This is a genomic window from Oceanobacillus caeni (assembly GCF_019037185.1).
In the GTDB taxonomy this organism is placed as follows: Bacteria; Bacillota; Bacilli; order Bacillales; family Amphibacillaceae; genus Oceanobacillus; species Oceanobacillus caeni.
Genome location: NZ_JAHHXM010000002.1, coordinates 57,672 through 115,342, shown reverse-complemented (window position 1 = coordinate 115,342; position 57,671 = coordinate 57,672). Strand labels below are relative to the sequence as shown.

Sequence of the window (57,671 nt, the reverse complement as noted above, 5' to 3'; positions counted from 1 at the left end):
ATGGGAGTGGAAAGAAGAGTATGCTGACTTTATCCGCTCGCAATGGGAAAAGCTTGGACTTGGCCTAGATTATTCCCGTGAACGCTTTACATTAGATGAAGGATTATCAGATGCGGTAAAAGAAGTATTTGTAAAATTATATGAAAAAGGGCTTATTTATCGTGGTGAATATATTATCAATTGGGACCCAACCACTCAAACGGCTCTATCCGATATTGAGGTAATCTATGAAGAAATACATGGTAAATTCTATCATATGAAATATCCGATAAAAGATAGTGATGAGACGATTGAAATAGCTACTACTCGTCCTGAAACAATGCTAGGGGATACAGCTGTTGCTGTCCATCCTAAAGATGATAGATATAAACATTTAATTGGTAAAACAGTCATTTTACCAATTGTGGGTAGAGAAATAGAAATAGTGGCTGATGAATATGTGGATATGGAGTTAGGTTCTGGGGCAGTTAAAATTACACCTGCGCATGACCCAAATGACTTTGAAATTGGTAATCGACATAATTTACAACGTATTCTCGTGATGAATGAAGATGGTTCCATGAATGAAAATGCTGGAAAATATCAAGGATTGGATCGATTTGAATGTAGGAAACAAATCGTGAAAGATCTTCAAGATATGGGAGTACTATTCAAAATTGAGGAACGTGTCCATCAAGTTGGTCACTCTGAACGTAGCGGAGCGGTTGTAGAGCCATACTTATCGACTCAATGGTTTGTTAAAATGCAACCATTAGCAGACGAAGTTATTGAATTGCAAAAAGATCAAGATAAAAAGGTGAATTTTGTACCCGAAAGATTTGAACGAACTTATCTAGGTTGGATGGAAAATATTCGTGATTGGTGTATTTCTCGTCAATTATGGTGGGGGCATCAAATTCCTGCTTGGTACCATAAAGAAACTGGCGAAGTGTATGTCGGAAAAGAAGCTCCAGCTGATATTGAAAATTGGAGACAAGACGAAGATGTGTTAGATACTTGGTTTTCATCAGCACTTTGGCCATTTTCTACAATGGGCTGGCCTAATGAAGAATCGGAAGACTTTAAACGTTACTTCCCAACGGATGTTCTTGTAACGGGATATGATATCATTTTCTTCTGGGTAGCACGGATGATATTTCAATCTAAAGAATTTACCGGAGAAAGACCATTTAAGGATGTTTTAATTCATGGATTAATTCGTGATGCAGAGGGTCGTAAAATGAGTAAATCCTTAGGTAATGGGGTTGACCCAATGGATGTTATCGATAAATATGGTGCAGATTCGTTGAGATACTTCTTATTAACCGGTTCGACACCAGGTCAAGATTTGCGCTTTTATTGGGAAAAAGTCGAATCTACATGGAATTTCGCGAATAAAGTTTGGAATGCTTCTAGGTTCTCTTTAATGAATATGGAAGGATTCACTTATGAAGATATTGATTTATCCGGTGAAAAATCACTTGCGGATAAATGGATATTAACAAGATTGAATGAAACAATCGAACATGTAACGAAGAATACAGATAAATATGAATTTGGTGAAGCTGGCCGTCACTTGTATAATTTCATTTGGGATGAATTCTGTGACTGGTATATCGAAATGGCAAAAATACCATTATATGGATCGGATGAAGAGAAGAAAAACACAACACGCTCTGTGTTGGCATATGTACTTGATCAAATCATGCGTATGCTTCATCCATTTATGCCATTTATTACCGAGGAAATTTGGCAAAAACTTCCTCATCAAGGGGATTCCATTACAGTAGCTAGTTGGCCAGAACCAAGAGAGGACTTTCATGATGAGCAAGCTTCAAACGAGATGAAACGACTAGTTGCCATCATTAAATCTGTTCGTAATATTCGTGCTGAAGTAGATACGCCAATGTCTAAATCCATTAAGATGCTAGTTGAAGCTAAGGATGAAAATATTTTAAGAGAATTAGAACAAAATAGAATGTACTTAGAACATTTCTGTAATCCTAGTGAATTGGTTATTGCTAAAGATATTGATGTACCTGAAAAAGCAATGACTGCGGTAGTTACAGGAGCAGAAATCTATTTACCGCTCGAAGGTTTAATTGATTTTGATAAAGAAATAAAACGTTTAGAGAAAGAACTTGAAAAATGGAATAAAGAAGTAGAGCGTGTTCAGAAGAAACTTGCTAATGAAGGATTTGTAAATAAAGCTCCACAAGCAGTAGTTGACGAAGAAAAACGGAAAGAGCAGGATTATTTGGATAAGCAAGCAAAAGTAAAAACGAGACTTGAGGAATTACAAAATTAATGAGAATAGGGAATAGCGGATGTACGCTATTCCCTATTCTTTTCGTTGTCCAGGAAATTATAAAATTTGTATGGCTGTGGCTCACTTAGATATAGAAATAACCACGTCCGGCTCCAGCGCCATTGTTCTATGTCGAAAAACAGTATATTATGACATACGATTATTTGCTAGGGTGACAACATTCGTCTTACTTTTTAATTGTACTATGCTAGAGTGGGATAAACGACTCTAGCATAGGAAAGGGATACCAATGGACAAGAAGAAGCAAATCATTATCAAAGAGAACGGAAAAGTAATCAAGCAATACCCAAAACAAAATATCAATTCTTCTAAGCGTGAATCAGCTGCTACCCTTCACGAGTCAGATGATGATCCGATAAAAACATTTGAAAGAAAATCAGTCCTAACAGAAGCAACGCCGCATAAGAAAACTAGTAAAAATCCTTTATTAAAATCGATTTTAACTGCGGTTGTTTCTGCTATATTAATTGGTGGTATTTTAAGTGTAATCATGTTTCAAGTATTAATCGACGTAAAAGACGGTATTAATAATCAAGATTCATCAAGTGTTCCCTCAGCTACCCAAGCAGATAATGATAAAGAAAAAACGAATGAAGATAATTCTGCGAACACTGCAGAAACATCAAATTTCACCTTAGAATCGTTACATGGTTTTGTTTTACAAGCAGGTGTTTTTTCAGAGAAAAAGAATGCGGAAAATTGGGCGAAAAATTTTTCGAATAGTGGTTTACCAGTTATGATTTGGAACCGAGATGGTCAGTATTTCCTATTATTAGGTATCGCTGAAACAAAGGCACAGGCAGAATCTATCGTAAGTCAGCTAGATGATAAGCATGACTTGTATATAAAAGAATGGGAAACGAAACAAGGAAATGTTGGTTTAACCAAAGATGAGCAGGAATGGCTATTAGCATTTCAACAAAAATGGGAAGATAATGTAAAGCAATCGGATAACATTTCCAAAGATAATTGGGCAGAATTACCAAAAGTCAATAGTTCTGACAAATTGGAGCCACTAGTTAATCGTATCGAACAATTGAAATCTGATTCCGGGTTAAAAGGGCAAAAATATTTACTAGATTTAATGTTTGAATATGAAAAAGTAATCAATAAAGCAGGCAGTTAATAAAGATTGTCTGTTTTTTTGTTTTAACAAATATAAATGGTTCAATTTTAAAAAAACCTTCCAGTTTTTTAGTTTCTCTATAGGTGTACAACTTCAAAATTTACTTTTTAGTAACTTGTATGAAACTCCGAAAGTCAAGTATCATGGTGACTATATACTTGTAAGGGGGTTTTAAAATGTCGGGACAGACTATTATGATTAAAGATGTGCCTAAAGAAGATCGCCCACGCGAACGTTTATTAAAGCATGGAGCAGGACATTTATCTAATCAAGAATTACTTGCCATCCTATTGGGTAGTGGTACGAAGGAAGAATCGGTAATAACATTGTCTAATAGGGTATTAATGCATTTTGAAGGATTGAAATTGTTAACTGATGCTACTATCGAAGAATTGATGGCAATAAAGGGAATAGGTGTAGCAAAAGGTGTACTGCTATTAGCTACAATAGAGTTGGGTAAAAGAATGAATCAATATAAACCAGATGACAAATATATTATTCGTTCCCCAGATGACGGAGCGGATTATATTATGGAAGAAATGAGAAGCCTAAAACAAGAGCACTTTGTTGTTTTATTTCTTAATACAAAAAATCAAGTCATTCATAGACAAACTATTTTTATCGGAAGTCTAAACGCTTCAATTGTTCACCCAAGAGAAGTATTCAGAGAAGCAGTAAAAAGATCCGCAGCCTCTATCATTGTAGCGCATAATCATCCCTCGGGGGACCCCTCACCGTCACAAGAAGATATCCATGTTACTAGAAGATTAGTTGAATCCGGAAAGATGATTGGTATAGAACTTTTAGATCACTTAATTATTGGAGATAGAAAATTTATATCATTAAAAGAAAAAGGGTATTTATAACTATCCAATTTAGAATTTTTTTCGTATAATTATATAGACTAAAAATGTAGCGCCTCTTTCGATGTTATATTGAATTTGGCGCTTCTTAAGATGTAATGACGGTTTTGCATGAAAAAACAGGAATGTTTGCATCTTCCAAATTTAATCGATATAGTTAATCTGTTATACGTTGATGAAGGAACCAGAGAGGAAGATATATTTGGGACAATTGAGCTTTTCACAGGATTTCGGAATTGATTTAGGTACTGCCAATACATTAGTTTTTGTGAAGGGAAAAGAGATAGTAGTTAGAGAGCCATCTGTCGTTGCAAAAAATAATGAAACTGGTGAGGTAGAGGCAGTTGGAATAGCTGCTAAAAATATGATTGGTCGTACACCAGGGAATATTTCTGTTATTCGCCCGATGAAGGATGGTGTTATTGCTGATTACGATACGACTTCTATAATGATGAAATATTACATAAAAAAAGCGATGAAAAATCGTTCGTTATTTGCTAGAAAGCCTAATGTTATGGTTTGTGTACCTTCTGGGATAACAATGGTTGAAGAACGGGCTGTAATAGATGCTACAAAACAAGCTGGTGCAAAAGAGGCCTTTCCAATTTCTGAACCTTTTGCAGCTGCAATTGGGTCTGGCTTACCGGTTTGGGAACCAACTGGCAGTATGATTGTTGATATTGGCGGAGGAACAACTGAGGTAGCGGTTATTTCGTTAGGTGGAATTGTAACTAGTCAATCCATCCGTGTAGCTGGAGATAATATGGACGAAGCAATTATTAATTATATACGTAAACAATATAGTTTATTAATTGGAGAAAGATCTGCAGAATCCATTAAGATGGAAATTGGATCTGCAAATAATCAGTTAGAAGATGCCGAACTAGATATAAGAGGACGAGATTTAATAACTGGTTTACCAAAGACTATAACAATTACTTCAAAAGAAATTGCGACATCCCTGAAAGATACAGTGGATTCCATTGTTGAAGCCGTGAAGGCAACATTGGAAACAACCCCACCTGAATTAGCCGCGGATATAATGGATCGTGGAATTGTTTTATCTGGTGGAGGTGCATTATTAAAAAACATAGACAAAGTAATAAGCGATGAGACTAAGATGCCAATATTTATTGCGGAAAATCCTTTAGATAGTGTGGCAATTGGTACGGGAAAATCTTTAGAGTTTATGAAGCATTTTCGTTCCCATCCAAATGTATCTTCTCGTCCATCTACAAATTAAGAGGGTGTAGTAATGCCATTTTTTAGAAATAAACGTTTATTAATTTTTTTAATTGGATTTATTGTGCTAGTAGCATTAATTGGGTATTCCTTAAGAGATAGGGAAAATGTTACGATTGCTGAACAAATTATTAATGATACCGTAGGATGGGTTCAAAACATTGTTCATGTACCAGTAACATTTTTCACCAACATATTTACTAATATTGATGATATTAAAAATACGTATAGTGAAAACCAAGTATTAAGAGAGCAATTGGGAGAGTATAAAGGTTTAATTTATGAAGTTCAAGAGTTAAAAGATGAAAATAAAGAACTAAGAGATCAACTTGAATTAACGGAATCCGATTTATTAAGGGACTTTCGTACAATTCCGGCCATCGTTATTTCAAGATCTCCGGAACGCTGGTTAGACGAGGTTACTATCAACAGAGGAAAACAACATGGAGTTAGGAAAAACATGGTTGTAAGAACTGCTGAAGGAATGGTTGGAAAAATTCAAACCGTACAGCAATACACATCGAAAGTGCAATTATTAACTGGGTTTGACCAATTTAACCGTATATCCGCCATGATCTCCCGTGACAAAGGTAAAGATATTTTTGGGATGGTTGAAGGGTTCGATAAGGAGACAGGCACTTTAATGTTCCGAATTATTAAAGAGTCAGACAAAAATATTAAAAAAGATGAACTTGTCGTTTCTTCCGGTATGGGGGGAGTATTCCCAGCGGGTATTGTCATTGGAAAAGTAAAAGACGTAGTACCAGATAAATATGGATTAACTAGAACAGCATTAGTGGAACCAGCTGCTGATTTATATGATATTAACCATGTGATGGTATTAGACCGTGATGCAACAGAAACAGATGTTGGAGAGGAGGAAGAGGAATGAAACGAATATATATCCTTTTATTCCTCTTTCTGTTTCTTATTTTAGAAGGTGTGGCTATAAACTTTCTACCATCTAGTATTGTGTTAGGTGATAAAATGTTTGTACCACATTGGATTTTAATCGTTTTAATCTTAATAGAGATGTTCTTTGATAGAGGAAATTCCTATAATGCTCTTATTTATGCACTCATATTCGGCTTATTAATAGACATTGTTTATACTGGTATTTTAGGTGTATACATGTTTTCCTATGGTATAGTTATATATATGGTTCATGTTTCTAAAAAATTCCTTCATGGAAATTTTTTCGTAACTCTTCTATTCAGTATTCTTGGACTTGTTGTTAGTGACTTATTAATTACATTTATTTATGATTTAGTTGGGGTTATTACGTTCAGCTGGCAGCATTACTGGTTGAACCGTTTACTTCCAACGGTACTTTTGAATATAGTATTCTTTATTATAATATATTTCTTGTTAGTTAAAAGGTTTAATAAATGGGGAAGTGAATTAAGCTGGGATTAGTTTGATAGATATATTTATCCGCCAAAATAGATAGGCAAATGGCTAGGATTAATGAGGTGAACTTATTGTGCAAGATAAGAAACAATTAATCACAATAAAAGGAACGAGGGAAGGGCTAACTCTTTTTATTGACGAAACATGTTCTTTTAGTGAAGCCATTAAGGAGCTTCATGAGAAAATAAAAAAAAATAAACCAAAAAAAGAGGATCCCATTGTATCTGTTAAAATTAAATTAGGTAACCGTTATTTACAAGATGATCAAGATAGACAACTCAGTGAAATTATAAATGAGGTTAATGGTTTTCAAATTGATTCCATTGAATCCGAGGTAATTAGAAAAGAAGATGCTTTAAAATGGAAAGAAGATAGTGAAATAAAAGTTATTAATCGTATCGTTCGATCGGGTCAAGAATTAGAGGTAAAAGGTGATTTACTCTTAATTGGTGATGTTAATCCTGGAGGGAAGGTAATTTCGACTGGAAATATCTATATCATGGGGAGTTTATTTGGAATTGCTCATGCAGGTGTAGAAGGCGATCGTAACTCTTGTATCGTAGCTTCTTATATGAAACCGTCGCAGCTTAGAATAGCTGACTATATTAGTCGGGCTCCTGACTATGAATCCGAGGGCGTGTATATGGAGTGTGGTCTTGTAGATGAGGAACAAGACAAGATCATCATTGACAGGCTGCAAATTCTTTTACATAAGAGTAAAGAATTGGGCAGATTTGAAAGGAGAGTACAGAATGGGTGAAGCAATCGTTATTACCTCTGGCAAGGGCGGTGTTGGTAAAACTACTACATCGGCTAATATAGGAACAGCTCTAGCTTTAATGGAGAAAAAAGTGTGTTTAATAGATACGGATATTGGCTTAAGAAATCTTGATGTTATTATGGGATTAGAAAATCGCATCATCTATGATATCGTCGATGTTATAGAAGAACGTTGTAAATTAAAGCAAGCACTTATTAAGGATAAGCGTTTTGATTATTTATCATTGCTTCCTGCTGCGCAAACTAGTGATAAGTCAGCTGTTACACAAGAAGGAATGAAAAAGATAATAGCGGAATTAAAACAAGAGTATGATTACATAATTATTGATTGTCCTGCTGGTATAGAGCAAGGATTTCAAAATGCTGTTGCAGGAGCTGATCGAGCAATAGTTGTTACAACACCAGAGAAATCTAGCGTTAGGGATGCCGACCGGATTATTGGTTTACTAGAAAAAGAGGAAATGAAGGATTCGCCAAGGCTCATTATCAATCGTATTCGGAACCATATGGTGAAATCTGGTGACATGATTGATATTGATGATATAGTTCAATTACTTTCTATTGATTTAATTGGTATTGTTGTAGATGATGAAGAAGTTATTAAAGCATCCAATAGAGGGGAACCGGTTGCTTTAACCCCAAATAGGAAGGCATCCATAGCTTACCGTAATATTGCACGTAGAATTTTAGGGGAAACAGTCCCATTACAATCATTAGAAAATGAAAAAGGTATGTTTCAAAAAGTGAAGAAATTTTTTGGAATAAGATCCTAATTTAAAGGATGTAATGAATACTTTCATTGCATCTTTTTTATTTTTTCTTCATATGTCCTTTAAAGTCACATATACTTGTACAAATGTTTATGAAGGATAGTGAGGCTTATGGATAGAGGAGTAAAGAAAGTTAGAAAGGCAATTGAAAAACGTAAGAAGTTAAGGGGTTCGATTTCAAAAGGAAGTGATATGAAAAAGATTTATCCAGCATTTCCGCAAGACGAAGAAAAGCATGGTTTTTATCCTTTCTTTTCAGAAGAAGTAAGTCCATCGGAAAAAAAGGGAACCTTGGTGACTGGTTTTATTTTAAAGGGAATGTTGTCTGTTATGTTATTTTTAGGAGTAGCATTGCTTCAAAACACGGATTCCGAAGCTCTTGATGCGCCTAAACAATGGACAAGCGGTGCTCTTACAAAGGAATTTCCTTTTGCACAAGTAAATGAATGGTATCGTGATACATTTGGAAACCCTTTAGCTTTTTCACCAGAATTACCCCCGCAAACGCAAGCAGCGGAAACAATGGCGCTTCCAGTTAGTGGGAATATAACAGAGTCATTTCATGTAAACGGGAAAGGAATAAAAATTGCTCCAGAAGAAACAACGGAGGTTTCCGCATTACGTGATGGAATTGTCATATTTGCTGGAAAAGATAAAGAAACTGAGAAAACCGTGATTGTACAGCATGCAGATGGAACTACATCTAGTTATGGTTATTTAAGTGATATTGATGTTCATTTATACCAATTCGTTGTAAACAATCAACCATTGGGAACATTTCAGCCATCTAGTGATAATGAAATGGTTTATTTTTCAATCGAAAAGGATAATAAATTTATTGATCCAGTCCAGGTGATTCAGGTTGATGAAAAGCCTTAATATTTTACCTAAAATTCATTTACACCCTATATTAATTATTTTCATTATCATTTCTGTTATCACTGGAACATTTATCGATTTGTCTATTATTTTATCCATCGTTTTTATTCATGAGCTGGGCCACTTTTTGATGGCAAGGCATTTTAAATGGCGAATACGGGGAATCATGTTGTGGGTTTTTGGAGGGGTATTGGATACAGATGAACACGGCAATCGTTCTATAAAAGAAGAAGCACTTGTAACGGTAGCGGGGCCATTTCAGCACGTAATCATACACCTGCTTTTATTTTTTTTAGCCTTTACCCCATTAGTGCCAGAAAATATCATGGATACAGCAATCCATTATAATTCTATCATTCTATTGTTTAACTTAATACCGATATGGCCTTTGGATGGTGGTAAATTATTAATGTTAATCCTATCTAAATATTTACCATATAAGAAGGCTTATGAAACCACTATCATTTCATCCATCATATTAAGTATCGTTTTCCTAATCCTACAACTCGTCTTTTTTCCATTTACTTTAAGTACAATGATGATCATGCTTTTTTTAATAGTGGAAAATTGGAAAGACTGGAAACAGAGATATTTTGTATTTATTCGTTTTTTGTTGAATCGATATGAGGGCTCTTCACATGTTGCAAAGGTTGAACCTATAAAAGTACCATCCGATTTGAAATTGATGGATGTATTTTCCAAATTTAGAAGGGAAATCAAACATTCCATCTATATCAACTTTGCAAATAGTGATAGAATTGTTGTAGATGAAACGGACTGTCTGTACTCTTATTTTAATGATAAACAATATAATAGCCAGATTGGGGAAGTCTTTGTCACGTCTTAACTGGCTAAATGAAGTTATACAGTATAGCCAACTTCTTCTTGACAAGAAACTCTATAGATGATAACATCAATATGTTATTTATCGTAGCACCAGTGCTACAACCGCACAGAATAGGTGATAAAACTACTAGTTAGTACCTAAATGGCGAGTCTGAGTAATTGAGGAGGTGCAATTATGTACGCAATTATCGAAACAGGTGGTAAACAATTCAAGGTTGAAGAAGGCCAAGCAATTTATGTAGAAAAGCTTGCTGCAGGTGAAAATGAATCTGTAACTTTTGATAAAGTTCTTTTCGTAGGTGGAGATGACGCTAAAGTCGGAGCTCCTTTCGTTGAAGGTGCTACTGTTACGGCTAAAGTTGAAAAACATGGTCGACAAAAGAAAATTTCAGTAATTAAATTCAAACCTAAGAAAAACTATCATCGTAAACAAGGTCATCGTCAACCATATACTAAATTAGTAATCGAAAAAATTAATGCATAAGGATATAAGTGTATGATTCAAGTTACTGTATATCGGCTAAAAAATCAAATAAATGCATTTGAACTTTCTGGACATGCTGGAAGTGGTCCATATGGATTTGATCTGGTGTGCGCAGGAGTTTCAGCAGTTTCATTTGGTGCTGTTAATGCAGTAATGGAATTGTGTGAATTGGAATTAGGAATTGAACAAGGCTCAGAAGGTGGTTATTTATATGTAACCATACCGGATGAACTTGACTCTTCTATTATGAACAAAGTACAACTTCTCTTCGAAGGGATGCTTATTTCCTTAAAGACTATTGAGCAAGATTATGGTGATTTCATTCAAATAAAAGAGGAGGTGGAATAAATGCTACGTTTAGACTTACAGTTTTTCGCAACGAAAAAGGGTGTTGGTAGTTCTAAGAACGGTCGTGACTCTGAAGCAAAACGCCTTGGTGCAAAACGTGCTGATGGTCAATTCGTAACTGGTGGTTCAATTTTATACCGTCAACGCGGTACAAAAATTTACCCTGGTGAGAATGTAGGCCGCGGTGGGGATGATACACTTTTTGCTAAAGTTGATGGTGTTGTAAAATTCGAACGCTATGGTCGTGATCGCAAAAAGGTTAGTGTTTATCCAGCCGTATAAGAAGCGTAAAAAAATAAAACTCCAGCCAAATTGTTGGTTGGAGTTTTTTGTTGGTTTAGGAAATTATAAAATTTATGCATGTGGATAATTATTCAGAAAAGGCCACGTCCGGCTCCAGCGCCTTTGTTCTTTCAATTGCTTTTTGAACAAACTCTTCATGTTAATTCTCTTCATTTTCTGCTATACTTTCATCATGGTGGGGGGAGAGAAAATGAAAGATCTTGAAGTTATACAACTGCTTCAGCATTATCGACACGATTTACTGAATCAACTTCAACTTGTTCAAGGTTACTTATCTATGGGGAAAACCAATAAAGTAGAAGAAAAGTTGGAGGAGTTATTTTCGCTCTTAAACGAGGAAAGAAAACTAACAATATTGCAAACACCAAAATTTGCATTATGGCTTATTCAATTTAATCACATTTACAAAAACTTTCGAATTACATATACAATTGATATTGAAAATCAAAACCTTGAACATCTCGATGAAATTTTATTAACAGAATGTAAAGAGTTCATGGAATACATGAAGAAAATTTCTGATGGGGATCAGTTATATGAAATGGAATTAACCATAAAAGAAACAGAAGATAAACAAAGTATTGAAACTTGCTTTTTTATTGATGGTCTTGTGAATAAGTCTCATACTTTGGATATTAATGAAGAAAATAATAAAGGAAGCATATATGAAACTGAAGATGGAATAGTAAGACGATTTATTACTCCAAAGATATAGTGAGGTGAGTCTGAATGTTTGTAGATCAGGTACGAGTATACGTAAAAGCTGGTGATGGAGGGAACGGCCTTGTCGCCTACCGCAGAGAAAAATATGTACCAAAAGGCGGCCCAGCTGGTGGTGATGGAGGAAATGGTGCTGATATTATATTTGAAGTAGATGAAGGGCTTAACACATTGATGGACTTCCGATATAACCGCCATTTCAAGGGTAAACGTGGGGAAAATGGTATGAGTAAGAATCAGCACGGAAAAAATGCTGAACCATTAGTTATTCCTGTTCCACCAGGTACTACTGTTATGGATGAAGATACAGAAGAAGTGATTGCCGATCTAACTACACAAGGTCAAAGAGCGATAATTGTACATGGTGGTCGTGGTGGTCGAGGAAACTCAAGGTTTGCTACACCGAGAAATCCTGCTCCAGACTTTGCAGAAAATGGTGAGCCAGGGGAAGAACGAAACATAAAAGTAGAGTTAAAAGTAATTGCGGATGTTGGGCTTGTTGGTTTCCCAAGTGTAGGGAAGTCAACATTTATTTCTGTAGTTAGTGCTGCAAAACCCAAAATTGCAGATTATCATTTTACAACGCTATCACCAAATTTAGGGGTTGTTGATACCGAAGACCATCGTAGTTTTGTCATGGCAGATTTACCGGGGTTGATTGAGGGTGCGCATGCGGGTGTTGGTTTAGGACATCAATTTCTTCGTCATGTAGAACGTACGAGATTAATCGTACATGTTATAGACATGGCTAGTATGGAAGGAAGAGATCCGTACGAAGATTATGTGAAAATAAATAATGAATTAAAAGAATACGATCCTAGTTTGTTAAAGCGTCCGCAAATTATTGCGGCAAACAAAATGGACATGCCAAGTGCAAAAGAAAACCTTGTTGAATTTAAGGGTAAATTAAACGAAGATATACCGATTTTTGAAATCTCTGCATTGACCAAAGAAGGCCTTCGGGAAATACTCTTTGCAATTGCAGATAAATTAGACTCGATACCGAAAGTTTCAACTGAGTTGGAAGAGACAGATAAAGAAGTTGTTTATCGATATCAAAAAGAAGAAGAACCTTTTCAAATTTCTAGAGATGACGACGGTGCATTTGTACTATCCGGTGCAAAAATAGAAAAACTCTTTAAGATGACAGATTTTGCAAGAGATGAAGCAATACAACGTTTTTCACGTCAGCTACGAACAATGGGAGTAGATGATGCCCTTAGAAAACGTGGTGCTAAAGATGGTGATACGATACGTCTATTAGATTTTGAATTTGAATTTATAGAATAAATAGAGGTTTTACTAATAGGGTTTTGGTAGTAACAAGGGGGAAGAGATTTTGACTACAATAGGATATTTAGGTCCAAAGGGAACATTTACAAAATTAGTAACCGATTTAGCATTTAATGGCGAAGAAAAAATTAGTTATAAGACAATTCCACAATGTATGGATGCTGTTGAAAAAAATGAAGTAGATATTGCTGTAGTACCTATCGAGAACGCAATCGAAGGTACAGTCCTGTTAACTTTAGATTATTTAGTTCACCAAGTAAATTTACCGGTAGAAGCAGAAGTGGTTCTTCCAATTCAACAGCATTTACTTGTTCATCCAAACTTTGAAGGTGACATTTCAGATCTTAAAGAGGTTCATTCACATAATCAAGCAATCGCCCAATGTCACCAATTTCTTCATGAAAATATGCCAAATGCAACAATCAACTTTGCTTCCTCTACTGGAGGAGCAGCGGAATTTGTTAGTAAATTAGATGATAAGCCTATTGCTGCGATTGCTAATAAACTAGCTGCCAGGGAATATGGTTTAAAGATTTTAAAAGAAAATATTCATGATTATAAAGAAAATCATACAAGATTTTTTGTCTTAACAAAAAATAAACAATTGTTGAACTTAAATCATGAAAAAAAAGGAGAGAAAACGACGCTAGTTATTACCTTGCCTGATGATTTGCCGGGGGCCTTACATCAAATACTTTCTGCTTTTGCTTGGCGTAAAATGAACTTATCTAAAATTGAGTCACGTCCAACTAAAACAGGATTAGGTAACTATTTCTTTGTAATTGATGTCGTGCAACCAGATAATGATGTTCTCATTCCAAATGTCATTCAGGAAGTGGAAGCCTTAGGATGCCAAGTGAATATATTGGGGACTTATCCTGTTTATCAAATGAATCCATAATGCTTACCGTTGACCAATAATATGGTTAACGGTTTTTCTTTTATAAAACTTAGGCAACACCAAGTTTCCCGTGTAGTGAATAAAGTATAAACTTTCTACCCGGCATAAGTGACAACTAGGACATTTGCTTCAAAACCTAGGAAACGCCCCAAGTTTTCTAATAGTATGGGTCAACATTTTATACTTTGATGCATATGTTGATATAGTAATTAGCCCAGCTATTAATGAAAGGAGTTTGGTCCGTTTTGAAAATACACATTGTTCAAAAGGGAGATACGTTGTGGGAACTATCCAAAAAATATGGGGTAGACTTTGAGGAATTAAAACAGGTAAACTCTCAATTAGCCAGTCCCGATATGATTATGCCAGGGATGAAAATTAAAATACCTAGTGCAACGAAGGCGGTGAAAAAGGAAACTAAAAAAGAGACCTTCGTAAAAGAAAAACCAAAAGAAAAACCAAAAGAAACGCAAAAGCCATTTAAGGAAATGTCCCCTAAACCAATGCCTGTAATCCATGAAGATGAAAAGGAGAAAAAAGAATATGTAAAACCTGTAATGCCGATACAACCTCAGTTGCCAATGCAGCCATTTACACAAATGCCAATTATTGATCAAGACTTTGAGTTTAATTTTAATCAAATTGCAAAACCTAAACAGGAAGTTAAACAAGAGGTTAAAAAAGAGAAAGTAAAAAAAGAGGCAAAAGAAGTTAAGGAGCATCATAAAGAGAAGCCAGTTCAACCGCAAATGCCAGTTCAACCACAAATGCCAATTCAACCACAATTACCAATACAGCAGCCTATGATGCAACAGCCGATATTCCAACCAATGCCACAGATGATGCCTTGCTGCTATTTTGTTCCATGTCCTCCACCTTGCTTTCATCATCCGATGATGATGCCAGAAGCATTTATGCCTGCAACTACTTTACCAGCTTACCAACAACCGGATGAGTGTGGATGTGGCGGGCAGGAAATGCCGACATTTGAGAATTATCCAACATATGATATGAATGCAAATTATCAGCCCATGTTATACGCAAATCAATCAATGGATATGATGAACCCACCTAATTTTCCAAATGTAGATCCAACTGCTTCATATCCAGTCCCACCAACATTTCCAAATTTCTCCACATTTCAAAGAGAAGAAGATGAGGATGAACAATAATAACCTTTTTAAGAGACGTTATGTGTAAAACGTCTCTTTATTTTTTAAACGGGCAATAAGTCACCCACTCCGAACTTCTAGGAAACAAAGAAGGAAGGTGGAGATCAACTTGCGATAAGTCTTCTTTATCCCCTTATATGGTATAATTATTAAATGTCTGTACATATTACTTTAAAGAATGCTAAAAATTTGTTGGAAGATTGTAGTTTTGATAAAATTATCCAAAGAGATAGATTTGTTTCTTACCTAAAGGGGGATAAACTTGGAAAAGTATGTAGAGAAAATCGTCGAATGGTTAAAACAAAAACTAATTGATACAGGTGCAAAAGGCTTCGTAGTAGGTGTTAGTGGTGGAATAGATTCTGCTGTAGTTGCAAATTTAATCAAATTAGCGGCTCCAGAACATTCCCTAGGCGTATTACTACCCATTTATACAAAATCAGAGCATATGACAGATGGGATTAAAGTAATTGAAACATGCGGAATTAACTCCATGACCATTGATTTAACGGAAACCCACAAAGTAATGTATTCGCATATTAAACATCAATTGGACGAAAAAAATGAATTTAATGAATCATCAGATCAGATTGCAGGTGCTAACTTAAGAGCAAGATTACGTATGAGCGCATTATATACTGTTGCAACGAATTACAATTATTTAGTTGTTGGTACTGATAATGCGGCAGAATGGTATACGGGTTATTTCACCAAATATGGTGACGGTGGGGTAGATATACATCCACTTGTTGACTTCACTAAATCAGAGGTCCGGGAAATGGCGAAGTATTTGAATGTACCAGAAGAAGTTATAACAAAAGCACCTAGTGCAGATCTTTGGGAAGATCAAACGGATGAAAATGAAATGGGAACAACTTATGACCGTATTGATGCTTATCTAAGAGGTGAGTCTGTACCAGAAGAAGATAAGCAGATAATAGAGAGGCTTCATAAACAGTCTGAACATAAGAGAGTAGGAATACCCCAATTTAAGAGAAGTTAAAATTGGTAACCTTTTACTGTGTAATATAACCTCCCTGATACAAACTATTCGTAAGGGAGGTTGTTTCATGTTTAAAAGAAAAGTATTCATCGTTTTTGGTGCAACCCTCATGCTACTTGGATGTAGTGATAATAATGCATTAGATAATTCGAATAATGATACGAACATCGACACTGCACCAGTACGATATGAATCTCGACAAGAGCAAAATGAAAGAAGAGGGTTAACCAATCAATTATCACCAGAACAAGATGGTTCTCCACTAAATGAACAAACTAATATGGAGGATAATTTTACGGACCCATACACAAATGAAGAAGCTGTTCATATATACAATGAATTGATGAAGCGGGAAGAAATAATGCAGGCTCAAGTAGCTTCCACAGAAGATCGCATCATTGTTTCTGTCATGTTTAAAAAGCAACATTTTAACCATGAATCTAAACCAAACGGAATGGATGTAGAAAATGCTGTAAGGGAGATTGTTCCAAATACCAAAAAGGATATTGTCGTTTATACAGATAATATTGAATGGGATAAACGGAAGAATGATAATGCAAGATTGAAGGATAGACAAAATAATGAATAAGCATCCAAGTATGGGTGGCCGACCTTGAGAACCTTTGCATTTGCAAAGGTTTTGCTTTTATATATGTGCAATTTTTGATATAGTATATAGGGAAATTTCAAGAGAGGAGAATGCCCCATGGCTGGTCATTCTAAATGGAAAAATATTCAAAGCAGAAAAAACGCACAAGATGCAAAAAAAGGTAAAATTTTTATGCGACATGCAAAAAATATATACACTGCCGCTAAGTTAGGTGGCGCCGACTTAACTACTAACAATGCTTTAAGAACTGCAATCGATAAAGCGAAAGCAGATAATATGCCAAATGATAATATTGAGCGAAATATTAAAAAAGCTACTGGAGATTTAGATGGAGCTAATTATGAAGAAATTACGTATGAAGGATATGGCCCAGGTGGAGTTGCGGTAATCGTTCATGCGCTTACAGATAATAAAAATCGTACTGCTTCCGAAGTAAGACATGCATTTAAGAAAAATGGTGGAAACTTGGGGGAAACTGGTAGTGTATCCTTTATGTTTGACAGAAAAGGGTATATAGTTATTTCTAATGAAGATGGTAAGATTGATGAAGATGAGTTAACACTTGACGCACTGGAAGCGGGAGCGGAAGATATTCAAATGGAAGATGGGGCTTATGAAATATTTACAGAACCCGAGAACTTTCAGGAAGTTGTAAATCAATTATCAGAATCAGGTTATCACATCGAGGATAGTGAAGTTACATTAATTCCTCAAACCTATAATAGTGTATCTGAAGAAGATGCTGAAAAAATGCAAACTCTTATAGAAACGTTAGAAGATAATGAGGATGTTCAAGATATCCATCACAATTTAGAAGAAACGGATTGAGCAATAAACTTCTATTTCTAGTTTAGAAATAGAAGTTTATTGTGTTAGACATTGTTCAAAAAGACAATTCTAAGGACCTTCGACTAATTTTCGTCACGTCCTTGAAAAAGAAAAGCACTTTTTCAGCGTGCGATGTACAAATACTGGAGTATTCCTTTTTGAACACGCACTATTATTTCATTCATGATAAAATATAGTTGGGGGGACGTCATTGATAGCTTATATAAAAGGTAAAATGGTGAAAATACAAGAAGATTCCGTCGTTATTGATGTTAATGGAATTGGTTATGAGATTATTTGTGCCAATCCATTTTCATTTCAATCATTTATGAATAAGGAAGCAATAGTTCATACATATCATTATGTTCGTGAAGATAGTCAAATACTATATGGCTTTAAAAATGAAGATGAGAAATATTTATTTATTAAGTTAATTTCTGTGTCAGGAATTGGACCTAAAGGCGCGTTAGGTATTTTAGGATCAGTAGATATTCCTGCGTTCGTAAGTGCCATTGAACAAGAAGATGATAAATTTTTAACGACATTTCCTGGTGTTGGTAAGAAAACAGCCAGACAAATCATTTTAGATTTAAAAGGGAAACTTAATTTATCCTTCTCTATTGGAATAGATCAAGAACAGGATTCAGAGGAAGCTAAGGTAGATTATCAAACTATTAATGAAGTACAAGAAGTACTCAAATCCCTAGGATACTCAGATAAAGAGATAAGATTAATTCTACCAGAACTTAAAAAGGAACCTAATCTTAATGTAGATGAAGCTGTACGGAAAGCATTATCATTGTTAATGAAGGGCTAAGCTAAGAACAGGGGGGAATCGACGTGGATGAACGGATGGTAGCAGGTGAAATGCAAGATGACGATTTATCCATAGAACAAAGTCTTCGTCCAATACGATTAAATCAATATATTGGTCAAGATAAAGTAAAAGAAAACCTACAAATCTTTATCAAAGCTGCAAAAATGCGTGAAGAACCGTTAGATCATGTGCTACTCTATGGACCTCCTGGATTGGGAAAAACAACATTAGCTGCTATTATTGCAAATGAAATGGGTGTTCATTTTCGTTCCACATCAGGCCCCGCTATAGAGAGAGCTGGAGATTTAGCGGCTATCTTGTCTTCGTTAGAGCCTGGCGATGTTTTATTTATAGATGAAATTCATCGTTTACCACGAACGGTTGAAGAGGTTTTATATCCTGCTATGGAAGATTTCTTCCTAGATATTGTAATAGGAACTGGACCTAGTGCCAGATCAGTTCGGATAGACTTACCACCTTTTACATTAGTTGGTGCAACAACGAGAGCGGGTCTACTTTCAGCCCCATTAAGGGATAGATTTGGGGTTCTTTCTAGATTGGAATTTTATGATGCCAATCATTTACAATCTATTGTGGAACGGACTGCAGAAATTTTTCAAACATCGATAACGAAAGAAGCCGCATTCGAAGTTGCTAAACGGTCTAGAGGAACCCCTAGAATTGCAAATCGGCTGCTCAAGCGGATTCGAGATATTTCCCAGGTGAAAGGGGAAGAAGAAATAAGTTTAGAAACGACTAATCAAGCTTTAAACATGTTACAAGTGGATGAAGTTGGCTTAGATCATACCGATCATAAATTACTAAAGGGTATCATAGAAGGATTTCGGGGTGGACCAGTGGGACTAGATACAATAGCGGCGACAATTGGGGAAGAGTCACAGACCATTGAAGATGTGTATGAACCATATTTATTGCAACTTGGATTTATCCAACGGACACCAAGAGGAAGAGTAGTTACAGATAAAGCTTATCAACATTTTGGTATGAAAGGGCATGAGGATAAGTGAATTTGGGAAAACTCTTTATTATACTCGGTATTATTTTCCTAGTTATCGGCATCATATGGACCTTTATTGGCAGATTACCCGGTGATATTCATTTTAAAGTCGGGAATGTTTCCTTTTATTTTCCGATTGTAACATCCATTGTTATAAGTATTATATTAACGATAATATTCTCAATAATAGGCCGCTTTCGATAAGAAATTGTGATAAATCAACAAGAGTAAGGAGTTTTAGCATGAACATAGAAGATTTTGATTATCATTTACCAGAAGAATTAATTGCACAAACACCTTTAAAAGATCGAACTTCATCGCGCCTATTAGTATTAGATAGACAAACGAAGAATGTGAAACATGAACATTTTTCAGATATTAAAAAATATCTGAAACCAGGAGATTGCCTCGTACTTAATAATACAAAAGTACTTCCGGCGAGATTATACGGTATAAAAGAAGAAACAGGGGCAAAAATCGAAGTCTTATTACTACACCAAAAAGAAGAAGACACATGGGAAGTTCTCACCAAACCAGCCAAAAAGGTGAAAAAAGGGACTGTCTTGGTTTTTGGAGATGGATTGCTTCAAGCGACCTGTGTGGGCTTTAAGGAACATGGTGGAAGAATATTAGAATTTAGTTACGATGGAATTTTTTATGAAGTTTTGGATCAACTCGGTGAAATGCCATTACCTCCATATATTAAAGAACAATTACCGGAAGAAGATAAGGATCGATATCAAACGGTATATGCAAAAGAGGAAGGATCGGCTGCAGCTCCAACAGCAGGATTACATTTCACTTCCGAATTATTAGATGAAATAAAAGAGATGGGAGTTACAATCGCTTTTATTACGTTGCATGTAGGATTAGGTACATTCAGACCAGTTAGTGTTGATAAAATAGAGGAACATGAGATGCATTCCGAATTTTATCAGATGACAAAGGAAACAGCAGATACGTTAAATAAAGTTAAAGAAAATGGTGGAAGAATTATTTCTGTTGGAACAACTTCTACAAGAACACTGGAAACGATACGAAGAGACCATGATAAATTTATTGAAACAAGTGGATGGACTGATATTTTCATATATCCTCCATACGAATTTAAAGCAATTGATGGATTAATTACGAATTTCCATTTACCTAAATCAACACTTATTATGCTTGTCAGTGCATTAGTTGATAAGGATACCATTCTAAGAGCATATAATGAAGCGGTAGAAGAACGTTATCGTTTCTTTAGTTTTGGGGATGCAATGTTAATCTTATAGTAAGTGTTAAAAAAAGAGGAAGTAAAGGACGTATGAAATTGACACCAATAACATATGAATTAATTAAAATAGATAAGCAAACTGGGGCAAGACTTGGGCGAGTTCATACACCCCATGGATCGTTTGATACACCTACGTTTATGCCAGTAGGAACGTTAGCGACTGTAAAAACAATGAGCCCAGAAGAATTGGAGAGTATGAATGCAAATATCATACTTTCCAATACGTATCATTTGTGGTTAAGACCTGGTGAAGATATTATTCGCGAAGCAGGTGGACTTCATAAATTTATGAACTGGGATGGTGCTATTTTAACGGATTCAGGTGGATTCCAAGTTTTTAGCTTAAGTGACATGAGGGAAATTAAAGAAGAAGGTGTACATTTCCGTAATCATTTGAATGGCGAAAAATTATTCCTTTCACCCGAAAAAGCAATGGAAATTCAGAACGCCTTAGGATCAGATATTATGATGGCTTTTGATGAATGTCCACCATATCCAGCCACCCATGAATATATGAAATCATCTGTAGAAAGAACTTCAAGATGGGCAGAAAGATGTTTAGAGGCACATGAACGAAAAGATGTACAAGGACTATTTGGTATTGTACAAGGTGGAGAATTTGAAGATTTAAGAAAACAAAGTGCAAATGATTTAATCTCTTTAGATTTCCCTGGTTATGCAATCGGTGGATTATCTGTTGGGGAACCAAAAGATGTGATGAATCGCGTTTTAGAGTTTACAACACCGTTATTACCGGCGAATAAACCACGTTATCTAATGGGAGTAGGGTCTCCAGATTCTTTAATTGATGGGGCGATACGTGGAGTAGATATGTTTGACTGTGTATTGCCAACAAGAATTGCTCGTAATGGGACATGTATGACTTCAACTGGTAGATTAGTGGTTCGGAATGCGAAGTATGCTAGAGATTTCCGACCAATTGATGAAAATTGTGATTGTCATGTATGTAAAAATTATTCCCGTGCTTATATTCGTCATTTAGTAAAATGTAATGAAACATTTGGTTTTAGACTTACGACTTATCATAACCTCTATTTTCTGTTAAAATTAATGGAGCAAGTACGATTTGCGATAAGTGAAGATCGACTTGGAGATTTTAGAGAAGAATTCTTTGAACAATATGGCTTTAATAAGCCAGATGCAAAGAACTTTTAAGTGTGTGTTCAAAAATGAGGATGAAAAGGACCGAGATCGGCTAAATGCGATAATGTCCTTGGGCTCCGATTACTTGCCCCTCCGTAGACATTTGTTGCAATGCTGCCCCTTTGTAGTGGTATGCCGACGTGTCATTTTCACTGGACTTTTTGAACAACCTCTTTAAAAATATATTAATGAAGGAGGGATATAATTATGGAAATGTTAGTTTCATTATTACCTATTATTTTAATGTTTGTTATTTTCTACTTCCTATTAATTCGGCCTCAACAAAAAAGGCAGAAGAAAGTTCAAGAGATGCAAAATAACATCCAAAAAGGTGATGACGTAGTAACTATTGGTGGTTTACATGCTAAAGTTCATGGTTTAGATGAAGAGACGGTTGTTTTAATCACCGAAAATGGTACAAAACTTACGTACGATCGTTCAGCGATTCGTGAAGTAAAACAAGGCTAAGTTTGAAATATACATAGTCAATAAAAAGAAGCTGTCATCGTTTATACGACAGCTTCTTTTTGTCCTTGTCTATGAAATTATAAAATTTGTATGGCTGTGGCTAACTCAGATACAGGAATAGCCACGTCCGGCTCCAGCGCCTTTGACCATTTATTCACTCGTATCCCCAATAATGTTAACCCCGATGACTCCACCGATTACAGCGGCGAAAATGAACCCGATGTGATGTAGGGATTGTTCCATGGAAAACCCTTGCTGATAACCTAAATACTGAACTAGAAACGTAAAAACAGTAAATCCAATCCCTGTAATAGCACCGACGATCCAACCTTTTGCTTTTCCTTTTAACCCCGTAATTAGGCCTCCTATAAATAGAGATAGAATACCAATCACTAGAGCAATCCAAGATAGTAAATTTTCATCTAAGGACGTTACTTTAAGTAAAAATGCAATGATAACGCTAGAAATAAGAATTAAACCTAATACTGTAATCCAGCCAAATAACAGTGCATGGAATAATTGTTTACGCATTCATTCTCCTCCTTAACCTTTGTCCTTGTCTAGGAAATTATAAATTTTGTATGGCTGTGACTAACTTAGATACAGAAATAGCCACGTCCGGCTCCAGCGCCCAGTGACTAGTAGACTTCCTTCACCTCCGTACGATAAGTCAACATCGGCTCGCTTACGCTCACCGTGTTTCCTTTATCTCCTACGGCTCAGTCCAGTCTATACGTCACTAAGCGGGCGCTTGCGCCTTTGTCCATCTCTATAGTAATCATATTCATGTTGATATAGAATTAGAAGAAAATTATATAAAAAAGAAAAAGCAGTACAATTTTTATGGATGTACTGCAAAACTTTTAAAACCATTTTTGGAGGAAGGGAATTTGCTTTAACTCTTCCTTAGTTAGAAAGCGTAAAATGAATAAAAATAGGATGTATACTAGAACAAGTATAATAAGAACAGTCATGAAGGTAATAATATTGGAATTGAGTGATTCATATATGTTTTTCATAAAATCACCAACAACCCACGTTAATACCATCAATAGAATCATTTTACTTAAATCTTTAAAAGGTATATAATAATTTATCGCTTTTTGTAAGGTAATAAGATGTAATAGTGTAATTAGTACAACGCCAACACACATTGCGATAGCAACACCCATTATTCCAAAATTAGGGTTGGAAGCTAATACAAGTAAAACCGCAAATTTTACAGTAGCTCCAATTAAACTATTCCACATGGCAGGTTTAGCAAGATCCAATGCTTGTAAGGCCGCTTGTAAAGGAGACTGGATATACAATAATATATAAAAGGGTGCCATAAGCATTATAAATGTACTGGCATTTGCTGTACCATACATATAAGATAATATTTGTACAGAGAATAATGTAAGAATGACAGTTGCAATGGCACCAGAAGCAAAAGAAATACGGATCGATTGATGGATACGGTAATGGATTAATTTTTGATTATTTCTCGCTTCCGCTTCTGATATGTTTGGTACGAGAGCGATTGCTAATGAATGAGTAATAAAAGTTGGCAAAAATAATAATGGCAAAACATACCCTGTTAGCTCACCATATTGTTTGGTTGCTAAAGTTGTTGCTACACCTGCAATGGCAAGACTTTGGGCAACTAAAATGGGTTCAAGAAAATTAGAAATAGAACCAATCATTTTACTACCTGTACTTGGAAGTGCGATTGAAAACAATTCTTTTAACGTATCTTTACTTGATTTCAAGTATGAAAAGAAGTTTGTCCGAATTTTAACTACCTTTCTGCGTTTAAAGCTTCCAATCATGTATAACATGGAGATAAATTCTCCTAAGATTACACTAATCATAGCTCCAGCTGCTGCGTACTCTACGCCAAAAGGAAGTAGAAGGTTAATAAATAAAGCAACACATGTAATTCGTACAATCTGTTCAATTACTTGGGCAAAGCTCTGTGGTTTCATATTTTGTTTTCCTTGAAAATACCCTCTAAGTACAGCAGAAATAGCAGTAATTGGTACAATTGGACTGATTGCAATTAGAGGTAACATGGTACGCTCGTCCGTTAATAAAGTTTTTGCTATAAAAGGTGCACCGATAATCATAACAATTGTAAATAATATACTTGTAACACCTGTTATCACTAAAGATACGACTAAAATACGTTTTATTTTTTTATGGTCACCAATCGCATCTGCTTCTGCGACACGTTTCGAAATGGCAACAGGTAGACCTAATTGTGTTAATGTCATAACTAAAAATAAAGTGGGTAAAGCCATCATATATAAACCGATACCTTCTTCACCCATTAATCTAGCCATTACAATTCGATTGATAAATCCTAAAAATCGTGTAATCATTCCAGCTAGTATTAAAATAAGGGCACCTTGTAAAAATGTTTGTTTGGTCATTTTTTGTCGACCCGCCTTCTCAAAAAATAAAAATTCATATACAATAATGTATATGCTAGAGCAGTGGGCAAGCATGACACTAAAAATCTCCGTATAACAGGAGGGGAAGAATTGGAAGCAATACATGCTGTAAATGAATGGAAAGAGCAAGTGAAGCCAATATTAGAAAGTAAAGCTTATGAATTTCAAGCGATGGGCTATTCACAAGTAACGGCTGAAGATGTATGGAATTGTTTAGTGACAAAGGTTTGGAAGGGAAATCCTAACAAACGCATTCATGAATTGATACAAGATATTCTTCATTTAGGATCGAATGTTTATTTAAGCTATTTGACGGTTAAATCATATGAAAATGATGATTTAATGGCTTCCATCGCTGCTTTAACAGGGGCAACTAAAGAAAAATAGTAAGTAATTGAAAGGATTGTTCAAAAAGACCGGTGAAAATGACACTTTAGTTGGCAATAGTGACGGCGTTGCAACAAATCTTTACGGTGGGACGAGCAATCGTAGTCCCAGGTCGTTCCAACATTTAGCCGACCTCGGTACTTTTCATCCTCCTTTTTGAACACGACTTTAAACTATAGGAGGCAATAAATCCATGAAAAAGAGAGGCAGAATCGTTGCCTTTTTTCTAATCGTCTTACTTTTTGCGATAACGATTGGAACAACGATCACAGGAGTAACAAAAGATGTTAATTTGGGGCTTGATCTCCAAGGTGGTTTTGAAATTCTCTATGAAGTGGAACCAGTAGATTCATCCCAAGAAGTAACAAGAAGTTTGTTAGAAGGTACTGTACAGACACTCAATGATCGAGTGAATAGATTGGGGATAAGTGAATCTGTCATTGACATAGAAGGGGAAAATAGAATTCGGGTACAGCTTGCTGGTGTTGAAAATCAGAAACAAGCAAGGGAACTCATAGGAACATCTGCCCAATTATCTTTTCGTGATGTAAATGATAATGAATTATTAAGTGGAACGGATATTAAAGAAGGCAGTGCTTCCCAAGATTTTGATCCTAATACTAATGCTCCCATCGTTTCTTTGAAATTAAAAGATGCTAAAAAATTTGGCGATGTAACAACTCAAATAAAGAACATGAATGACCCAGAAACACCATATCCTGATAATTTATTAGTTATTTGGATGGATTACGAAAAAGGGGATTCATTTAGTAATGAATTCGGTAAAGAAGATCCTAAGTACATTTCTGCACCTAGTGTAAAAGAAACACTAAATACTACGGATGTCATGATTAGTGGAGACTTTACAGTAGAATCTGCTAAACAATTGGCAGACGTAATTAACTCCGGATCTTTACCAGTACATATGACTGAAGTTTATTCTAACTCAGTTGGAGCCCAATTCGGTGAGCAAGCCTTAAACGAAACAGTATATAGTGGAATTATTGCAGTAGCGATTATTATATTGTTTTTAATTGCAGTATATCGATTTGCAGGTATTATAGCATCGATTAATCTTCTTATTTACACATATATTGTAATAGTTGTGTTCGAATTAATGAATGGCGTATTAACACTCTCTGGTATTGCGGCCCTCATTTTAGGTATTGGGATGGCAGTTGATGCGAATGTTATTACGTTCGAAAGAATAAAAGAAGAATTGCGTCTAGGAAAATCTGTTAAAGCATCATTTAAAGCAGGAACCAAAAACTCTTTTATTACTATTTTTGATGCGAACTTAACAACCTTAATTGCGGCTGTAGTCTTATTTATATTTGGAAGTAGTTCTGTAAAAGGCTTTGCAACAATGTTGATGATTAGTATTTTTGTTAGTTTTCTAACTGCTGTTTTTGGTACAAGACTTCTATTAGGATTTTGGGTTGATAGTGGATTCTTAACTAAACGTAAGACTTGGTTAGCGGTTAAAGAAAGTGAAATTAAGGATATAACAAGTTCTTCACAAGAGGAACCAAAATTATTTAATCGGAATATTAATGTTGTTAAACACAGAAAGAAATTCTTTATCTTTTCTGCGATTACCGTCATTATAGGGATTGTTTCGTTTATCGTCTTCCAAATTAATCCTGGTATTGATTTTACAAGTGGTACTCGAATAGAAGTAGTTTCAGAAACTAACTTAAATGTAGAAGATGTCGAAAAAGGATTTGAAGAGCTCGGCTTAAATCCAATATCAACTGTAATATCCGGGGATAATGGAAAAACTGCAGTATCAAGGTTTGATAATGTGCTGTCGGAAAACGAAGTAAACGAAGTACAAAAATACTTTATCAATCAATATGGTAAAGAACCAACCATTAGTGTAGTTTCTCCTATTGTTGGACAAGAGTTAGTGAAAAATGCCATTTTTGCAGTTGCCTTAGCATCTATCTTTATTATTCTTTATGTTTCCATTCGTTTTGAACTGTTCTTTGCGATAACGGCTCTAATTGCTTTGTTACATGACGTATTTATTATGCTAATGGTCTTTAGCCTAACACAGATAGAATTTGATATAACAATTGTGTCTGCTATTCTTACAATTGTAGGTTATTCGATTAATAATACGATTGTTATCTTTGATCGAATTAGAGAAAATATTCGAGCAAGAAAACAAGTTAAATCTTTTAAAGAATTAGCTACTATTGTAAATAGAAGCTTTATACAATCTTTTACTAGAAGTATAAATACATTTTTAACAACTTTTATAGCTGTTTTAGCCTTTCTATTCCTTGGAGCTCAATCTATTACTACTTTTGCTATTGCCTTAGCAGTAGGACTATTAGCAGGAACCTATTCATCGCTGTTCCTAGCAGCTCAGTTATGGCTAGTGTGGCGCGGTAAATCAATTAAGACTCGCCCACTCGATTTTAGAAAGAAAAAACGTGTGGATGGTCCACAAGTATAAATACATTTTATTAAAAACCCATGTTGCTACCTGCAATGTGGGTTTGATTTTTTAAAAAAGGGTAAATTAAGGTTACAGTCTATATAATCCATAAGGAGGAATAAAATGAAGGGACAATCCTATGTTCTATTAGCACTTATTTTTACAATTATTGTTGCAGTATTCGCCATCATGAATGTTGAACCAGTAGAAGTTAATTACTTATTCTGGTCAGGTTTCTCCCCATTAATATTGGTCATCTTATTTTCGGTACTAATGGGCGGACTAATAACAGCAACAGTTGGTGCACTCAAAATGTTTAAAATCCAAAAAGAACTAAAACGATTAAAGAAAGAGAATGTTCGCATGGAAACGATCCTAAAAGAAAATGGTCTAGTAAAGAAGGATATTGAATTGGATGAAACAGAAATAGACCGGTGAAAAAATTCTAATTTGCTACCCCTACCACACTCTAGTATAATAGTTTGGTCAGGGGTGAATGTATGTTACAAAATAGATCAAAGTGGAAATATGTAGAAATGGAAGATAAAGCAGTACCGTCCATGGACGAATTCACTGACCTATCTCCGGTTCTGAGAAAGATGTTAGCACAAAGAGGAATAACATCAAAAGAGGAAGTTAATCGATTTTTATCGCCTGATTTAAATAATTTACATAGTGCTGAACGGTTAGATTCTATTGGGAAAGCGACCCAACGAGTTCATGATGCTATTTATAATAAGGAAAAAATACTAGTCTTTGGTGATTATGATGCAGACGGTGTCAGTTCAACGACTGTCATGTTAAAAACATTGCAAGAGCTTGGTGCAGATTGTGATTTTTATATACCAAATCGTTTTACTGAAGGTTATGGGCCCAATGAAGATGCATTTGTAAAGGCGCATGAAGAAGGATTCTCGGTGATTATTACTGTGGATACAGGTATTGCAGCAGTATATGAGGCCTTTGTTGCTAAGGAATTGGGGATTGATTTAATTATTACTGATCACCATGAGATTCAAGAAGAATTACCAGAAGCATTTGCTATTATCCATCCTAAATGTTCTCCCAATTACCCTTTTAAAGAGCTTGCGGGAGTAGGGGTGGCTTTTAAATTTGCTGAAAGTTTATTAGGATATTTTCCTAAACATTTGCTTGAATTTGTTGCAATTGGAACGATAGCGGACTTAGTGCCGCTAGTTGATGAAAATAGGATTTTTGCCTATTTTGGTTTGCATGCATTAACGATATCCAAAAATGTTGGAATCCAAGCTTTAAAAAATGTAAGCAAAATTGAGGGAAATGTCACAGAAGAGGATGTTGGCTTTTCAATAGGACCGAGACTGAATGCTGTTGGTAGATTACAGGATGCGGACTTAGCTGTACAGCTTTTAATGTCAGATGATCTCGTAGAAGCAATGGAAATTGCTCAAGAAATCCAAAGCCTTAATGAAAAAAGACAAAGAATTGTTAATGAAATCGTGAAAGAAGCCGAAGAAATTATTCAAGATATCAATGGGGTAGTGGTTGTTGCAAAAGAAGGTTGGAACGAAGGAGTACTCGGAATTGTTGCTTCTAAATTAGTAAGGAAATATGATCGACCTGCTATTGTTTTAACCATTAAGCCTGAATTACAAGTTGCAAAGGGATCTGCAAGAAGTATTCCAGCTTTTGATCTTTTTACCCATTGTATGAAGGTTAGAGAACTTTTCACTCATTTTGGAGGACATGCTCAAGCAGCTGGAATGACATTACCGATTGAAAATATAGAACTTATAAATGAAAGATTAAATACATTTATTACAGAAGAATTAACAGAAGAAGATTTTAAACAAGAAATTGAGATAAACAGTACATTAGATATTGCAGAAATAAATGTAGATTTAATTTATGAAATCGCTCGTCTTGCGCCATTTGGAATGAAAAATCCGAAACCTGTTTTTGAGATAAAAGATATACCTACTGATGTTCGTCAAATAGGAAGTACTAAAAACCATCTTAAGCTTCATTTTAATAAGGATTCTTCACAAATAGAGAGTATTGGATTTGGCCTTGGTCACTTATATCATCTTATTTCGCCGAACACTCCTTTATCCGTTGTGGGGGAACTTGGCATAAATGAATGGAATGGAAATAAAAAGGCTCAAGTATTGATCCAAGATATGAAAATTGACACATGGCAGTTATTTGATCAAAGAGGTAGAAGACAGATTCAAATTCAACCAATCTCTAATCAAAAAATATTAGCCATAAGTAACGGACAGTTAAATATTGACTCATCCATTTATCATGAAGAATATCAAGAGACGATGAATTTAGAAGAAGTCGATATGCTCTATATATGTGATTTGCCACCGAATTTAGAGATCCTTGAGAGGATTGTTAAGGCGACGAAACCAAAAATAATTTATGCATGTTATTCGGTCGAAGAAAGTGCTTATCTAACCTCATTTCCAAAAAGAGAAGAGTTCGTTTGGTATTATGCCTTCATAAAAAAACGTAAGATTGTAGATTTAAAACAAGAATTAAAGGCAATTATGAATGTAAAGGGTTGGAGTAAAGAAAGAATCATCTTTATGTCAAAAGTGTTTTTCGAATTGGATTTTGTTAAAATAGAGAATGGTATTATTCAAATAAACCCAAACCCAGAAAAACGAGATCTTACCGAGTCAACATCATATAAGGATAGATTGAAAAGAATAGAAGTCGAAAAAACGTTATACTATTCAAATTATGAGGAATTAAGGACTTGGTTTACAAACTGTATGGAACAGTTGGAAACCACCAAGGAGGAAGTTGTCAGTGGACTATAAAAACTATATAGAAATCGTACAGAATTACCCGAAAGAAGGGATTGTATTTAAGGATATTACTCCTTTAATGAATGATGGAGATGCCTATAAGGCTGCCATAAATGATATTGTTAAATATGCAAAAGATAAAGAGGTAGATATTGTAGTCGGTCCAGAAGCTAGAGGATTTATTATTGGATGTCCAGTATCATATGCTCTAGGGATTGGATTTGCTCCAGTACGGAAAGAAGGTAAATTACCTCGAGAGGTAATAAAAGTAGATTATGGGCTAGAATATGGAAAAGACATCTTAACCATTCATAAAGATGCTATCAAACCAGGTCAACGTGTATTAATTACGGATGATTTACTAGCAACAGGTGGAACCATTGAAGCGACAATTAAACTAGTAGAAGAATTAGGTGGAATCGTTGCAGGTTGTGCATTCATAATAGAGCTAAGTTACCTTAAAGGAATGGATAAATTAAAAGACTATGATGTATTCACGCTTATGAGATATTAGAAAATCTAGAGTTCGCCCAAAGCTTTAGTGAACTTAGTTGCACGTATGCTGGATAAAATTATATTTTTTTAACTAAAAAAGAGGTCTGACGATAAATATATTGCGTCAGGCCTCATTAAGTTATTGCTAAATTTCATATATAAACACTTATTAAAAATTTATGGTGGACACTGCTAGAAAAAGGTCCTATAATGATGATTATATTTAAATCCTCTTTAATAGAAAGATTTTACCTAGAAAATTCGTGTTCAAAAAGGAGGATGAAAAGGACCGAGGTCGGCTAAATGCGCAACATCCTGTTGCAAAGCCGACACTCGCACGTCCTGTGCTTCGCAGTTCGAGGCGGCGTAGCTTTGAGGAACGGAGCGTATGCAATTAATACGTGAGTACCGGTGAGTCTTGTCAACGAAGAAATGCGAAGTGTCATTTTCACCGGACTTTTTGAACAACCCCTAGAAAATAAAGGTGATTATATGCCAAAAGACAGCAACTATACAATCGAAGACATTAACCAAAAAGCTAGCAAATACCTTAATCAAAAAGATATAGCTTTTATTAATCGTGCATACGAATATGCGAAAGAAGCTCATAAAGAACAATTTAGAAAATCTGGTGAACCTTATATCATTCATCCTATTCAAGTAGCAGGGATTTTAGTTGATTTAAAAATGGATACGGAAACGATTGCTGGTGGTTTTCTTCATGATGTAGTAGAGGATACGGATATTTCCTTAGACGATATTGAGAAAAAATTTAATCATGAGGTTGCAATGCTAGTTGACGGTGTTACGAAATTAGGAAAAATTAAATATAAGTCAAAACAAGATTTGCAAGCAGAAAATCATCGTAAAATGTTTGTAGCGATGGCAAAAGATATTCGGGTTATCTTAATAAAATTGGCAGACCGTTTACACAACATGAGAACGTTAAAACATTTACCTCCAGAAAAACAACGTCTCAAGTCCAAAGAAACAATCGAAATATTTGCTCCCTTAGCTCATCGATTAGGTATCTCAACAATTAAATGGGAGTTAGAAGACACAGCTCTACGGTATTTAAATCCCCAACAATATTATCGTATCGTTCATTTAATGAAACAAAAAAGAGAAGAACGAGAGTCTTATATAAAGGAAGTAATGGAAGGGTTAACGAAGGAACTCCATGAGGTTAATATTGAAGCAGAGATATCTGGTAGACCAAAACATTTATATAGTATCTATCAAAAAATGGTAAAACAAAATAAACAATTTAATGAAATATACGATTTGCTCGCTGTGCGAATCATTGTAAATAGTATAAAGGATTGTTATGCGGCACTTGGAATTATTCACACGAACTGGAAACCTATGCCTGGCAGGTTTAAAGATTATATTGCTATGCCAAAGCAGAACCTTTATCAATCACTTCATACAACTGTTATTGGTCCAAAAGGTGATCCTCTAGAAGTTCAAATACGAACAAAAGAAATGCATGAAATTGCCGAATACGGTATAGCCGCTCATTGGGCTTACAAGGAAGGAAAACAAGTAAAGAACGGTACAAAATCTTTTGAAGAGAAACTAACACTCTTTAGGGAAATTCTTGACTGGCAAAGTGACACACATGATGCGGAAGAATTTATTGAATCTTTAAAAGTCGATTTGTTTTCTGACATGGTTTATGTGTTTACACCAAAAGGAGATGTCATTGAACTTCCTTCAGGTTCTGTACCACTTGATTTTGCTTATAAAATTCATACGGAAATTGGAAATAGAACGGTTGGGGCTAAAATCAATGGAAAGATGGAACCATTGGATTACAAATTGAAAAACGGCGATATTATTGAGGTAATGACTTCTAAACATTCTTATGGTCCATCACATGATTGGTTGAAGATAACTCAAACATCACAAGCAAAAAGTAAAATTAGAGCGTTTTTCAAAAAACAACGTAAAGAAGAAAATGTACTCAAAGGAAAAGAAGCGGTTGATAAAGAGATACGTGCATTAGGAATTCGACCTAAAGAAGTACTAACCCCGGATAATTTGCAACGAGTATTGGATCGTTTTAATTTTATTAGTGAAGAGGATATGTATGCTGCGGTAGGATATCAGGGGATAACAGCTGCTTTAGTTGCAACTCGTTTAACGGAAAAGATACGGGAAGCACAACAAAAAGAACAGGATTTAGAAAAGAAAATAAATGATTCAAAAGCAGGAACAAATGATTGGAAGTTAAATAAAAAAGACTCTGGTGTACGTGTTGAAGGTGTTGATAACCTTTTAGTTCGATTAGCTAAATGCTGTAGTCCAGTGCCTGGTGACGAAATTACTGGGTATATAACGAAGGGAAGAGGAGTTTCAGTTCATCGTGCAGACTGTCCAAATGTACAAACGGAAGAAGCTAAACAACGTTTTCTAAAGGTTGAATGGACCAATGAAAAGACAGTCGATAAGACGTATCATGTTGATTTAGAAGTATTTGCTTATGACCGTAGAGGATTACTAAATGAAGTCTTACAAGCAGTAAACGAAATGCGTACGAACATGACTCATGTGAATGGAAAGGCGGACCGTAACCGAATAGCTACCATTCAAATAACGATTTTAATTCATAATACAAAACATTTAAGAAAAATAGTAGAACGGATTAAACAGATCAAAGATGTATATAGTGTAACAAGAGTATTACATTAAAGGTAAAGAAGGTATGATTTTTTTATGAAGGCAGTAATTCAACGTGCTCGTAATGCTAATGTAAAAGTAGATGGAAAAGTCATAGGAGAAATAGATAATGGATTTGTTGTTCTTTTAGGTGTAACACATGATGACAACGAGGAAGATATGGACTACCTTGTAAAGAAGATTGTACATTTAAGGGTGTTTGAGGATGAAAATGGGAAAATGAATGATTCTCTTTTAGACATTGGTGGCAGTATATTATCCATTTCACAATTTACCCTTTACGGTGACACAAGAAAGGGAAGAAGGCCAAGTTTTACAAAAGCAGCAAATCCAGAAATCGCAAATGAGTTGTATAATAAGTTTAATAAAAAACTAGAAGAACAAGGAATCTTAGTTCAAACAGGAGAGTTTGGGGCAATGATGGATGTTTCTCTTACGAATGTTGGCCCCGTAACTTTCATTATAGATACTAAGGATAAATAATAAGAGAAGGTTGCCTTAATGGACCCATTTGAGGCAACCTTCAATGATAATTTTCTAAGGAGAAATATTTTCCTAAGCCACTGATAATTCCATTAACAAGTTGTTTCTGGTATATATTGGTGTGTAATAATACATCCATTTCCTTATTTGAAATAAAGCCTAGCTCTATTAATACTGCTGGTTTAAAATTTTGTCTTATAACATAATAATTACCTTTGCTAGTTCCTCTGTCTATTGAATTTGTCGTCCTAATCATTTCATCTTGGAGGTACTGGGCAAGTTTTTTATGTTGTTCACCATAATAAAAGGTTTCAATACCTGAAACATCTGGTTGTTTCGGAAAACTATTATAGTGAAGACTAATAAATACATGCGTATCCATCATATTAGAATAAGCCGCCCTTGATTTTAGAGAGATAAAATCGTCATTATCTCTTGTCATATATACACTGGCACCAAGGGATTCCAATTCCTTCTTTAATTCATCTGCAGTTAGATGAGTTATATTTTTTTCGAAGGATCCAGTAGCACCTATTGCACCTACATCGTGTCCTCCATGTCCTGCATCAATGACTATATTCCGATTTTTAAATACATAGGGATTTTGCTTGATTTCGTTATTTGTTTCTACAAACTCTTTAAATATAAAATTGGACTTTCCTTTATTGGAAACTTCATACCACTCCTTCGTTTCCGCTATTACTGGAAAGCTTTCACCCTTTTTTGCAAAAGAAATAATTTCATATTCATTAGACGGGCCACTTCTTAAGTGAACATGATGTTGATTTATCGTAATCGTCTTATTTCCTGATTTTACTTTATCTCCGCTATTATAGGATATATATTCTTTATGAATCCAACCTTTACTATCTTCTAATTCAATTTCAATCCATTGTCCTTGTTCATGAACTTTGTTATATTCCTCTTTCGCATGAACTTTGCCAATTGGTTTAAATTCGCTTCCAGGACCACTTCTAATATTAACGTTATCATCTGTAATGATAATTTTTTCTGCATGTATTTGCGTTGGTAATAATAAGAAAGAAATGAAGACACCTACTAAGAAACAAAATAGTTTATTAAAAAAGTGCAAATATCTAATCCTCCTATAATTATCTATTTTTTTCAGTGTGTGATGTGAAATTGGAGAAGCTATTTTTAGTACTTAAAGATACACCGCCTTATGGTCCCTTTCATCCTTACTTTTGAACACATATTGTATAATCTTTCCCATTCGTATCATAAAATACACTTCTTTAGGCAAAGCTATAATAACTAAAGGAGGAGACGAATTGAGATTACAGGATAAACAGTGGTTTGCTGGTAATAATAAAGATATTTTTGGTGTGGATTTACATCGTTTTAATGAACTTGATGGACATGCTAATTATATGGAAATAGCAGAGGAATTCGGGATTTCTATCGGTGAAGTGAAAATATTAAAGAAAAAATTAAATCGCTCTTGACATTACAAAAATTAGAGATTATTATTATATTCATTCATGAGTAGATTAAATAGTTTACATCCATTGAGGGAAAGAGTAATTAGTGAACGACTGGAAAGAGAAAAGATGTCTTGGCTGAAAACATCTTCACAGATCGTACTGATGAATGACATTCCTTAGGATTTGTATCGAATGTAGTAGGTATGAACGTTTTGCAGGCGTTAACTGTGAAAAGCGAATGCATAAAAGCATTAACTAGGGTGGCAACGCGGGTAAACTCTCGTCCCTTCTATATTTATAGGGGACGAGAGTTTTTTTATACATAAATTAATTGGAGGAGGTATTTGAATGAGTATGAAAGCGCCAAGAGGTACTGTAGATATTCTGCCGAAAGATGTAAAGAAATGGCAGTATGTGGAATCGAAAATTAAAAATATATGTAGTAGATTTAATTATGAGGAAATTAGAACACCGGTATTTGAACATACAGAAGTATTCTCACGCGGTGTAGGGGATACCACTGATATTGTTCAAAAGGAAATGTACACGTTCAATGATCGTGGGGGAAGAAGTTTAACCCTTAGACCAGAAGGAACAGCTCCTGTTTCTCGTGCATTTGTAGAACATAAATTATTTGGCGAAGCAAATCAACCTGTCAAATTATATTATTTTGCCCAAATGTTTCGCTATGAGCGTCCTCAAAAAGGTCGAATGCGTCAATTAAACCAGTTTGGAGTGGAAGTTCTTGGGAGTGATGATCCGGCTGTAGATGCAGAGGCTATTGATTTAGCTATGACTGTATATAAGGAGCTTGGATTAAAATCATTGAAATTAGTTATTAATTCTTTAGGTGATAAAGAAAGTAGAATAAACCATAGAAATGCATTGATCAAACATTTTACACCACATAAAGAAGAACTATGTGAAGATTGTCAGCTAAGATTAGAACAAAACCCGCTACGTGTATTAGATTGTAAAAAAGATAGAGAACACCCTGCCATGGAGACTGCTCCTTCAATATTAGACTATCTAAATGAATCTTCCAAAGAATATTTTGAACAAGTAAAATCACATTTAACACGTATGGGAATTGAGTATGAAATAGACCCCAATTTAGTTCGTGGACTAGATTATTACAATCACACTGCTTTTGAAATTATGAGTAATGCAGAAGGCTTTGGTGCGATTACGACATTAGCCGGTGGTGGAAGATATAATGGTTTAATAGAGGAATTAGGTGGACCAAGTACACCGGGTATTGGCTTTGGAATGGGATTGGAAAGACTGTTAATGGCATTAGAAGCCGAAAATATTACAGTTCCAATAGATGAACAATTAGATTGTTATTTTGTTGCTGTGGGAGAACAGTCTGTTAATGAAGCAGTACGTTTGGTACATGAATTAAGAATGAATGGTATTCAGGTAGAAAAAGATTATCAGAATCGAAAAATAAAAGGACAGTTCAAATCAGCTGATCGATTAAAGGCAAGATATGTTTTAATTTTAGGTGAAAATGAATTAGAAAAAAACATCGTAAATGTCAAATCTATGGAATCTGGTGAACAAATAGAAGTTCCATTAGAAAAATTAATCGATGTAATGAAAGAGAAGCTTCAAAGGGGGCAAACAAAATGAATAAACGATTTTTAGCAGGTACATTAACAGAAGATCATATTGGTCAAAAAGTTTTACTAAAAGGTTGGGTACAAAGAAGACGTGACTTAGGGGGATTAATTTTTACTGATCTTCGTGACGTTTCTGGTATCGTCCAAGTTGTCTTTAACCCAGACTTTTCTAAAGATGCTTTAGAAGTCGCGGATAAAATCAGATCGGAATATGTAGTAGAAATTAAAGGTGAAGTGGTGGCACGTGATGAATCCACTTATAACTCAGCTATCAAAACAGGGACGATAGAAGTGATAGCTAATGATATTGAAATTCTAAATAAATCAAAAACACCGCCATTTACTATCCAAGATGAAACAGATGTTTCCGAAGATTTACGATTAAAATACCGTTATATCGATTTACGCAGAAGCGCATTACAGGATACATTTAAATTACGTCATCAAACAACACAAGCGATACGTAACTTTCTTAATGATGAAGGATTTTTAGAAATGGAAACACCAATTTTAACGAAGAGTACACCAGAAGGAGCTCGTGATTATCTTGTTCCAAGTCGTGTACATCCAGGTGAGTTTTATGCCTTACCACAATCACCGCAATTATTTAAACAATTAATCATGATGAGTGGTTTTGAAAAATATTACCAAATTGCACGATGCTTCCGTGATGAAGATCTAAGGGCTGATCGTCAACCAGAATTTACTCAGATTGATATTGAAACGTCATTTTTATCTAGTGATGAAATTATGGAAATGACAGAACGTATGATGCAACATGTGATGAAAGCAGTGAAAGGAATCGACATCGAATTACCACTACCAAGAATACCTTATCAAGAAGCGATGGATCGATATGGATCTGATAAACCGGATACGAGATTTGGACTCGAATTAGTTCACGTAACAGATGTTGTTGTTAATTCTAATTTTAAAGTATTCCAGAATGCAGTAGAAACAGATGGTAAAGTTGCGCTTCTCAACGTTCAAGGTGAGGCTAGTAATTATTCTAGAAAAGATATTGATAAGCTTACCGAATTTGTAAAGATTTACGGTGCGAAAGGGTTAGCGTGGCTTAAACTAGAAGAAGACGAATTAAAAGGACCAATCGTGAAGTTCTTGAGTGAAGATGAAAAATCAGGTATTATCGCAAGAGCTAATGCAAAAAATGGAGATCTTCTTTTATTCGTGGCAGATAAGAGTAGTGTTGTATACGATAGTTTAGGAGCTCTACGACTAAAATTAGGACATGAATTAAATCTTATTGATGAATCTAAATATAACTTTTTATGGGTAACGGATTGGCCATTACTTGAATATGATGAGGAATTAGGAAGATTTACTGCTGCACACCATCCATTTACATCGCCAGTTGAAAGTGACATGGATAAGCTTGAAACGGCACCACAAGATGTTCATGCTAACGCTTATGATATTGTCTTAAACGGTTATGAGCTTGGTGGAGGATCCGTTCGTATTCATAAACGCGAAGTACAAAATAAAATGTTTAAAGCTTTAGGGTTTACAGAAGAACAAGCACAGGAGCAATTTGGATTTTTACTTGAAGCATTAGAATATGGTGCACCACCACATGGCGGCGTTGCTCTTGGGTTAGACCGTATGATTATGTTATTGGCGGGAAGATCAAACTTACGAGATACGATATTATTCCCTAAAACTTCTTCAGCTTCTGACCTGCTTACAGAGGCTCCAAGTGAAGTAAGTAATGCACAGTTAAATGAACTTGGAATACATCTAAATGAATAATTTTGGAAATTAAATTAAAAAAATCCATTATTTTTCTCAATTAAGAACAGATTGAATATTGCAAAAGTTTTATTCGTATGATAATATTAATTTACAAAGTCTTAACATGCTTAATCCTGATATGTTTGTTCATTTAACGTATTTTGACCGAACAACATTTTAAAAGGGAGCTTTACGTTTTTATATTGCATGGATGCCGTTACAATACACGGAACCATAATAAATATAAAATAGGGCACCCACCTGCTAAATGCGGGATCAAAACATAAAATGGACGGCATGATCGGGATTAAGTAAATACATAAAAAAACTGTCTTCTTTGGAAGACAGTTTTTTTGTCGTTTAGCGAAATTATAAAGTTCGCTGCATGTGGATAATTATTCAGAAAAGGCCACGTCCGGCTCCAGCGCCCAGCGACTAGCGAGACTTCCTTCACCTCCGTACGATAAGTCAACATCGACTCACTCCGTTCGTCGTGTTTCCTTTATCTCGTATGGCTCAGTCCAGTCCGTACGTCGCTAAACGGGCGCTTACGCCTTTGTTCTTTAATTAGATCCATGAGCGACTTGCTCAAGATTACCATTTTTGTCCATTCTAAATGTAGGGGCTTTAATCGTTCCTTGGTCTTCAAGAACAGTCATCTTTCTAGCTCTTTCCATTATTTGAATGAAAGCTTGATAATCTTCTTTAATCGAATTCATCTCACTTTCAGTTTGTTCTAACTGTTTTTCTAAATCTTGTACTTGTGTTTTTAACATATTGTTTTCTTTTTGAGCTTGTTCTAAAGATACTTTTGATTGATTAGAAGCGTGATAATCTTTTTTTAATTCTCTTAAAAATTGTATGACCATATCTAGATTAATTGTCGGTACCTGTATTTCATTGCCGGTTTCTTCTGTTTGATAGGAAGTGTTTTCATTAGTAGCTTCTTTTAAGTTAGAAGATAACGCTATAATTGGCTTTTGGAAGTGTCCAGTCCGTTTTGCTAGTGCACGTTTTTTTTCTTTTCTTTGTCTTTTGGCTAGATCAATTGCACTATCATATTTTTGCCTTACTTCTGCATTCCAACGAAATCCGCAGGCTGCTGAAGTGCGGTTTAATTTGTCTCCCACCTCTTCAAATGCGTTTAATTGAGTACTACCTTCTCTAATATGACGTAATACCGTCTCCGCTAATAATAAATCATCTTCATGTGACCAAGCATCTTGTCTAACTTTTGCCATTATTTACAACTCCTTTTCTAGCGACATAAATCAATAGATTTGTACTTTTGCAGTTACTGCTACCTGTACGGAATCATTAGTCTAATAAGATATTAATCTCACCGTGTTTAAAAAGTTCCTTAGAGGTGAGGTTTTTATTATTCTTGCCGATAGAAATAGTTTTATACCTTGGCAGTTAAGAAAGTACAAACTTTCTTAACTTGAATAAGAGTGTAAATAGGGCATTCACCAGCTCAAAAGTGAATCTCAAGTTTTCTAATTTCCTTTTTCTTGATTAATTTTGTCATAGACTTGTTTTAACGCTTGTTCAAACTTACCAGATTTCTTAGGTTGGTAATAGTGTTTGTTTTTTATAGAGTCTGGTAAATATTGTTGGTTTACCCATCCGCTTTCATAATCATGTGGATAAAGATAATCTATACCTCTTCCTAGCTTTTTCGCTCCTTCATAATGTGAATCTTTAAGGTGTGCAGGTATTTCACCTGCTTTTCCACTGCGAATATCAGCTAGTGCAAGGTCCAACGCTTTATAGGCAGTATTTGATTTTGGAGAAAGACAAAGCTCAATAATAGCGACACTTAAAGGGATTCTTGCCTCTGGAAAACCTAATCGTTCTGCTGCTTGAACAGCTGCTATTGCTCTAGGTCCTGCTTGCGGATTAGCTAGACCAATATCTTCGTATGCAGTTACGATCATCCTTCTTGCAATACTATCAAGATCACCTGCTTCAATTAAGCGCCCTAAATAATGTAAAGCTGCGTCGACGTCACTACCTCGTATCGACTTTTGAAAAGCGGAAATAACATCGTAATGTGCGTCTCCATTCTTATCATGAGAGAAGCTTTTCTTTTGCATACATTCTTCCGCTATTTCTAAGGTAATCTCGATTCTATGATTTTTATCACTAGGTGTAGAAAGAACTGCCAGCTCTAATCCATTTAAAGCCGAACGTAAATCGCCCCCGGAAGCAAAAGCAAAATGATTAAGTGCATCTTCACTAATATGTACATCTCTTGAGCCGAATCCTCTTTCAGTGTGTTGAATAGCACAAGTTAAAGCTGTACGAATATCTTCTAATGTTAGTGGATGCAGTTCAAATAAATGACATCTACTTCTTATTGCAGGATTAATGGCATGATACGGATTACTTGTCGTACAACCAATTAAAGTAACTAAATTGCTTTCTAAATGGGGAAGAAGAAAATCTTGTTTTGCTTTATCAAGGCGATGAACTTCATCAAGTATTAAAACCATGTTTCCCCGCATTTTTGCTTCTTCGACAACTATTTCCATATCTTTCTTTTTATCTGTAACAGCATTTAATAATTTAACTGGAAGATTTAATGTTCTAGCTAATGCTGTTGCCATAGAGGTTTTTCCTGTACCAGGTGGTCCGAACAAAATCATGGAAGATAATAGATTGGCTTTTACCATTCGATATAAAATTTTACCCTCGCCAATTAGGTGTTTTTGACCGATTACTTCTTCTATATTTTTCGGGCGCATACGATAGGCCAGCGGTTCGTGATTCATTCCATACTCCCCCTTGCCAATGTGGATCAAAATAAGTTTTTTCTTAGAGATTGTTTAAAAAGTCCGGTGAACTTCGACGTTCCTTGTTGGCGATAGCGGAAATTCTACTAAGACCGCCACGTCCTGTGGGCAACGTAAAAGTCCTTTTCATCCTCCTTTTTGAACATCACCATAATATCGCTTTTGATGCCACTTGATTTATGATATTTTAGTATAAAGCTTAATTCCAATTCGACATAAATGCAAGAGACATGTTATTCATGCTATAATATCAAGTATTGTGTATTCGGACATACTAGTTTAAAATGATATTTTTAAAAGATTACTTATAAATTATCCGCAGTTTTTTAATAAGGAAAATTTGTATAAAATAAAAGGAAGAAACTAAAAATTAGATTTATTAAATAGAGGTGCTATAAAATGAAAATATCTACTAAAGGAAGATACGGATTAACGATTATGATTGATTTAGCTAAAAAGCATGGAGAGGGACCTACTTCATTAAAATCCATTGCAAAGGATAATGATTTATCTGAACACTACCTAGAACAACTTGCTTCTCCATTACGTAATGCTGGACTTATTAAAAGTATTCGTGGCGCATACGGAGGTTATGTATTAGCTAAAGACCCAAAGGATATAACAGCAGGGGATGTTGTTCGTGTATTAGAGGGACCAATTACCCTAGTCGAAGGTATTGAAGATGAACCTCCAGCTCAACAGGAATTATGGGGAAGAATTCGTGATGCGATAAAAGAGGTATTAGATAAAACAACACTAGAGGATCTTAAAAATTATGGCGACGGTGAAAAACAACAAGCTTATATGTTTTATATTTAATCGAGGTTAAAACAATGTCGAGCGTTTTGTAGGAAAGGAAAGAAGATAATGGAAGCAATTTATTTGGATCATGCTGCAACAACTCCAATGGAGAAAGAAGTAATTGATGCAATGTACCCAATTTACCAACAAACATTCGGTAATCCTTCAAGTGTCCATTCATTTGGAAGAAAGGCAAGACAATTGTTGGATGAAGCAAGACGTGTCATGGCTCAGAGTATTCATGCTAACGAAAAAGAAATTATCTTTACTAGTGGAGGAACGGAATCAGATAATCTAGCTTTAATAGGAACTGCTTTTGCTAATCGCGATAAAGGAAATCATATTATAACTACGTCTCAAGAACATCATGCAACGCTACATTCAGCTGAATTTCTTGAAAAAAGCGGATTTGATGTAACGTATTTACCTGTCTATGAAGATGGTAAAATTCTAGTTGAAGATTTGGAAAAGTCATTGCGAGACGATACTATAATCGTCTCTGTTATGTATGTGAATAATGAAACTGGTATAATTCAACCAATTCCTGAAATTGGGGAAATGTTGATAGATCATCAAGCTTATTTTCATACAGATGCTGTACAAGCTTATGGTCTATTAGACATTGATGTTAAGGATTTAGGAATTGATTTGTTATCTGTATCATCCCATAAAATATATGGTCCTAAGGGTGTGGGATTTTTATATGTAAAAGATGGGATACCCATTCATACGCTACAATTTGGTGGAGAACAAGAAAGGAAACGGCGCCCAGGAACTGAAAATGTAGTGAGTATCGTGGGCTTTCAAAAAGCGGTTGAGTTGGCAATGGAAAAGAAAGAAGAAAGAAGGAAACAATATCAATCATTTAAGGAATTGTTCTTGCAGGAACTTAAGGAAAATAATGTTGAATTTGAAATAAATGGTGATTTTGACTCTCAGATTTCTTCTATTATTAATATTAGTTTCCCTGGAACGAACGTGGAGCAGTTATTAACGAACTTTGATTTAGAGGGAATTGCTGCATCGAGTGGTAGTGCTTGTACAGCTGGTAGTGTTGAGCCCTCTCATGTACTTTCTGCTATGTTCGGTAAAGGAAATCCTTGTACAACTAATTCTATTCGATTTAGCTTTGGAAACTTTAATACAGTTGAAAATGTTAAAGACGCAGCAAAGCGTGTGGCGAAAATTGTAAATCGACTAACAAAAGGAAAGTGAAAATAAATGAAGGATAATAAAGATATACGTGTTGTAGTAGGTATGAGTGGAGGTGTAGACTCCTCTGTTGCCGCATTATTATTAAAAGAACAAGGCTACGATGTAGTTGGTATTTTTATGAAAAACTGGGATGATACGGATGAATTTGGTGTTTGTACGGCGACAGAGGATTTTGACGATGTTGTTCGAGTATGTAATCAATTGGATATCCCATATTACTCTGTTAACTTTGAAAAGGAATACTGGGATAAAGTATTTACGTATTTTCTTGATGAATATAAGGCAGGAAGAACGCCAAATCCCGATGTGATGTGTAATAAGGAAATAAAGTTTAAAGCATTTTTAGATTATGCTTTATCTCTTGGTGCAGACTACTTAGCAACCGGTCATTATGCGCGTGTAAGGGAAGTAGATGGTAAGATTCAATTGTTAAGAGGGGTTGACGATAATAAGGACCAAACTTACTTCCTTAATCAATTATCGGAGGACGTATTAAGAAAAGTAATGTTTCCTCTAGGAGAAATACCGAAACCAAAAGTACGTGAAATTGCAAAAGAGGCTGGATTAGTAACAGCAACGAAAAAAGATTCTACCGGAATTTGCTTTATCGGTGAACGAAATTTTAAACAATTTTTGAGTGAATATCTCCCCGCTCAACCGGGAGAGATGAGAACACTAGACGGAGAAGTTAAAGGTCGTCATGATGGGTTAATGTATTATACGATTGGACAAAGACAAGGACTTGGTATCGGTGGAGCCGGGGACCCGTGGTTTGTTGTAGGTAAAAATCTTAAGGAAAATGTGCTTTATGTGGAACAAGGATATTCAAACGATAAATTGTACTCCGAAGCACTTATAGCGACAAATCTAAACTGGATTAATCCGGATGATATAGAAAAATCGTTTACATGTACGGCGAAATTCCGTTATCGTCAAAAAGATAGTGGTGTTACAGTTACATTATTAGAAGATGGAAAAGTAAAAGTTGATTTTCATGAAAGCCAACGTGCCATTACACCGGGTCAAGCCGTTGTTTTTTACGATGGGGATGTATGCCTTGGTGGTGGGACGATAGATGAAATTATAAAAAATAATGAATCACTTCCGTACGTAGGTTAGTTTGAGGAGTTTTTTTATATGGATAAAAATACACAAGGCATTGCTTATATGCAAGAACAAAAATATGAAGAAGCGGCAAAGTTATTTAATGATGTAATCGAGGAAAATCCAATTGATCCATTAGGTTATATAAACTTTGGTAACCTGTTGTTGCATTTAAAAGAATATGAACGTGCCAAACGTTTTTTTAATAAAGCACTTGAATTAGATAACAATAGTGCAACAGCTTATTATGGACTTGGAAATCTTTACTTTGAACAATCTCAATTTGAGCATGCAATAACGAACTTTCAAAAAGCGGAACAGTTAGGGCTAAATGAAGCTGATGTATATTTTATGTTAGGTCTATCATTTATGAATCAAGAACAGTTTAAGCTTTCGTTACCATATTTACTAAGAGCAAGTGAACTGAACCATGAAGATGATGATATTCTTTTTCAGTATGGACTTGCCTTGGCGCAGAGTAATATTCTCAATGATGCAAAACAAGTGTTTTTGGATGTGTTAAAACTAAATCCAAATCATTCCGATGCTTACTATAATCTAGGAGTAATCGAATTATTTAATGAAAATATGGAAGATGCATTGAATTGCTTTAATAAGGCGTTAGGAATTCAACCTGATCATTTACTTGCAGCGAATGGGAAGAAGAATGTGGAAAGCTTATTAAAAGAAAACAGCAACGAATAGTGGGGGTTTACCATGGAAAGTGTTCAGAATTCAGAAGACAAAAAGTATATTAAAGGTGAACTACTATATACCATTTTTCACAATGAGCATGAACATTTTTCCATAGCCAAAATAAAAGTTATCGAGACAAATGAAGATTTTAGAGAAAAGGATGTTGTGATCAAAGGGTATTTTTCGAATTTGACAGAAGCAATGTCCTACTATTTTTATGGTGAATTCGAACGTCATCCAAAATTCGGTTTACAATATAATGTTGTCTCTTATCAAACCTTTGTACCTAATTCAGAAGATGGGCTTATAGCCTATCTTTCAAGCGATTTGTTCCATGGTATTGGTAAAAGATTAGCATCACGAATCGTAAAAAAACTAGGTTCGAATGCTATTTCCAAAATATTGGATGATCCAGAAAGTCTTCAGGATATAAAAGGTTTGAAAAAAGAAACTAGAGACAAATTAGTTCAGAGCCTTCAGGAAAATCAAGGATTCGAACACGTCGTGCTTTATTTATCAAAATATCAAATCGGTTTAAAAATGGCACAAAAAATTTTTGCCGCCTATAAAGAGTCATCGATTGAAAATATGGAAGAGGATCCATACCAGTTTGTATTTGATATTGAAGGATTTGGCTTTCAAACAGCTGATGCGATTGCAAAACAGAATGGACTTTCATTAACACATCCTAACCGGATTGGTGCAGGATGTATTTATGTATTACAAAAAAGTGTACAAGATGGTCATGTATATATACCGCTTGATCTCTGTGTGAATGAAGTGAAGGAATTACTTGCTTCAAGTGTTGAATTAACAGACAATCTTATAGCAGATAGATTAGACGAACTTAATCAAGAAAAGAAGGTAATTATTCAAAGTGGTAACGTCTATTTACCGTCCCTTTATTATGCCGAAGATGGCTTTGCAACCCACTTAAATAGAATTATCCAAAACGAAACAGAAGAACGTACCCCAGTGGCTGAATTAATGAAAATTATTGGAGACATCGAAGAACAAGAAGTATTGAGTTATGGAAAAGAACAATTTGAGGCAATTAATCAGGCGATCCATTCTAAAATAATGATTTTAACAGGTGGGCCTGGTACAGGGAAAACAACGGTAATTAAAGGGATTATTAAAGCATATGCCGCTATATTTGACCTATCTTTGAACCCAGGTGACTATAAAAACAAAGCCGATTTTCCATTTGTTTTAGCGGCTCCTACTGGAAGAGCTGCAAAACGACTAAATGAATCAACTGGGCTTCCAACTTCAACCATTCATAGACTTTTAGGTTGGAATGGTATGAACGAATTTGACAAAGGGGAAAACGAACAATTAGACGGGAAGTTTTTAATTGTTGATGAGTTTTCCATGGTAGATATCTGGTTAGCAAATAGTTTATTTAAGGCTATACCAAATGATATGCAAGTATTATTAGTTGGTGATGAGGATCAACTTCCTTCTGTTGGGCCTGGGCAGGTTCTTTCTGATTTATTAAATAGTGGTTATATTCCTTCTGTAAGCTTAAATGAAGTATACCGACAAAAAGAAGGATCAAAGATTATACAACTGGCACATGAAATAAAAAATAATAATTGTACAGTTGAATCTTTAAAAAACGCGAAGGATTTCAGTTTTATTTCATGTAATGAATATCAGATGATTCAGGCGATAACAACTATTTTTGAGAAGGCGAATGCTAAAGGTATCGATTACAATGACATGCAAGTTCTTGCACCAATGTATCGTTCACAGGCGGGGATAACCGTTATAAATGAGCAGCTCCAACAATTGATTAACCCAAGGAAAAAAGGAAAAAGAGAAGTTAGATTCCAAGACGTTATTTATCGTGTAGGCGACAGAGTCATTCAATTAGTGAATCAACCGGAAGATGGGGTTTATAATGGAGACATTGGTGAAATTGTGGCTATCTTTAAGCCTGATGAAAATAAGGAAAATGAAGAACAAATAGTGATTTCTTATGACGATAGGGAAGTAGTATATCCTAGAAAAGATTATGTGAATTTTACACATGCATATTGCATTTCCATCCATAAATCACAAGGAAGTGAATTTCCAATAGTAGTATTTCCGGTAGTTACAACCTATCATAGAATGCTAAGAAAAAATTTATTATATACCGCCATTACAAGAAGTAAGGATTCTTTAATTATTTGTGGTGAAAAAAACGCATTTTTAAAAGGTATCCAAACGATTGATACAAACAGGAGATATACATCACTAAATGAACGACTTTCTAAAAGACTGGATATTGAAAAAATGCAAGTCTTAGAATCTGAAAATACCGATGAAGAGTTATCTCCGTATGATTTTATGGATTAAATAGTATATTTTGGAAAAAAATGGGCAAGCCTATCATTGAAAACTCATCAAAAAAAGAGGTGTTTAGATGATAATGCGTTGCCCTAATTGTAATAGCAAAGATATTGGAAAAATAGGAGCACAGAATTTTTATTGTTGGTCTTGTTTCATCGAAATGACGGTAGTAAATAATGAATTAGCGGTTCATCAAATCGAAGCGGATGGTAGTTTAAGTTCATTAAATGATTTATTTTCGGAAGAAGAACTAAGATTACAATAGAACTCCTTAGTTATAAAAAATAAAGCTAAGGAGGTTCTAATTATGTTTCGTGATGAAAAGAGAATATCAATTATATACTGGCTTATTTTTGGAGTACTATTCATACTTTTTGCTTTTTTACTTATAAAAACCTTTCCTTATTATGGTAAAATCTTTGTTTTCCTATGGAAGCTATTAACCCCATTTTTAATTTCATGCTTAATCGCTTACTTACTATATCCTGTTATTGAAAAGCTTTGTAGTTATAACATTCATAGAGGAATAGCGATTTTACTTATTTATATTTTGTTTTTTGGTGGGGTTGGATATTTGGTATATAAACTTTATCCTTTAATTATCCAACAAATTCAAGATTTGGCTAATCACTTACCAGAAATGACAAAAACGTATCAAACGATGATTTATAGTTTATATGAATATACCTCATTCATGCCGGAAACCGTACACGATAAAATGGATGAATTTTTTATTAATGTAGAGGATTCACTAGATCAATTATTAACAAAAATAATTAGTGGTTATACGAAAATTTTTGATATGGTCATTACCATTACAGTGATTCCGGTACTGGTTTTTTATTTTTTAAAGGACTATGACAAAATCAAATTATTTTTGAAGAAATTCATTCCTAAAAAGTATGAAACACGAACAACCAAAATTGTTCACGCGATAGATGATAGTTTAGGGGATTACATTCGTGGACAATTTATTGTTTGCTTTTTTGTTGGCTTAACAGCATTTATTATTTTCAGGTTTTTGAATATTGATTACTCTTTGTTATTAGGCGTTATTATGGGAGTTACGAATATTATTCCTTATTTTGGACCTATTATTGGTGCAGTACCTGTTGTTATTATAGCTTTTACAACGACAAATTCTATCAAATTAGTCTTATTTGCCGTTGTTAGTATTTTCGTTATTCAAATTATAGAAGCAAATTTGTTATCTCCGTACATAGTAGGTAGGAGCGTGGCGATTCATCCTATTGCTATTATTTTTGTCCTTTTATTAGGAGGTCAACTGTTTGGTGTTATCGGAATGATTTTAGCAGTTCCCGTCATGTCAATTATTAAAGTGATTGTAACACATATTTCTACAATACCTATTCGTAATTGACAAGTACTTTAATATTTTTTATACTTTAATAAAGTCTGTCTTTTTTAAAGGATTAAAGTATAAGGAATTTCAGTTTGTTATGGACACATGACTGCCTGTAAAGGTCTGATAAGTTCGACTAACCATTAGTGGGGGATGAAGGAAATACCTCACTGATGGAAGTCTCCTTTATAATAAATTAATATAAAAACATTGAAGGTGAAAAGTACATGATTATTTGGCTTCTAGAGAAGGGTTTTCATTGGCTGAAAAAAATCCTAGTTCAAAATCATGGAAAGCTACACTGGAGTGCGATTAATACTCGCCGGTTTCATACCGTTATGATGATCTAAGTGATGAACGAAAAATTAGTTCATAAATAGGGTGGTACCGCGAATAAATCTCGTCCCTGCATGCATGCAGAGAGGAGTTTTTTTTAGTTATCTAGGAATTCTAAAATTTGTATGGCTGTGGATCACTTAGATACAGAAATAGCCACGTCCGGCTCCAGCGCCCAGCGACTAGCGATACTTCCTTCACCTCCGTACGATAAGTCAACATCGACTCACTCCGTTCGTCGTGTTTCCTTTATCTCCTACGGCTCAGTCCAGTCCGTACGTCGCTAAACGGGCGCTTGCGCCTTTGTTCTTAAAGATTTCATCATTTAATAAGTCGATATTGGAGGATTAATGTATGAAACAGTTAACATCAGCAGAAATTAGACAAATGTATATTGATTTTTTTAAAGAGAAAGGTCATCGCGTGGAGCCAAGTGTATCTCTAGTTCCTAAAGATGATCCTTCTCTATTATGGATTAACAGTGGTGTAGCGACTTTAAAGAAATATTTTGATGGTCGTGTTATACCGGAAAACCCACGTATGGTTAATGCTCAAAAAGCTATTCGTACCAATGATATCGAAAATGTCGGATATACAGCCAGGCATCATACATTTTTTGAAATGCTAGGGAACTTTTCTATTGGCGATTATTTTAAAAAAGAAGCGATTGAATGGGCTTGGGAATTTTTAACGGATGAGAAATGGTTGAACCTTAATCCAGAATTATTATCAGTTACGGTTCACCCAGAAGACGATGAAGCTTATGATTTTTGGTTAAATGATATTAAATTACCGAAAGAAAGAATTATCCGTATTGAAGAAAACTTCTGGGATATTGGTGAGGGTCCGAGTGGTCCAAATACAGAGATTTTTTATGATAGAGGAGAAGAATTTGGAAATGACCCGAATGATCCTGAATTATATCCTGGTGGAGAGAATAACCGTTATTTAGAAATTTGGAACTTAGTCTTCTCTCAATTTAACCATAACCCAGATCACACCTATACGCCTTTACCAAAGAAAAACATTGATACAGGTATGGGATTAGAACGTGTAACTTCGGTAATTCAAAATACACCTACAAACTTCGAGACAGACTTATTTTTACCTATCATCCGGAAAACAGAAGAATTAGCTACTACGACGTATGGGAAATCAATGGAAGGTGATACTGCATTTAAAGTAATTGCTGACCATATTCGAACAGTTAGTTTTGCCGTTGGTGATGGTGCATTACCATCGAATGAAGGTAGAGGATATGTTTTACGAAGACTCATACGTAGAGCTGTAAGATTTGCTAAAGAAATTGGTATTAATAAGCCATTTATGTATGAATTAGTAGAAACAGTTGGGGAAATTATGAAAGATTTTTACCCAGAAGTGTTAAAACAAAAAGAATTTATTGGATCTGTTGTAAAAGTGGAAGAAGAACGATTCCATGAAACATTGAATGATGGATTAGAGATATTAACAACGATTATTGAAAAAGAGAAAGCAAATGGAAGTAAAGTATTCCCTGGGGAGGAAGTATTCCGTTTATATGATACATACGGTTTCCCTAAAGAATTAACAGAGGAATATGTGGAAGAACATGGTTTCTCTATTGATGAAGCTGGATATAACAAAGAAATGGATAAACAACGTAGCCGGGCAAGAAATGCAAGACAAAAAGTAGACTCTATGCAAGTTCAAGATACTGTATTAAGTGAAATTGAAGTTGACAGTGAATTTATCGGTTATGATAATTTAGAGATTGATACCAAGGTTGTTGCATTATTTGACGGAAGTGAAATGATTAATACTGCTAAAACAGGAGATACGGTTTTCCTATTTTTAAATAAAACTCCATTTTACGCTGAGAGTGGCGGACAAGTTGCGGATAAGGGATGGATCTATACTGATAATGCCTCTGCCCTTGTTGAGGATGTACAGAAGTCTCCAAAAGGCCAGAATATTCACCGTGTTATAGTCAAAGATGGAGAATTAAATGTAAATGATACGGTGAAAGCGGCTGTGGATTCTGAATTCCGTAATTCTATTATTAAGAACCATTCAGCAACACACTTACTTCATCAGGCGTTAAAAGATGTACTCGGTTCTCATGTGAATCAGGCGGGCTCTTTAGTAACACCAGAAAGATTACGATTCGACTTTTCTCATTTTAATCCATTATCTGATAAAGAGTTAAGAAAAGTCGAGGAAATTGTTAATGAGAAAATATGGGAAGCCATTCCAGTGGAAATAAGTCTTAAAAAACTACAAGAAGCGAAAGAAATGGGAGCCATGGCACTATTTGGTGAAAAATATGGAGACATTGTTCGTGTCGTGCAAATGGGAGATTTTAGTTTAGAATTATGTGGGGGATGCCACGTTAAAAACACATCCGAAATAGGTCTATTTAAACTTGTTTCGGAAAGCGGGATTGGAGCAGGAACTAGAAGGATTGAGGCTGTAACTAGTAAAGAAGCTTATCAATATTTAAATGGAAAATTAAATATTTTGCATACATCAGCTAATTTATTTAAATCAAATGAAGAAAGCCTTCCAGAACGTATTGAAAATATGTTCCATGAAATGAAACAATTGCAAAAAGAAAATGAATCATTAAGTGCAAAACTTGCAAATGCAGAAAGTTCGCAGGTTATGGAACAGGTTGAAACCATAGAAGGTGTAACCTTATTAGCTCAACAAGTTCATGTGAGAGATATGAACCAGTTAAGAAATATGATTGATGATTTAAAACAAAAGTTAGGTTCTTGTATCATCTTATTAGCAACAGAAAACAACGGAAAGGTTCAACTTGCTTCTGGTGTATCGAAGGATTTAGTTGAGAAAGGTTTCCATGCAGGTAAGTTAATTAAGCAGGCTGCACAAATTTGTGGTGGCGGCGGGGGAGGTCGTCCAGATATGGCTCAAGCGGGTGGTAAAGATCCTGCTAAGATCTTGGAAGCTGTTCAATCCGCAAAAGATTACGTGTTGGAGACAATTAAATAAATAATAAGTTTATCTTTATATAAACATATGGTATGCTTCCAATAGTTAAAGAAAATGATAGTTTTTCTAAGAACGGGGTGTCAAAATGAGTTCAATCGATAAAACAATGAAGTTTAACTTTTCTGAAGAACCATACGAACAGGACATAAAAGAAATACTTTTCACAGTCCACGGTTCTTTAAAAGAAAAAGGTTATAATCCAATTAATCAAATTGTCGGATATTTATTATCAGGTGACCCAGCATATATTCCTAGGTATAATGATGCCAGAAATCTAATAAGAAAAGTTGAACGTGACGAAGTGATAGAAGAACTAGTAAAATCTTATTTGGAACAAAAAAAGGCGGATTAAATGAAAATTATAGGATTTGATGTTGGCTCCAAAACGATTGGAGTTGCAATAAGTGATGCACTCGGTTGGACAGCACAAGGCTTAACCACCATTTATTGGGATGAAACAAATATAACATCTGCAGATGACGAACTTTCTAAAATAATAAAAGAGCATGAAATTGGTAAGGCTATAGTTGGTCTTCCTAAGAACATGAATGGTACAATAGGAGAGCGGGCAGAAGCATCTGAACGTTTCGCAGAACATATTGAAGACACTTTTAACATTCCAACTGTTATGTGGGATGAAAGATTAACAACTATGGCTGCTGAAAGAATTCTGTTAGAGGCAGATGTTAGTCGAAAAAAAAGAAAAAAAGTGATTGATAAAATGGCTGCAGTTATGATATTACAAGGATATTTAGATCAAAAATGAGGTGAGAGTGTGTCGCTGGATAAAAAAGAACGTATCATTGTCCCTGACGAAAATGGAGAAGAACATTTATTTGAAGTTCTTTTTACTTTTGATGTTGATCAAACAGGTGACTCTTATATTGCGGTAGTACCTGTTGAGCAGGCTGATGATGAAGAAGTTGAGGTTTATGCTTTTAAATATGAGGAAACAGAAAAAGAGGATTTGACGTTATTTCCAATTGAATCTGATGAGGAATGGGAAATGGTTGAAGAAATGTTGAATACTCTTGCTGATGAAGAATTGGATTCATAAAATGTGAATGAAACTAAACTGATACCAATTTTGGTGTCAGTTTTTTTATGTTTCGTAGGTATAGTGAAAATCATGGATAATATTAGTCTTTTTTAGTATAATAAGTCGAATGAGGGGGGAACCGAATGTCCAAAAAGAAATCCAAAGGTGAGTTTGTGGACAATCTCATTGCGACTAATGAAGAAGCAAGTAAGGTTAGAAAGATAGTATCTTTGGTAATTTTAGCAATCGTTTTAATAATAGGTATAAGTGGTATAGCGGGCTATTTTTATGTGAAATCTGCTTTAAAACCAGTAGATCCTACCAGCGATAAGAAGATTACCGTAGAAATACCTTTAGGTTCTTCTTCTTCTACTATAGCTAATATTTTAGAGGAAAATGGTGTTATCAAAAATGCACTCATTTATCTATTTTATATAAAAGTAAATAATGAATCTAATTTTCAAGCGGGTAATTATACGTTCACCCCATCTATGACTTTGGATGAAATAACAGAAAGCCTACAAAAGGGAAAAACTACAGCATTATATACTGTTACGATTCCTGAAGGGTTAAATATTGATCAAATAGCTGAAATTTATGCAAAGAACTTTAATTTTTCAAAAGAGGAATTCTTACAAGTCGCTAATGATAAAGACTTTATAGTTAAGCTGATGGAGAAATATTCTATCTTACCTAAAGATATATTAAAGGATGAAATTATTTCACCATTAGAAGGTTATTTATTTGCTGCTACTTATCGATATGATGAAGAGAAGCCTTCGATACAATCTATAATTGAAAAGATGGTTTCACAAACTCAAGATGTTGTATCACCTTATATGGACCAAATTGAAAAAAGTGAATTTAGCCTCCATGAAGTATTAACTTTTGCTTCACTAGTTGAAAAAGAGGCTAGTAATGATGAGCAAAGGAAAGAAATAGCAGGTGTGTTTTACAATCGATTGAAAAAAGGAATGCGATTAGAAACAGATCCTACAGTTGCATATGCAACTGGTGAACATTTAGAAACTACTTTATACAAACATTTAGAAGTAGAATCACCGTATAATACCTACCGAATTAAAGGTCTACCGATCGGTCCAATTGCGAATTTTTCTAAAAGCTCTTTAGAGGCGGTATTGCAACCGAAGGATTCCGACTATTTATTTTTCTTACATGACCGTAAAGGAAAAATACATTATGCGAAAACCTATGATGAACATAATGAAAATAGAAAAAAATATTTGAAATAAATAAGATGTTCATTCATATTTCTAATTTTTTTAGTGAAGAAAGTTTAAACTTTCTTCTCCTGCGTAATGTAGCTAGGGTATTCGCTAGAGACTAGCGAATACCCAGTTTCTAATAATGAAAGAGGTACTTAAGATGGATGATTTAATAAATAACTATTTGTTACATACACTTCCAGATAAAAACATTTGGATTAAAGAGCTGGAAGAACAAGCCATAGAAGATAATATTCCCATTATGGATCAGGTTAGTATGCATTTTGTAACGCAAATTATTCAAATTAAAAGACCAAAAAGGATTTTGGAAATAGGAACAGCAATTGGCTATTCGGCACTACGAATGCTAGAGGCAAGTCCGAAATCTCAAATTGTAACAATGGAGAGAGATGAGGTTCGCTATAAACAAGCTATTCAAAATATTAAACTTTTAAATAAAGAAAAGAATATCGATGTTATTTTTGGAGATGCTTTAGAGAAACTCAATGAATTAATGGATACAGACGATAAGTTTGATTTAATATTTATTGATGCTGCAAAAGGCCAGTATCAACGGTTTTTTGAGCTTTCTTTACCGTTGTTGAATTCAGACGGATTAATCATTACGGATAATGTTTTGTTTAGAGGGTTTGTAGCTAACCCCGAAGCCACCCCTAAACGATATGAAAAAATGGTTGAAAAAATAATAAAGTATAATAATTTTCTAATGAATCACCCTGAATTTAATACATCTATCGTGCCAATAGGGGATGGAGTCGCTCTTAGTAGTAAGAAGGTATAAAAGGAGTTATACATATGAAAAGAAAACCAGTTATTATTGGTGTTACTGGTGGTAGTGGTAGTGGAAAAACCTCCGTGACCAAATCTATTTGTGATAAATTTTTGGATAAAACCATTTTGGTTATTGAACAAGATTATTATTATAAAGACCAAAGCCACCTTCCATTTGAAGAAAGATTAAAGACGAACTATGATCACCCTTTAGCATTTGATAATGATTTACTTATAGAGCATTTGCATGATTTATTAGACAATAAATCGATAAACAAACCGATTTATGACTATAAGTTACATACCCGTTCAAATAAAACTATTTTTGTTGAACCAAAGGATGTTATCATTATCGAAGGTATCCTGATTTTAGAAGATCAGCGATTACTTAATTTAATGGATATAAAAGTATTCGTTGATACGGATCCTGATATCCGAATGATACGAAGGCTTAGACGTGATATTAAAGAACGTGGTAGATCCTTGGATTCTGTCATTGAACAATATCTAACTGAAGTAAGACCATCCCATTTACAATTTATAGAGCCAACGAAACGTTATGCAGACATTATCATTCCAGAAGGTGGAGAAAACCATGTCGCAATTGATTTAATGGCTTCTAAAATAGAGAATATATTATCAAAGAAGCATGAAAATAACAAATAAAACTCTTGATTATTTGTTTGAATTCTGCCATAGTTATGATTAGCATATTTATAACTACTAATATTTAGAACGTTTTGTATCGTTCATTTGATATGTTTAGTGCGAAAAGGAGTGTTTTTTAATGGCCGTAGAGAAAAGTTATTACATGACAATTGAGGGGAAAGAGAAACTTGAAAAGGAATTAGAATACTTAAAAACGGATCGCAGACAGGAAGTAGTGGAACGTATTAAAATAGCTCGCGATTTTGGTGACTTATCCGAGAACTCTGAATATGATGCAGCTAAGGATGAGCAAGCGTTTGTTGAACAACGAATTACACAGCTTGAAAAAATGATCCGAAATGCTGTTATTATTGAAAATGATGAAGCAAATGCTAATATCGTGTCATTAGGTAAATCTGTAACTTTTGCGGAACTTCCTAATGGCGAAGAAGAAACATATACAATAGTAGGGAGTGCTGAGGCAGATCCCTTTGAAGGAAAAATTTCAAATGATTCTCCAATGGCAAAAAGTTTAATTGGAAAAGAAGTTGGCTCAGAAGTAACTGTATCAACTCCTGGTGGGGACATACAGGTTAAAATAATTAAAGTAGAATAGCCAAATGAAGCAGGAGAAGTCTACTCCTGCTTTTCGTTTTGGCAGAAAGCTCTATCCTGTTTGATCAGAGTAACTAAAACATTCGCCAGCCTAAAGCGAACGCCATGTTTTTTTAATGGTACTTTAATATTAGTAATGATTTCAATTATGATAAAATAGTAGAATAAGTAGGGAGGGAGTTTAAGTGACTGCAGAACAAAAAAGCTCACGTATTAATAAATATGATAAACGTCGAAAAAGCACAAAGTTAATTTCATTTTTAATCGTTTTTGGTATTATCCTTCTTATTTCTTTAATAAGTATTTGGTTGTTTGGTGGTGGAGATAGTACTCCTACAGAAGAAACAGAACAAGCACAAAATGATACAACAACTGAAACAGGATCTAGTACGAACAATAAACAAGAAGATCCATCATCAGAAAATAAAGGAAATGATGGGGAAGAATTAGAGAAAGAGAATAAAGAGAATAAAGAGGAAAATCAAGAAGAGGATCAAGAGGTTACAACAAAAGAAGTTGATCCTTCAGATGAT

General features: G+C 34.9%; 57 protein-coding genes, 1 other RNA gene and 3 other annotated features (2 of these 61 cut by a window edge). Of the genes, 53 read left to right on the top strand and 5 right to left on the bottom strand.

Translation table 11 applies throughout. The features are described from left to right. From KM885_RS02000 to yajC, 26 genes are all read left to right on the top strand, one after another. A protein-coding gene (locus KM885_RS02000; protein ID WP_047183711.1) for a valine--tRNA ligase crosses the window boundary here: on the top strand, window positions 1-2,287 show its 3' portion. The gene continues 362 nt to the left of window position 1, outside the view; only the last 2,287 of its 2,649 coding nucleotides appear in the window; its start codon lies off the left edge, out of view; its stop codon occupies window positions 2,285-2,287. Between the two features lie 250 nt (window positions 2,288-2,537). Beyond that, window positions 2,538-3,434: an SPOR domain-containing protein gene (locus KM885_RS01995; protein WP_060667948.1), complete on the top strand. Its 897-nt coding sequence runs from the start codon at window positions 2,538-2,540 to the stop codon at window positions 3,432-3,434. A 176-nt stretch (window positions 3,435-3,610) separates the two neighbouring features. Then, complete coding sequence (gene radC, locus KM885_RS01990) at window positions 3,611-4,300, top strand: RadC family protein (RefSeq protein ID WP_047183713.1); 690 nt, start codon at window positions 3,611-3,613, stop codon at window positions 4,298-4,300. Between the two features lie 199 nt (window positions 4,301-4,499). Further along, entirely contained in the window at window positions 4,500-5,540 is a 1,041-nt protein-coding gene (locus KM885_RS01985; RefSeq protein WP_047183714.1) for a rod shape-determining protein, read from the top strand. A gap of 12 nt (window positions 5,541-5,552) precedes the next feature. After that, on the top strand, window positions 5,553-6,431 hold the full coding sequence (gene mreC / locus KM885_RS01980) for a rod shape-determining protein MreC (protein ID WP_047183715.1): 879 nt from the start codon (window positions 5,553-5,555) through the stop codon (window positions 6,429-6,431). After that, window positions 6,428-6,955, top strand: coding sequence for a rod shape-determining protein MreD (gene mreD / locus KM885_RS01975; protein ID WP_047183716.1), 528 nt, complete (start codon window positions 6,428-6,430; stop codon window positions 6,953-6,955). Before mreC ends, mreD begins: the two co-directional genes overlap by 4 nt. 67 nt (window positions 6,956-7,022) lie before the next feature. Continuing rightward, entirely contained in the window at window positions 7,023-7,709 is a 687-nt protein-coding gene (gene minC, locus KM885_RS01970; RefSeq protein ID WP_047183717.1) for a septum site-determining protein MinC, read from the top strand. Beyond that, window positions 7,702-8,502, top strand: coding sequence for a septum site-determining protein MinD (gene minD, locus KM885_RS01965; RefSeq protein ID WP_047183718.1), 801 nt, complete (start codon window positions 7,702-7,704; stop codon window positions 8,500-8,502). Before minC ends, minD begins: the two co-directional genes overlap by 8 nt. Before the next feature lie 108 nt (window positions 8,503-8,610). Next, window positions 8,611-9,378, top strand: coding sequence for a M23 family metallopeptidase (locus tag KM885_RS01960; protein ID WP_047183719.1), 768 nt, complete (start codon window positions 8,611-8,613; stop codon window positions 9,376-9,378). Beyond that, window positions 9,365-10,225 (top strand): site-2 protease family protein, encoded by an 861-nt coding sequence (locus KM885_RS01955; protein ID WP_047183720.1) that lies wholly within the window; start codon window positions 9,365-9,367, stop codon window positions 10,223-10,225. The genes KM885_RS01960 and KM885_RS01955 overlap by 14 nt, the downstream gene beginning before the upstream one ends. An 89-nt stretch (window positions 10,226-10,314) precedes the next feature. Further along, window positions 10,315-10,387 (top strand) — a sequence feature (ribosomal protein L21 leader region). A 12-nt stretch (window positions 10,388-10,399) separates the two neighbouring features. Then, window positions 10,400-10,708, top strand: coding sequence for a 50S ribosomal protein L21 (rplU, locus tag KM885_RS01950; protein WP_047183721.1), 309 nt, complete (start codon window positions 10,400-10,402; stop codon window positions 10,706-10,708). A gap of 12 nt (window positions 10,709-10,720) precedes the next feature. Further along, window positions 10,721-11,056: a ribosomal-processing cysteine protease Prp gene (locus tag KM885_RS01945; protein WP_047183722.1), complete on the top strand. Its 336-nt coding sequence runs from the start codon at window positions 10,721-10,723 to the stop codon at window positions 11,054-11,056. Beyond that, window positions 11,057-11,338, top strand: a complete 282-nt coding sequence (rpmA, locus tag KM885_RS01940; protein WP_047183723.1) for a 50S ribosomal protein L27 — start codon at window positions 11,057-11,059, stop codon at window positions 11,336-11,338. 211 nt (window positions 11,339-11,549) lie between these two features. Then, window positions 11,550-12,074: a Spo0B domain-containing protein gene (locus tag KM885_RS01935; protein ID WP_060667947.1), complete on the top strand. Its 525-nt coding sequence runs from the start codon at window positions 11,550-11,552 to the stop codon at window positions 12,072-12,074. A gap of 14 nt (window positions 12,075-12,088) precedes the next feature. Continuing rightward, on the top strand, window positions 12,089-13,369 hold the full coding sequence (gene obgE, locus KM885_RS01930) for a GTPase ObgE (RefSeq protein WP_047183725.1): 1,281 nt from the start codon (window positions 12,089-12,091) through the stop codon (window positions 13,367-13,369). Window positions 13,370-13,418: 49 nt separating this feature from the next. Then, entirely contained in the window at window positions 13,419-14,273 is an 855-nt protein-coding gene (gene pheA, locus KM885_RS01925) for a prephenate dehydratase (protein WP_047183726.1), read from the top strand. Between the two features lie 245 nt (window positions 14,274-14,518). Further along, window positions 14,519-15,445, top strand: a complete 927-nt coding sequence (safA, locus tag KM885_RS01920; protein ID WP_204797691.1) for a SafA/ExsA family spore coat assembly protein — start codon at window positions 14,519-14,521, stop codon at window positions 15,443-15,445. 262 nt (window positions 15,446-15,707) lie between these two features. Next, a complete protein-coding gene (nadE, locus tag KM885_RS01915; protein WP_047183727.1) occupies window positions 15,708-16,448 on the top strand; it encodes an NAD(+) synthase in 741 nt (246 codons plus the stop codon). A gap of 67 nt (window positions 16,449-16,515) precedes the next feature. Next, window positions 16,516-17,037 (top strand): YhcN/YlaJ family sporulation lipoprotein, encoded by a 522-nt coding sequence (locus tag KM885_RS01910; protein WP_204797690.1) that lies wholly within the window; start codon window positions 16,516-16,518, stop codon window positions 17,035-17,037. Between the two features lie 117 nt (window positions 17,038-17,154). Then, window positions 17,155-17,886, top strand: a complete 732-nt coding sequence (locus KM885_RS01905; RefSeq protein ID WP_047183729.1) for a YebC/PmpR family DNA-binding transcriptional regulator — start codon at window positions 17,155-17,157, stop codon at window positions 17,884-17,886. A 211-nt stretch (window positions 17,887-18,097) separates the two neighbouring features. After that, window positions 18,098-18,703 (top strand): Holliday junction branch migration protein RuvA, encoded by a 606-nt coding sequence (gene ruvA, locus KM885_RS01900; RefSeq protein ID WP_047183730.1) that lies wholly within the window; start codon window positions 18,098-18,100, stop codon window positions 18,701-18,703. 23 nt (window positions 18,704-18,726) lie between these two features. Further along, window positions 18,727-19,731, top strand: a complete 1,005-nt coding sequence (gene ruvB / locus KM885_RS01895) for a Holliday junction branch migration DNA helicase RuvB (RefSeq protein ID WP_047183731.1) — start codon at window positions 18,727-18,729, stop codon at window positions 19,729-19,731. Window positions 19,732-19,733: 2 nt separating this feature from the next. After that, window positions 19,734-19,925, top strand: coding sequence for a DUF2905 domain-containing protein (locus KM885_RS01890; protein WP_167542279.1), 192 nt, complete (start codon window positions 19,734-19,736; stop codon window positions 19,923-19,925). A 38-nt stretch (window positions 19,926-19,963) separates the two neighbouring features. After that, a complete protein-coding gene (gene queA, locus KM885_RS01885) occupies window positions 19,964-20,995 on the top strand; it encodes a tRNA preQ1(34) S-adenosylmethionine ribosyltransferase-isomerase QueA (protein ID WP_216883479.1) in 1,032 nt (343 codons plus the stop codon). A 32-nt stretch (window positions 20,996-21,027) separates the two neighbouring features. Continuing rightward, entirely contained in the window at window positions 21,028-22,173 is a 1,146-nt protein-coding gene (gene tgt / locus KM885_RS01880) for a tRNA guanosine(34) transglycosylase Tgt (protein ID WP_060667940.1), read from the top strand. A gap of 195 nt (window positions 22,174-22,368) precedes the next feature. After that, window positions 22,369-22,629: a preprotein translocase subunit YajC gene (yajC, locus tag KM885_RS01875; protein ID WP_047183734.1), complete on the top strand. Its 261-nt coding sequence runs from the start codon at window positions 22,369-22,371 to the stop codon at window positions 22,627-22,629. 150 nt (window positions 22,630-22,779) lie between these two features. Here the strand turns inward: yajC and KM885_RS01870 are convergent, their stop codons facing one another. Next, window positions 22,780-23,160, bottom strand: coding sequence for a TIGR04086 family membrane protein (locus tag KM885_RS01870; protein WP_047183735.1), 381 nt, complete (start codon window positions 23,158-23,160; stop codon window positions 22,780-22,782). A gap of 332 nt (window positions 23,161-23,492) precedes the next feature. After that, window positions 23,493-25,043 carry a stage V sporulation protein B gene (gene spoVB, locus KM885_RS01865; protein ID WP_204797688.1) on the bottom strand — a complete coding sequence of 517 codons (1,551 nt, stop codon included), beginning with the start codon at window positions 25,041-25,043 and terminating at the stop codon, window positions 23,493-23,495. Window positions 25,044-25,154: 111 nt separating this feature from the next. Between spoVB and KM885_RS01860 the strand changes: the two genes are divergently transcribed. The 7 genes from KM885_RS01860 (at window position 25,155) to dtd (ending at window position 34,355) form a co-directional block, all read left to right on the top strand. Further along, the gene (locus KM885_RS01860; protein ID WP_047183737.1) at window positions 25,155-25,451 is read left to right on the top strand and encodes a post-transcriptional regulator; all 297 of its coding nucleotides are present in this window, start codon (window positions 25,155-25,157) and stop codon (window positions 25,449-25,451) included. 193 nt (window positions 25,452-25,644) lie between these two features. After that, entirely contained in the window at window positions 25,645-27,915 is a 2,271-nt protein-coding gene (gene secDF / locus KM885_RS01855; protein ID WP_216883478.1) for a protein translocase subunit SecDF, read from the top strand. Between the two features lie 105 nt (window positions 27,916-28,020). Continuing rightward, window positions 28,021-28,335, top strand: coding sequence for a LapA family protein (locus KM885_RS01850; RefSeq protein ID WP_047183739.1), 315 nt, complete (start codon window positions 28,021-28,023; stop codon window positions 28,333-28,335). 62 nt (window positions 28,336-28,397) lie between these two features. Further along, the gene (gene recJ / locus KM885_RS01845; RefSeq protein ID WP_216883477.1) at window positions 28,398-30,707 is read left to right on the top strand and encodes a single-stranded-DNA-specific exonuclease RecJ; all 2,310 of its coding nucleotides are present in this window, start codon (window positions 28,398-28,400) and stop codon (window positions 30,705-30,707) included. Beyond that, window positions 30,697-31,209, top strand: a complete 513-nt coding sequence (locus KM885_RS01840) for an adenine phosphoribosyltransferase (protein ID WP_216883476.1) — start codon at window positions 30,697-30,699, stop codon at window positions 31,207-31,209. Before recJ ends, KM885_RS01840 begins: the two co-directional genes overlap by 11 nt. 473 nt (window positions 31,210-31,682) lie before the next feature. After that, window positions 31,683-33,884 carry a RelA/SpoT family protein gene (locus KM885_RS01835; protein ID WP_216883485.1) on the top strand — a complete coding sequence of 734 codons (2,202 nt, stop codon included), beginning with the start codon at window positions 31,683-31,685 and terminating at the stop codon, window positions 33,882-33,884. Window positions 33,885-33,908: 24 nt separating this feature from the next. Next, window positions 33,909-34,355, top strand: a complete 447-nt coding sequence (gene dtd, locus KM885_RS01830; RefSeq protein WP_047183743.1) for a D-aminoacyl-tRNA deacylase — start codon at window positions 33,909-33,911, stop codon at window positions 34,353-34,355. Between the two features lie 40 nt (window positions 34,356-34,395). Here dtd and KM885_RS01825 read toward each other — a convergent pair whose 3' ends face one another. Continuing rightward, window positions 34,396-35,448, bottom strand: coding sequence for an N-acetylmuramoyl-L-alanine amidase family protein (locus tag KM885_RS01825; protein ID WP_216883475.1), 1,053 nt, complete (start codon window positions 35,446-35,448; stop codon window positions 34,396-34,398). Window positions 35,449-35,647: 199 nt separating this feature from the next. On the opposite strand from KM885_RS01825, the gene KM885_RS01820 reads away from it, so the two are divergent. From KM885_RS01820 to ssrS, 4 genes are all read left to right on the top strand, one after another. Continuing rightward, window positions 35,648-35,821, top strand: coding sequence for a hypothetical protein (locus KM885_RS01820; RefSeq protein ID WP_167507316.1), 174 nt, complete (start codon window positions 35,648-35,650; stop codon window positions 35,819-35,821). A gap of 54 nt (window positions 35,822-35,875) precedes the next feature. Continuing rightward, window positions 35,876-36,091: a binding site (T-box leader), on the top strand. A 57-nt stretch (window positions 36,092-36,148) separates the two neighbouring features. Then, a complete protein-coding gene (gene hisS, locus KM885_RS01815; RefSeq protein WP_216883474.1) occupies window positions 36,149-37,435 on the top strand; it encodes a histidine--tRNA ligase in 1,287 nt (428 codons plus the stop codon). Continuing rightward, entirely contained in the window at window positions 37,432-39,192 is a 1,761-nt protein-coding gene (gene aspS, locus KM885_RS01810) for an aspartate--tRNA ligase (protein ID WP_216883473.1), read from the top strand. The genes hisS and aspS overlap by 4 nt, the downstream gene beginning before the upstream one ends. A gap of 110 nt (window positions 39,193-39,302) precedes the next feature. Then, window positions 39,303-39,486: non-coding RNA, 6S RNA (ssrS, locus tag KM885_RS01805), on the top strand. A 251-nt stretch (window positions 39,487-39,737) separates the two neighbouring features. On the opposite strand, the gene KM885_RS01800 is transcribed toward ssrS, so the two are convergent. Both KM885_RS01800 and KM885_RS01795 read right to left on the bottom strand, forming a co-directional pair. Continuing rightward, a complete protein-coding gene (locus tag KM885_RS01800; protein WP_047183747.1) occupies window positions 39,738-40,415 on the bottom strand; it encodes an RsfA family transcriptional regulator in 678 nt (225 codons plus the stop codon). Between the two features lie 255 nt (window positions 40,416-40,670). After that, window positions 40,671-41,948 carry a replication-associated recombination protein A gene (locus KM885_RS01795; RefSeq protein WP_047183748.1) on the bottom strand — a complete coding sequence of 426 codons (1,278 nt, stop codon included), beginning with the start codon at window positions 41,946-41,948 and terminating at the stop codon, window positions 40,671-40,673. Between the two features lie 420 nt (window positions 41,949-42,368). Between KM885_RS01795 and cymR the strand changes: the two genes are divergently transcribed. The 16 genes from cymR to KM885_RS01715 all read left to right on the top strand — a co-directional run. After that, window positions 42,369-42,788 carry a cysteine metabolism transcriptional regulator CymR gene (cymR, locus tag KM885_RS01790; RefSeq protein ID WP_047183749.1) on the top strand — a complete coding sequence of 140 codons (420 nt, stop codon included), beginning with the start codon at window positions 42,369-42,371 and terminating at the stop codon, window positions 42,786-42,788. Window positions 42,789-42,836: 48 nt separating this feature from the next. Further along, window positions 42,837-43,985, top strand: coding sequence for a cysteine desulfurase family protein (locus KM885_RS01785; RefSeq protein ID WP_047183750.1), 1,149 nt, complete (start codon window positions 42,837-42,839; stop codon window positions 43,983-43,985). A 6-nt stretch (window positions 43,986-43,991) separates the two neighbouring features. Next, the gene (mnmA, locus tag KM885_RS01780) at window positions 43,992-45,104 is read left to right on the top strand and encodes a tRNA 2-thiouridine(34) synthase MnmA (RefSeq protein ID WP_047183751.1); all 1,113 of its coding nucleotides are present in this window, start codon (window positions 43,992-43,994) and stop codon (window positions 45,102-45,104) included. 18 nt (window positions 45,105-45,122) lie between these two features. Further along, the gene (locus KM885_RS01775) at window positions 45,123-45,794 is read left to right on the top strand and encodes a tetratricopeptide repeat protein (protein WP_060667926.1); all 672 of its coding nucleotides are present in this window, start codon (window positions 45,123-45,125) and stop codon (window positions 45,792-45,794) included. 12 nt (window positions 45,795-45,806) lie between these two features. After that, window positions 45,807-48,131, top strand: a complete 2,325-nt coding sequence (recD2, locus tag KM885_RS01770) for an SF1B family DNA helicase RecD2 (RefSeq protein WP_047183753.1) — start codon at window positions 45,807-45,809, stop codon at window positions 48,129-48,131. 73 nt (window positions 48,132-48,204) lie between these two features. Further along, a complete protein-coding gene (locus tag KM885_RS01765; protein ID WP_047183906.1) occupies window positions 48,205-48,390 on the top strand; it encodes a hypothetical protein in 186 nt (61 codons plus the stop codon). 42 nt (window positions 48,391-48,432) lie between these two features. Beyond that, window positions 48,433-49,506 carry an AI-2E family transporter gene (locus KM885_RS01760; RefSeq protein WP_047183754.1) on the top strand — a complete coding sequence of 358 codons (1,074 nt, stop codon included), beginning with the start codon at window positions 48,433-48,435 and terminating at the stop codon, window positions 49,504-49,506. Window positions 49,507-49,689: 183 nt separating this feature from the next. Continuing rightward, window positions 49,690-49,899, top strand: a binding site (T-box leader). A gap of 279 nt (window positions 49,900-50,178) precedes the next feature. Beyond that, on the top strand, window positions 50,179-52,818 hold the full coding sequence (gene alaS / locus KM885_RS01755) for an alanine--tRNA ligase (RefSeq protein ID WP_204797683.1): 2,640 nt from the start codon (window positions 50,179-50,181) through the stop codon (window positions 52,816-52,818). An 85-nt stretch (window positions 52,819-52,903) separates the two neighbouring features. Beyond that, window positions 52,904-53,170, top strand: coding sequence for an IreB family regulatory phosphoprotein (locus KM885_RS01750; protein ID WP_047183756.1), 267 nt, complete (start codon window positions 52,904-52,906; stop codon window positions 53,168-53,170). After that, window positions 53,171-53,584, top strand: coding sequence for a Holliday junction resolvase RuvX (gene ruvX / locus KM885_RS01745; protein WP_047183757.1), 414 nt, complete (start codon window positions 53,171-53,173; stop codon window positions 53,582-53,584). A 9-nt stretch (window positions 53,585-53,593) separates the two neighbouring features. Further along, entirely contained in the window at window positions 53,594-53,875 is a 282-nt protein-coding gene (locus tag KM885_RS01740) for a DUF1292 domain-containing protein (protein WP_047183758.1), read from the top strand. Between the two features lie 125 nt (window positions 53,876-54,000). Continuing rightward, window positions 54,001-55,110, top strand: a complete 1,110-nt coding sequence (gene mltG, locus KM885_RS01735; RefSeq protein ID WP_047183759.1) for an endolytic transglycosylase MltG — start codon at window positions 54,001-54,003, stop codon at window positions 55,108-55,110. A 133-nt stretch (window positions 55,111-55,243) separates the two neighbouring features. Next, window positions 55,244-55,885 carry an O-methyltransferase gene (locus KM885_RS01730; protein ID WP_204797682.1) on the top strand — a complete coding sequence of 214 codons (642 nt, stop codon included), beginning with the start codon at window positions 55,244-55,246 and terminating at the stop codon, window positions 55,883-55,885. Window positions 55,886-55,899: 14 nt separating this feature from the next. Then, entirely contained in the window at window positions 55,900-56,541 is a 642-nt protein-coding gene (gene udk / locus KM885_RS01725; RefSeq protein ID WP_047183761.1) for a uridine kinase, read from the top strand. 121 nt (window positions 56,542-56,662) lie between these two features. Next, window positions 56,663-57,139, top strand: a complete 477-nt coding sequence (gene greA / locus KM885_RS01720; protein WP_047183762.1) for a transcription elongation factor GreA — start codon at window positions 56,663-56,665, stop codon at window positions 57,137-57,139. Window positions 57,140-57,323: 184 nt separating this feature from the next. Next, window positions 57,324-57,671 carry the 5' portion of a YrrS family protein gene (locus KM885_RS01715; RefSeq protein WP_047183763.1) on the top strand. Its footprint extends 318 nt past the window's final position, so only the first 348 of its 666 coding nucleotides appear in the window; its start codon is at window positions 57,324-57,326; the stop codon falls past the right edge of the window.

What these genes read in the sequence shown, in the direction of transcription:
- KM885_RS01960 (WP_047183719.1), top strand. Translation starts at nt 8,611, where the DNA reads ATGGATAGAGGAGTAAAGAAAGTTAGAAAGGCAATTGAAAAACGTAAG.
- minD (WP_047183718.1), top strand. Translation starts at nt 7,702, where the DNA reads ATGGGTGAAGCAATCGTTATTACCTCTGGCAAGGGCGGTGTTGGTAAA.
- rplU (WP_047183721.1), top strand. Translation starts at nt 10,400, where the DNA reads ATGTACGCAATTATCGAAACAGGTGGTAAACAATTCAAGGTTGAAGAA.
- dtd (WP_047183743.1), top strand. Translation starts at nt 33,909, where the DNA reads ATGAAGGCAGTAATTCAACGTGCTCGTAATGCTAATGTAAAAGTAGAT.
- KM885_RS01870 (WP_047183735.1), bottom strand. Translation starts at nt 23,160, where the DNA reads ATGCGTAAACAATTATTCCATGCACTGTTATTTGGCTGGATTACAGTA.
- KM885_RS01945 (WP_047183722.1), top strand. Translation starts at nt 10,721, where the DNA reads ATGATTCAAGTTACTGTATATCGGCTAAAAAATCAAATAAATGCATTT.
- KM885_RS01935 (WP_060667947.1), top strand. Translation starts at nt 11,550, where the DNA reads ATGAAAGATCTTGAAGTTATACAACTGCTTCAGCATTATCGACACGAT.
- rpmA (WP_047183723.1), top strand. Translation starts at nt 11,057, where the DNA reads ATGCTACGTTTAGACTTACAGTTTTTCGCAACGAAAAAGGGTGTTGGT.
- recJ (WP_216883477.1), top strand. Translation starts at nt 28,398, where the DNA reads ATGTTACAAAATAGATCAAAGTGGAAATATGTAGAAATGGAAGATAAA.
- aspS (WP_216883473.1), top strand. Translation starts at nt 37,432, where the DNA reads ATGAATAAACGATTTTTAGCAGGTACATTAACAGAAGATCATATTGGT.
- yajC (WP_047183734.1), top strand. Translation starts at nt 22,369, where the DNA reads ATGGAAATGTTAGTTTCATTATTACCTATTATTTTAATGTTTGTTATT.
- radC (WP_047183713.1), top strand. Translation starts at nt 3,611, where the DNA reads ATGTCGGGACAGACTATTATGATTAAAGATGTGCCTAAAGAAGATCGC.
- mnmA (WP_047183751.1), top strand. Translation starts at nt 43,992, where the DNA reads ATGAAGGATAATAAAGATATACGTGTTGTAGTAGGTATGAGTGGAGGT.
- greA (WP_047183762.1), top strand. Translation starts at nt 56,663, where the DNA reads ATGGCCGTAGAGAAAAGTTATTACATGACAATTGAGGGGAAAGAGAAA.
- KM885_RS01850 (WP_047183739.1), top strand. Translation starts at nt 28,021, where the DNA reads ATGAAGGGACAATCCTATGTTCTATTAGCACTTATTTTTACAATTATT.
- tgt (WP_060667940.1), top strand. Translation starts at nt 21,028, where the DNA reads ATGAAATTGACACCAATAACATATGAATTAATTAAAATAGATAAGCAA.
- alaS (WP_204797683.1), top strand. Translation starts at nt 50,179, where the DNA reads ATGAAACAGTTAACATCAGCAGAAATTAGACAAATGTATATTGATTTT.
- secDF (WP_216883478.1), top strand. Translation starts at nt 25,645, where the DNA reads ATGAAAAAGAGAGGCAGAATCGTTGCCTTTTTTCTAATCGTCTTACTT.
- KM885_RS01905 (WP_047183729.1), top strand. Translation starts at nt 17,155, where the DNA reads ATGGCTGGTCATTCTAAATGGAAAAATATTCAAAGCAGAAAAAACGCA.
- KM885_RS01750 (WP_047183756.1), top strand. Translation starts at nt 52,904, where the DNA reads ATGAGTTCAATCGATAAAACAATGAAGTTTAACTTTTCTGAAGAACCA.
- KM885_RS01955 (WP_047183720.1), top strand. Translation starts at nt 9,365, where the DNA reads ATGAAAAGCCTTAATATTTTACCTAAAATTCATTTACACCCTATATTA.
- KM885_RS01785 (WP_047183750.1), top strand. Translation starts at nt 42,837, where the DNA reads ATGGAAGCAATTTATTTGGATCATGCTGCAACAACTCCAATGGAGAAA.
- spoVB (WP_204797688.1), bottom strand. Translation starts at nt 25,043, where the DNA reads ATGACCAAACAAACATTTTTACAAGGTGCCCTTATTTTAATACTAGCT.
- KM885_RS01800 (WP_047183747.1), bottom strand. Translation starts at nt 40,415, where the DNA reads ATGGCAAAAGTTAGACAAGATGCTTGGTCACATGAAGATGATTTATTA.
- KM885_RS01910 (WP_204797690.1), top strand. Translation starts at nt 16,516, where the DNA reads ATGTTTAAAAGAAAAGTATTCATCGTTTTTGGTGCAACCCTCATGCTA.
- hisS (WP_216883474.1), top strand. Translation starts at nt 36,149, where the DNA reads ATGAGTATGAAAGCGCCAAGAGGTACTGTAGATATTCTGCCGAAAGAT.
- KM885_RS01775 (WP_060667926.1), top strand. Translation starts at nt 45,123, where the DNA reads ATGGATAAAAATACACAAGGCATTGCTTATATGCAAGAACAAAAATAT.
- mreD (WP_047183716.1), top strand. Translation starts at nt 6,428, where the DNA reads ATGAAACGAATATATATCCTTTTATTCCTCTTTCTGTTTCTTATTTTA.
- KM885_RS01995 (WP_060667948.1), top strand. Translation starts at nt 2,538, where the DNA reads ATGGACAAGAAGAAGCAAATCATTATCAAAGAGAACGGAAAAGTAATC.
- KM885_RS01795 (WP_047183748.1), bottom strand. Translation starts at nt 41,948, where the DNA reads ATGAATCACGAACCGCTGGCCTATCGTATGCGCCCGAAAAATATAGAA.
- mltG (WP_047183759.1), top strand. Translation starts at nt 54,001, where the DNA reads ATGTCCAAAAAGAAATCCAAAGGTGAGTTTGTGGACAATCTCATTGCG.
- KM885_RS01730 (WP_204797682.1), top strand. Translation starts at nt 55,244, where the DNA reads ATGGATGATTTAATAAATAACTATTTGTTACATACACTTCCAGATAAA.
- mreC (WP_047183715.1), top strand. Translation starts at nt 5,553, where the DNA reads ATGCCATTTTTTAGAAATAAACGTTTATTAATTTTTTTAATTGGATTT.
- queA (WP_216883479.1), top strand. Translation starts at nt 19,964, where the DNA reads ATGAACATAGAAGATTTTGATTATCATTTACCAGAAGAATTAATTGCA.
- obgE (WP_047183725.1), top strand. Translation starts at nt 12,089, where the DNA reads ATGTTTGTAGATCAGGTACGAGTATACGTAAAAGCTGGTGATGGAGGG.
- KM885_RS01760 (WP_047183754.1), top strand. Translation starts at nt 48,433, where the DNA reads ATGTTTCGTGATGAAAAGAGAATATCAATTATATACTGGCTTATTTTT.
- recD2 (WP_047183753.1), top strand. Translation starts at nt 45,807, where the DNA reads ATGGAAAGTGTTCAGAATTCAGAAGACAAAAAGTATATTAAAGGTGAA.
- udk (WP_047183761.1), top strand. Translation starts at nt 55,900, where the DNA reads ATGAAAAGAAAACCAGTTATTATTGGTGTTACTGGTGGTAGTGGTAGT.
- cymR (WP_047183749.1), top strand. Translation starts at nt 42,369, where the DNA reads ATGAAAATATCTACTAAAGGAAGATACGGATTAACGATTATGATTGAT.
- KM885_RS01765 (WP_047183906.1), top strand. Translation starts at nt 48,205, where the DNA reads ATGCGTTGCCCTAATTGTAATAGCAAAGATATTGGAAAAATAGGAGCA.
- KM885_RS01835 (WP_216883485.1), top strand. Translation starts at nt 31,683, where the DNA reads ATGCCAAAAGACAGCAACTATACAATCGAAGACATTAACCAAAAAGCT.
- ruvX (WP_047183757.1), top strand. Translation starts at nt 53,171, where the DNA reads ATGAAAATTATAGGATTTGATGTTGGCTCCAAAACGATTGGAGTTGCA.